We start from the raw sequence: 55,643 nt of genomic DNA, 5'->3' as shown, positions 1-55,643 counted from the left end.
GATGTCGGCCGCAATCATGTCGCGCGCCCGGTGGATGGCGTCGGGATCGATGTTGTTGCCGATTTCGCGTGCCACGTCCGCCTCGCTCGGCAGCGTCAGCGCCTGCGCCCTGAAGGCAGGCTCCAGGCGATCGTCGGCGGCCGTCTCGACAAGCGCCGTGACGAGCAGCGGATCGCAAGCGATCGGCTTGTTGCCGTCCGCTTGGCGGGTCGCCTCGATCAGGACGCGCAGCGCAAAATCGTTGAGGCCCTGCCAGCGTGCGAATGCATCGCTCTCATGGCGTGCGATATGCGCGAGATCCTCGCTCGTCTGCTGGAAATTGAGCGTGATCGGCGCGGAGAAGCCACGATTGAGCGAGAGGACCGGACGCCGCGCAACCCCTTCGAAGACAACGCTCTGGCGACGTTCGGTGAGGTGCAGCACGTCGCCCTCGATCCGCGCGCCCTTGACGGCATCTGTCGCCGCTTCGCTGCCATCCTCGTCCAGAAGCGCAAACCGCAGTGGTATGTGCATGAGTTTCTTGGTTGGTTCGCCCGGCGTCTGGGGCACCGATTGTTCGAATTCAGCCGTTAGTCGTGCGGCATTCGCATCATGATGCAGCGAGACGCTGACCGCGGGCGTGCCGGCCTGCCGATACCAGATTGCGAATTGCGAAAGATCGGCGTCATTGGCATCTTCGAACGCCTTGATGAAGTCCTCGATCGTCGCCGCCTCACCGTCGTGGCGCTCGAAATAAAGGTCCATGCCCTTGCGGAAACCGTCGGCGCCGAGGATGGTCCGGATCATCCGGACCACTTCCGAGCCCTTCTCGTAGACCGTCGCCGTATAGAAATTGTTGATCTCGCTGTAGGTCACCGGCCGCGGTGGATGGGCCAGCGGGCCGGCGTCCTCGGGAAACTGATGCGCTTTCAAAAGACGCACCTCGGCAATACGCTTGACCGGCCGCGAGCGCTGATCGGCCGAGAATTCGTGGTCGCGGTAAACCGTCAGCCCTTCCTTGAGGCAAAGCTGGAACCAGTCCCGGCAAGTGATTCTGTTTCCTGTCCAATTGTGAAAATATTCATGGGCGATGATCGCCTCGATGTTGGCGTAGTCCTGGTCGGTTGCGGTGTCAGGGTCGGCAAGCACGTATTTGTCGTTGAAGACGTTGAGCCCCTTGTTCTCCATCGCCCCCATGTTGAAATCCGAGACCGCGACGATCTGGAAGATATCGAGATCGTATTCCCGTCCGAACACCTCCTCGTCCCAGCGCATCGAGCGCTTGAGCGCATCCATCGCGTAGGCGGCACGCGCTTCCTTTCCGTGTTCGACGAAGATCTTCAGCACCACCGGCTTTCCGGTCATGGTGGTGAATTCGTCCTCGACGACCCCGAGGTCGCCGGCGACGAGCGCGAACAGATAGGACGGCTTGGGATGCGGGTCGTGCCAGACGGCGAAATGCCGGCCGTTACCGAGATCGCCGCTTTCCACCGGGTTGCCGTTGGACAGAAGCAGCGGCGCGTCCTTCGTCTCGGCTTCCATGCGCACGGTGTAGACCGATAGAACGTCGGGGCGGTCGAGGAAATAGGTGATACGGCGAAAACCCTCCGCCTCGCACTGGGTACAATAAACGCCCGACGAGCGATAAAGGCCCATGAGCTGGCTGTTGGCGGAAGGATCGATCTCGGTCTCGACGGTCAGCGTGAACGTCTCGCTTTCGGGCAGGTCGTGCACCGTCAGCATTTCGGGCGTGGCCGTGTAGCGCTGCTTCTCGGCCGGCGCATCGCCGATGGCAAGCGACACGAGATTGAGCCCATCGCCATCAAGAACCAGCGGCGCGTCCGAGGCCGCCCCGGGCCGTCGCCGCAGCGTCAGCTGGCTGATGACACGGGTCGCCTGCGGCGCGAGCCGAAACGTCAGCGACACGGCATCGATGATGAAATCCGTTGGGCGATAGTCTTCCAGATGGAACACCTGGCCGGTGTCAGTACGCATCGCTCGACCTTTTCCTTCTTCTCGTCATGCTGGGCTTTTAGGGGTTCTGGCCCAAGGCCTTTCCTATAGAAACGCCCGATTGGAGGGAAGGCCGCGACGCTTGTACCCGCATTCTGCGGCGAGAATTTTGCCGGGGGCACTCGACATTTCGCTGCTCCATTTTAACTTAAGACAGGAGAGCCCGTCGCTCGCCGCTCCGGCGGGCACCACGTCACGCCGCGACCGCGGCCTCATCGCTTGACCAAGACAACAGGACAGCTTCATGAATATCGCTACACCGAAGTTCGGAGTGGGTGCGTCTGCGCTGCGCAAGGAAGATCTGACGCTCCTGAAAGGCGAGGGCCGCTTTACCGACGACCTGAAGCGTGACGGCGCGCTGCACGCCTATGTCCTGCGTTCCCCGCAGGCTGCAGGCGCGTTTTCGATCGGCTCGCTTGATGCTGCGCGCAATGCGCCGGGCGTGCGCCTCGTGCTGACTGCAGCCGACGTTGCACATCTCGGACCCGTGAAGTGCCAGGCCAAGGTCAAGCAGCCCGACGGCAAGGAGCATCCGATCCGCGACATTCCGCTTCTCGCCGATGGCTATGTGCGCCATGTCGGTGACGCGGTCGCATTTATCGTCGCCGACGAACTGGCGCAGGCCCAGGATGCCGCCGAGCTGATCGAGGTCGATTACGAATTCGATGATGCGCAGGTCGACCTCGCGACCGCGCTGGATGAAAATGCGCCACTCGTCTGGCCCGAACTCGGTTCCAACCAGGTCTACCTGTTCGAAAACGGTGACAAGGAATCAACGAAGCGGGCGTTCGACGCCGCCGACCACGTCACTTCGATTGCCTTCATCAACAACCGTCTCGTCTGCAACTACATGGAAGGGCGCGCCTGCCTCGCGGAGTGGGATGGCGCTGACGAACGCTTCACATTGACCGTGGGCTCGCAGGGCGTTCATGGCATTCGCAACACTTTGGCCAACCACGTCTTCGACATGCCGGCTGACAAGATCCGTGTCGTCACGCACGACGTCGGCGGCGGTTTCGGCACCAAGGGCTTCAACTATCGCGAATATCCGCTCGCCATGGAGGCGGCGCGCAAACTGGGCCATCCGGTCAAATGGACCAGCGACAGAACCGAGCATTTCCTCGCCGACGCCCATGGCCGCGACAATCTCGTGCGGGCCTCCATGGCGATGGACAAGGATCGCCGCTTCATCGGCCTCAGGATCGAGATCGACGCCAATATGGGCGCCTATCTGCACACCTACGGTCCAATGATCCCGATCCTCGGCGCGTCGATGGCGACCGGTGTCTACGACATCCAGAATCTCGATCTTTCGATCCGTGGCATCTTCACCCACACGACGCCGGTCGATGCCTATCGCGGTGCCGGCCGGCCGGAGGCGGCGTTCCTCATCGAGCGTCTGGTGGATGCTTGTGCCCGTGATCTTGCCATGGAGCCGGACGAGTTGCGGCGTCGCAACTTCATTCGTCCAGACCAGTTTCCGTACAGGACACCCGGCGGCCGATCCTACGATGTCGGCGAGTTCGAAGGCCACATGAGCGAGGCCATGAAAAATGCCGGTTGGGCCGATTTCGAGGCACGCCGCACCGAGGCAAAGACAAAGGGCAAGCTGCGCGGCATCGGCATGGCGACCTATATCGAGGCTTGCGCCTTTGCCGGATCCGAACCGGCGCATGTAAGGCTGAATGGCGATGGCACGGTCACGCTGTTCATCGGGACCCAGGCGAACGGCCAGGGACACCAGACCGCCTACAGCCAGTTCGTCGCCGACAAGATCGGCATCGATTTCGACAAGATCATCGTGCGCCAGGGCGACACCGATGAACTTGCCTCGGGCGGTGGCACCGGCGGATCCCGTTCGATTCCGCTCGGCGGCGTTTCGGTCTCCCAGGCCAGCGAGGTTCTGGCCGAAAAGATCCGCAAGCTCGCCGCCGATGAACTGGAGGCCGGACCGGACGACATCGAACTCGTCGATGGCGAGGCGAGGATCGTCGGAACGGACCGGGTCATCAGCTTTGCCGATGTGGCGAAGGCTGCGAGCGACCCCGAAGATCTCAAGGCCGTCTCCGATATCAAGCAGGACGAGGCGACCTATCCGAACGGAACGCACATCGTCGAACTCGAGATCGACGAGGAGACCGGCCAGCTCGACATCCTCAAATACACGATCGTCGACGATTTCGGGCTGACCGTGAACCCGGTGCTCCTGATGGGCCAGGTCCATGGCGGCGTGGTGCAGGGCATTGGCCAGTGCATCGGCGAACAGGCCGTCTACAGCGAGGATGGCCAGCTCATCACGGCATCCTTCATGGACTACATGATGCCGCGGGCCGACACGGTGCCATTCATCGACTTCAGCACCCGAAATGTGCCCTCCACCACCAACGCAATGGGCATCAAGGGCGCGGGCGAGGCCGGCACGATCGGAGCATGTCCCGCCGTCATGAACGCCATCATCGACGCACTCGAAAAGCCGCTCGGCATCCGTCACGTCGAAATGCCGGCGACACCTGACCGCCTATGGGCTCTGATCGACGGCGCCGGCGGTTCTGTTTCGCCGACGCTGGGATAATGCTAGCATCACATCGCTTATGAAAGCGGAGTTGATCATATGACCCGAGCCATGGTTGAGACGATTGAAGTCGACGCCGATCTTGCAAGCCGGCTCCGCGAGGAGGCCGACAAGGCGGGCATGTCCGTATCGGCGCTTGCGGGCGAGTTGCTGCGCCTGGCGCTCGAAAGCCATGAGCCGCAGGAAGAACCGGAACCCGGCTACGATGCATTCCTCCGCCGCAAGGTGGAGCGCGCGCGCGAATCGCTGCGGCACGGTCGATTCCGCTCGCATGAAGACGTGATGACCGACATCGATCGGCTCCTTCACAAACAGCGGGAAGCCACGCCCCAGTGGAGGTAATATGGGCACCCGAGGCCGAGGATGACCGTCGTCAAAGGCACGCGCGAAATCATTCCTCATCGAAGCTATCGCGTGGTCTACGAAGTGCGCGACGACAGGGTACAGGTGACGGCAGTCGTCCACACGGCGCGGCAGTGGCCGCCAGAGGACGGCCTCTTCTGAATATCCCTGCCATTACCACGGATGAAGACATTCGCCAGCCAGCCTTACGATTTCATTCGTCACGCGCGGGGCGAATCCGCTATCACGAAACGCGGGCGATGGCCGCCCCGAGACAAGCCCGTGACCGCCGCACCCAGGCCAGACAAAGAGTCCGCGCCAGAAAAGCCCGCGCCGCCAGCCGCAAAGGTTGAAGCAGCCTCGGCTCCCGCCGCTATGCTGCCCGACCGGGAGGCAACCACAGGCATCGTGCTCAAGGTCGCATCGGTGGCCGTCTTCGTCGGAATGTCGACCTGCATCAAGGCCGCGGGCGAGGGCATCCCGGCCGGTCAGATTGTCTTCTACCGCTCACTTTTCGCGATGGTGCCGATTCTCGCGTATCTCGCCATGCGCGGCCAGCTGCGCACGGCATTCCAGACATCCGATCCGCTGTCACACATCCTGCGCGGCATCGTCGGGGTCGCTTCAATGGCGTGCGGCTTTTATGGCCTGACGAAGCTGCCCCTGCCGGATGCGATCGCGCTCGGCTACGCCATGCCGCTGCTCGCGGTGGTGTTTGCCGCCGTCTTCCTGGGCGAAGTGGTGCGGGTCTACCGCTGGACGGCGGTGCTCGTTGGCCTTGTCGGTGTCGTCATCATTTCTTGGCCCCGCCTGACGCTTTTCGACAGCGGGGCGGGCGGTACGGAGCAGGCGCTTGGCGTCGTGGCGGTGCTCGTCTCGGCCTCGCTCGGCGCCGTGGCGATGATCCTGGTGCGCCGACTGATCAAGTCGGAGCGCACGCCGACGATCGTGCTGTATTTCTCGCTTTCGGCGACGGTCCTGGCGCTCCTGTCCATGCCCTTCGGGTGGGCCGCTCTTGACGCGGGTCGCGCCGCGCTGCTCATCGGTGCCGGCTTCTTCGGCGGCCTTGGGCAGATCCTTTTGACCCAGTGCTATCGCTACGCCGATGTCTCTACGATCGCGCCCTTCGAATACACGTCCATCATTCTCGGAATCGCCATCGGCTATGTCCTTTTCGACGACGTGCCGACGCTCTGGATGCTGGTGGGAACGATGATCGTCGTCGGGGCCGGCATCTACATCATCTGGCGTGAACACAGGCTGGGGCTGGAGCGCCGCGGCGCCCGCAAGCTGGTGACGCCGCAAGGCTGATCCGAGCAGACTTGGCCCGAAGCCTCGGCCCCAACGCCGCCGCCTATCTGTCGGCGACGGCTCCTTCCTGCTCCGCCGCCATATCCACGCGTGGATCCAGCTCGTAGGTCTGCGGGGTCTCGCCCGTGCCGAACGGGATCGCCCGGAAATCGGATCGATCGTCCGCACTCGGCATCGGCCGACGCGTGGTGCGATAGAACGCGTAGAGCGCATAGAGCGCGAACGCGCCCGCAATCGTCATGAACAGGGCCGATGGCCCAATCAGATCCATGACGCCACCGGTCACGATCGGTCCGGCCATCGTGCCGAAGCCGTAGATGATGAGGAGGCCGCTCGAGACCTCGACGAAGGCGTCGGGGTCGGCATGGTCGTTGGCATGCGCGACATTGAGCGAATAGATCGGAAAGAGAACCGAGCCGAGAAGGAACATGGCCGTGAAGAAGACGAGGCGGTTGTCTGCGCCGAGAAGGGCGGCGGCGAGCGACAGTGTCAGCCCAACGAGGCCGGCGAAGATCATCACATACCGCCGGTCCATGCGGTCGGAGGCGCGCCCGAGCGGGATCTGGAAAACGGCGCCGCCGATCATCGCCGCCGCGAGCATGGCCGCGCCCTCCGTCGTCGTCAGTCCGTTCTGCTGGGAATAGACCGGGCCGAGATTGCTCCAGGAACTGGCGATGGCGCCCGCCAGGATCGCGCCGACGACCGAGGCGGGAGAATTTCGGAAGAGCTTGCGGATGTCGAGTTTCACCTGGCTCAGCGGCTGCGGCGACTGCGCGCTCGAAAGGCCGGTCGGGATGACCGCGAAACTGTAGACGATCGCGCTGACGATGAAGAGCGATGCGGTCATCATGTCGCCGAGCGGAACGGTGAATTGCCCGATCATCAGGCCGAGCATCGATATCGTCATATAGACCGAGAAAACCCCGCCGCGCGTTTCGTTCGTCACGCGTTCGTTGAGCCAGCTTTCGATGACCATGTAGCCACCGGCGATCGAGAAGCCGGCCACCGCGCGAAACGCGATCCAGGCGACGGGATGGATGACCAGCGCGTGGAGCAGAAGCGAGATCGACATGAGCGTCGCCAGAACCGAGAAGACGCGAACATGCCCCACCCGCAGCACCAGGCGTGGTGTCAGCAGGCAGCCTGCCGTAAACGCAACGGCATAGCCGGTCGCCATCATCGAGATCGTCAATGTCGACCAGCCTTCCGCCACTGCGCGAAGAGGCAGCAGGTAGCCTGAGAGCCCGCCGGCCATCAGCATGAGAAAGGCCGAAAAAAGCAGGCTGGCGATCGGCAGGATGTTGGTGACCATGAGCGTGCCGTTGTGTGTTGTTGTTTTCGTTGCGGGTCAGCGAAGCGGCCACCCGTTCGGAAGGGGATGGCCGATGTCGCGCCCTGCCTGCGAAATCGCACGAAAACAAGGCGGGCGCGTAACCGTTTCGCGACAAACCCAGGCGTTTTTGCGAGATGGTCTAATTTAGCTTGATGGAATGTCTGGCCGCGGCCGAATTTCCATTTCGTCCATCCGCGCCCTGAGCGAAAGAAAGTCCTTCCAGGCCAGTTTCTTGTGCGCCGGGTTTCGCAGAAGGTAGGCCGGGTGCAGGGTCGGAAGCGCCGGATAGACGCGCTCGCCCACGGCATAGTCGCTCCAGGTGCCGCGCAGCGAGAGAATGCCGCGCGTCGTCTCCAGCATTCCCTTGCTCGAAACATTGCCGAGGAAAACGACGATCTTCGGGTCGATCAGTTCGATGTGTCGCTCGGTGAAAGGGCGGCACAGCGCCAGTTCGTGCGCCGTCGGTGTCCGGTTGCCGGGCGGGCGCCAGAAGATCATGTTGGTGATGTAGGCGCTTGTCCGGTCGAGGCCGATCGCGTTCAGCATCCTGTCGAGCATCTGCCCGGCCTTGCCGATGAAGGGCAGGCCCTGGATATCCTCCTCGCGCCCCGGCGCTTCGCCGACGAACATGATCGCCGCATCCGGGTTTCCGTCGGCAAAAACGGTGTTGCGGGCACTGTGGCGCAGATTGCACCCGGTGAAGGCGTCGAGAGCGGCGCGCAGCTCCTCAAGCGAAGTCGCTTGCCGCGCCGCCGCACGCGCATCCGTGATTGCCGCCTCGTCGGGCACGGCGATCGCCGGCGTGGGAGACGACTGGATCACCCGGCCACTTCCCGGTCCCGCAGCGGGCAGGGCCCCGCTGGCACTTGCCGTCTTGGCGCGAGCGCCTGGTTCGGCCGATGGCTGCGCTTCCGCCGACGTGACGATCGGCCCCGGACGGCTGGCGCGCGCGGCCTCGCTGTCGACGAACCGGTCGTGCGGCATCTCGTCGATCAAACAGTCCACACCGGCATCGGCATAGAAGCGCAGGAGCGCCGCAAGCTGGCCCGGCTGAAATTCTGCGGGATCGTGTGTCGCCATGGCGCGTTGATACGGCATCGCAGGATGCCAGGCAAAGGGAAAGCGATGTCGACGCGTTACTAACTTTTACGTTAAGGTAAGTTATTCGTCGCAGGCGATCGGGTCGACAAGGCCACCACCTTTTGCGATGGAGAATGGATGAGGATTGCCGATCGAGCGATCGGCTTTTGACCGGTGAGGGCTGATAATGAGCGAGACGACTTCGCAGAACGAGGAAAGCGTAGAGCGCGAGAGCATGGAGTTCGACGTCGTGATCGTCGGAGCCGGTCCAGCCGGTCTGTCGGCCGCCATCCGGCTCAAGCAGCGCAATCCCGATCTCACCGTGGTCGTGCTCGAAAAGGGCGGGGAAGTCGGCGCGCACATCCTGTCGGGCGCCGTGGTCGATCCGATCGGCGTCGACCAGTTGCTGCCCGATTGGCGCAGCGACCCCGACCATCCCTTCAAGACCCCCGTCACCGACGACCAGTTCCTGTTGCTTGGCCCAGCAGGGTCGATGCGGCTGCCCAATGCCCTCATGCCGCCGCTCATGAACAACCATGGCAATTATATCGTGTCTCTTGGCAATGTCTGCCGCTGGCTCGCTGCCAAGGCGGAGGAACTGGGTGTCGAGATCTATCCCGGTTTTGCAGCCGCCGAGGTCCTTTATGATGCCGAAGGGGCCGTCGTTGGTGTTGCGACGGGAGATATGGGCGTCGAGCGCGATGGTTCGAAAGGACCCAACTACCAGCCGGGCATGGAACTCCACGGAAAATATGTGCTGATCGGCGAGGGCGTGCGTGGTTCGCTCGCCAAGCAACTGATCGGCAGGTTTTCGCTTGCCGACGAGCGCGAACCGCAGAAATACGGCATCGGTCTCAAGGAACTGTGGGAAGTCGATCCCTCCAGGCACAAACCCGGCCTCGTCCAGCACTCCTTCGGCTGGCCGCTCGACCGCAAGACCGGCGGCGGCTCGTTCCTCTATCATTTGGAGGACAATCTCGTCGCCGTCGGTTTTGTCGTCCACCTCAACTACAAGAACCCATACCTTTCGCCTTTCGAGGAATTTCAGCGTTTCAAGACGCATCCGCGGATCAAGGACGTCTTTGAAGGCGCCAAGCGCGTTTCCTATGGTGCACGAGCGATCTCCGAGGGTGGCTACCAGTCGGTGCCGAAGCTGGTCTTCCCTGGCGGTGCGCTCATCGGCTGCTCGGCCGGCTTCGTCAATGTGCCGCGCATCAAGGGCTCTCATAACGCCATGCTGTCCGGCATGCTTGCAGCCGAGCACGTCGCGGACGCGCTCGCCACCGGCCGCAGCAACGACACGCTCGATGGCTACGAGAACGCCTGGCGGGACTCCGACGTTGGCAAGGACCTCAGGAAGGTGCGCAACGTCAAGCCGCTCTGGTCGCGGCTCGGCACCCTCGGCGGCGTCGCTCTTGGCGGTCTCGACATGTGGCTGACGACGATTTTCGGCGGCTGGTCTCCCTTCGGCACCCAATCGCACGGCAAGCCCGATCACGCCTGCCTGGAACCCGCCAGGGCCCACAGCAAGATCGACTATCCCAAGCCGGATGGCGTGCTGACATTCGACCGCCTCTCCTCGGTCTATCTATCCAATACCAACCATGCGGAGGACCAGCCGGTCCATCTGCAGGTCAAGGACATGGAACTGCAGAAGGACTCCGAGTGGCGCGTCTACGCCGGCCCGTCTGCGCGCTACTGCCCGGCAGCTGTCTATGAGTGGGACGCCGAAGGCGAGGAGCCGCGCTTCGTCATCAACGCGCAGAATTGCGTGCACTGCAAGACTTGCGACATCAAGGATCCCAACCAGAACATCAACTGGGTTCCGCCCCAGGGCGGAGAAGGTCCCGTCTACCAGAACATGTAAGCGTTCAGGCGGGCAGTTAAGAACCTGCGCATTTTCAAACACGCTGAGGGAACCGCATTTCCGTTCACGCATTGTGAATGGGAGTGTGGGGACGTTCAACGCAGACTTTCAATCGACAACATCCCCATGGCCTTTTCCAAAGCAGGGGACTTCGCCAGATGACACGACAGGTAGAGACCGGACCGCTCGGACCCTTTCCACATGTGAGCAGGCCGGTCTTCGCTGTGTCGGCGCTCCTGATCGTCGGCTTCATCATCTTCGGGGGTATCTTCACCGAAACCGCCAGCACGCTGTTCCTCGGTGCGCAATCGGCCATCGCCGATTATTTCGGCTGGTTCCTCATCATCACCGTCAACATTGCCCTGCTGCTCAGCCTTTACGTGGCTTTCGGCCGGTTCGGCGACATTCGCCTCGGTGGCCAGACGGAGACACCGGAATATGGCCTGCTTTCCTGGACGGCTATGCTGTTCAGTGCTGGCATCGGCATCGGTCTTCTTTACTGGGCGGTCGCTGAGCCGCTGTTCCATTTTTCCTCGCCGCCGATCGCCGAGGCCGAAAGCGTCGAGGCGGCCGAGCAGGCGATGACGCTTTCCTTCCTGCACTGGGGTCTGCACGGTTGGGGCATCTATTGCATGGTGGGGCTGGCGCTGGCCTATTTCCACTATCGCCAGGGCCTGCCGCTCTCCATCCGTTCAGCGCTCTATCCCCTGATCGGAGAGCGCATCTACGGCGGCTGGGGTCATGCCGTCGATACGCTGGCAGTCTTTGGCACCATGTTCGGCATCGTGACCTCGCTCGGTCTCGGCGTGATCCAGATCAACGACGGTCTCGGAAGTCTGTTTGGCGTCGGCGACAACATCGGCCTGCAACTCCTGCTCATCGCCATCATCACCGGGATTGCCACCTTCTCGGTCATGATGGGGCTGGACGCCGGCATCAAACGGATCAGCGAGATCAACATTTATCTGAGTTTCGCTCTGCTCGCCTTCATCGTCGCGACCGGCCCGACGCTCTTCATCTTTGACAGCTTCATCGAAAACGTTGGCAACTATCTCAACGATATCGTCTATTTCAGTTTCTGGGGCGAGGCCTATTCGGGCACCGACTGGCAGGTCGACTGGACGATCTTCTATTGGGCGTGGTGGATTTCCTGGTCGCCTTTCGTCGGGATTTTCATCGCTCGCATCTCGCGCGGGCGCACGGTGCGCGAATTCATCCTCGGTGTGCTCTTCGTCCCGACCGCAATCTTGTTCTTCTGGTTCACAGCCTTCGGCGGAACGGCGCTCAACATGGAAATGGCTGGCGATCCGGGGCTGATCGCTGCGACCAACGACAGCTACGGTGCTGCCATCTTTCAGCTTCTGCAGTTCTTCCCGCTGACCAACGTCATCACAGTGGTGGTGATCCTGATGATCATGCTGTGGTTCGTCACCTCGTCGGACAGCGGGAGCTTCGTCATCGACATGCTGACGGCGGGCGGCCATTCCAACCCGCCGAAGATCCAGCGCCTTTTCTGGGCGATCACGGAAGGCTGCATCGCGGCGGTCCTGCTCGTCGCTGGCGGTCTGGAAGCCTTGCAGGCCGCTGCCGTCGTCGCCGGCTTCCCCTTCGCCTTCGTCATTCTTGTTCTGATGTATGGCCTGATGCGCGGGCTCGGCCGCGACAAACTCGTGCTCTACCGCTACGACCAGTGGTATCGCACCGAGAAGGAGGCCGAAGCCAATGCGCCGGACGCCTATGCCGGCGAAAGCGCTCTCGAAGGCCCGCCCGAGCTTGCAAAGGAAACGTGATCGGATGGCAATCGGCGCGGTGGTGCTGCCTCCCGCGTGACGGCGTCAGCGTTGACGGCAACCAAATGGGGCCGCGTGCGTTTTTGCCAAACGCGGTGTTCACGGGGCCGTGCGGGATCGACCAGGAAACCATCTCATGAAAATTCATGCCGTCTTGAACCGCGATGGCGGGACGTTCCGCACGATGGATCTCGATGCCTTCTGCAAGCAGGCGACAGAGATATTCGGCCGGCAGGGTCACGATCTGACTTGCGAGCCGGTGAGCGGCAGTCAGATCAAGCGCCGGCTGGAAGCCGTTGCGGGCCGCGACGATGTCGACGTCATGTTGGCGGGCGGCGGCGACGGAACGATCTCGACCGCCGCTGGCATCGCGTGGAAGGCCGGTATCCCGCTCGGCGTCGTGCCGGCCGGCACGATGAACCTCTTCGCTCGCTCCCTCAAGGTCCCGCTCGACCTGGAAGAGGCACTCGAGGCGCTGGCGGGAGGCGAGGTCATGAACGCCGACATCGGCTCGGCGAACGGGCGCGCCTTCGTGCACCAGTATTCGCTCGGCATGCAGGCGCGCATGGTGCGTCTGCGCAATTCCTTCAGCTTCAAGTCGCGCTTGGGCAAGATCATGGCGACGACCCGGGCCGCTGCCGGTGTCATTCTCAATCCGCCCGTGTTCAAGGTCATCATCGATATCGACGGCGACCTGCAGGAGCGCAAGGTCTCGGCGATCGCGGTTTCCAACAACCGCTACGGCAACGATTCCCTGCTTTATGCCGATACGCTCACCGAGGGCAGGCTCGGCGTCTATATCGCAAAGGCCTTGTCACCGGCCGCCATGGCCAAGCTTTCCGCCGATATTCTGGCCCGACGATTCCGGATGAACGAAAACATAGACGAGATCGGTGCCAAGCGGGTCCATCTCTATTTTCCCAAGCTCTATTCGAAGGCGAGGGCAGTCATCGATGGCGAGCTTATACCGTTGGAGCGCGACGTCGTGTTGAAGCTCCACGCTGGCGAACTCAAGGTGCTCGCCCCGCGCCCCGCCATCGAGGCCGAGCGCGAGGTCACTGAAACGCCGTCTCGTAAAAGCTCCTGAGCTTGCGCGAATGCAACCGTTCGGGCGGCATTGCCGCGAGCTTTTCCATCGCCCGGATCCCGATCTCCAGATGCTGGCTGACCTGTGTGCGATAAAAGGCCGTCGCCATGCCCGGCAGCTTCAGTTCCCCGTGCAGCGGCTTGTCCGAGACACAGAGAAGCGTGCCATAGGGCACGCGAAAGCGAAAACCGTTGGCCGCGATCGTCGCCGACTCCATGTCAAGCGCGATGGCGCGTGATTGGGAAAGCCGCTTGACCGGACCGCGCTGGTCGCGCAGTTCCCAGTTGCGGTTGTCGATGGTCGCGACGGTTCCGGTCCGCATGATCCGCTTGAGATCGTAGCCGTCGAGCCCGGTCACCTCAGCGACGGAATCCTGCAGCGCGACCTGGACTTCCGCCAGCGCGGGGATCGGCACCCAGACCGGCAGATCGTCGTCGAGGACGTGATCCTCGCGCACATAGGCATGCGCCAGCACGTAATCGCCGAGCGCCTGGCTGTTCCGCAGCCCAGCGCAGTGGCCGAGCATCAGCCATGCATGCGGGCGCAGAACCGCGATATGGTCGGTGATCGTCTTGGCGTTGGACGGCCCGACCCCGATATTGACCATGGTGATGCCGCCATGGCCCTTCTTCTTCAGGTGATAGGCTGGCATCTGCGGCATGCGGGAGAGCGAGACGCCTTCGCTCGGCTCCTCCGCGCCTGCCCGCGTTATCAGGTTGCCCGGCTCGACAAAGGCTTCGTAATCGCCCCCGCCATCGGCCATCAGACGCCGTGCGAACGCGCAGAATTCATCAACATAGAACTGATAGTTCGTGAAAAGAACGAAGTTCTGGAAATGCGCTGCGCTGGTTGCCGTATAATGGGAGAGGCGGGCGAGGGAATAGTCGATGCGCTGGGCGGTGAACGGGGCCAGCGGCGAAGGCGCACCAGGACCTGGCTCATAGGAGCCATTGGCGATCTCATCGTCCGTCGTCGTCAGGTCCGGCGTGTCGAACAGATCGCGCAGCGGCTGATTGATGTTCTCGGCGAAGGAGGCCTCCACATAGGCATCCTCCCCGAACGCAAAGTGCAGCGGGATCGGCGTATCCGATTCCGAGACGATGACGGGGACGCCATGGCTTTTCGTCAAAAGGCCGATCTGATCGACCAGATATGTGTCGAAGAGCTCCGGCCGCGTGATCGTCGTCGTGTAGTGGCCAGGCATCGTCACGTGGCCGTAGGAAAGCCGCGAATCCACATGGCTGAAGCTTGCCGTGTAGATCGATATCTGCGGATAGTAGGCGCGATATCGCCCACGCGGCGGACCGCCTTCGCCAAGCGATTTGAACGCGTCGGTCAGGAATTGCGTGTTGCGCGCATAAAGCGCCTTCAGCGCATCGACCGCCGCTTCGGCATTCGAGAAGGATTGCGGCTCGAAAGCCTCGGGTGAAAGGATTTGGGCGTCGGATTGTTCAAAAGTCTTCTTGTCCATACGCCACTATAAACACTGCCTCGTGACAGGGAAATCATCGTACGGCCGAAAACTCTTTCAACGCCGCCCGCGACTGTGGAATTTGGGGTTGTGCCTTAAGATTTTCTACACTTGCGGCGGCGAGAGTTCCGAAGACCCAGGAAACCGGCCTTCAAGCGGCACGGCCCGCATGATGCACCGGGTCGAGGCCGCCTGCGCGGCATGAGGGACACTTCAGAAAATCCGTTCGTACGGTCAGCGGCGATGCCAGGGCGCATCGGCGATAAGCGACGCATGTCGCACGCCACGCCTTCTGCCGACGATTTGGGGGGCTTCAATCATGTCAAAAATCAAGATCAAGGTGCTGTTGCCAGCGCTGTTTGCGCTGTTGGCCGTTATCGGCCTCGCCCAGGGGGCAATTGGCCTGTCGGCGATCGGAACGCTGCAGGCGCAAGTCATGGAATTCGGCGAACGTCGCCTTTCCATCGTCAATCTGATCAACCAGTTGAACACGGCCGCCGGGGACGTCCGCCTGGCTCATTCGAACCACCTTATGGCAACGTTCCCGCAGGATCGCGCGGCCATGGATGATCGCATCGCGCGGCGCACCGCTGTGGTCGAGCAACTCGCGACGGAATATGAGTCCTATCTCACCATGGAGCGTTCGCAGCAGGCTTTCGCAGAGTTCCGTGGCAAATGGAGCAACTATCTCGCCCTTGCCGACGAGATGCTGGTCTTCTCGAACGACGGCAAGAAGCCGATCGCCGAAGCCCAGTTCATGGGCCCGATGAAGGAAGCCTATGACGAGATCGACGTCGTCATCGACGGGCTGCTCGAATTCAACAACGGCGTCACCGACCGGCAGATGGCGGCCAGCCAGGCCGAATATCTCCAGGCGCGCAATCTCACGATCGGATCGATCGGCGTCTCGCTTCTCCTGGCGGTCATCGCCGGCTTCCTTGCGCTTCGCCGGGTTTCGCAGCCGATCACGCGCATCACGCACTCGATGAACAATCTGGCGGCCGGTGATCTGGAGCAGCCGATTCCCTACACCGAGCGTCGCGACGAGATCGGTCAGATGGCTGCCGCCGTGGGCGTCTTCCGTGACGCCGCCCTCGACAAGGTGCGCCTCGAGCGTGAAGCCGAGGAAGGCCGTTCGCTCTCGGAAAAGGAACGTCAAGAGCGCGAGGCTCAGAAGGCCCGCGAAGCGCGCGAACTCGATCACGCCGTCAAGGCGCTCGGCGAGGGTCTCGGCCGGCTGTCCGACGGTGACGTTGCCTATCGCATCGAAACACCGTTCGCAGGTGCACTCGATGATCTGCGCACCGATTTCAACGGATCGGTGGCAAAGCTTGAAGCGGCGCTCGGCTCGGTCGGTCAGAACGCACGGGCCATCCATGCCGGTTCGGAGGAAATCCGGGCGGCGGCAGACGATCTGTCCAAGCGCACCGAGCAGCAGGCCGCCTCGGTCGAGGAGACCGCGGCTGCGCTGGAACAACTGACGACGACCGTGAAGGATGCGACCCGTCGGGCCGAGGAAGCCGGTTCGCTCGTCGCAAGAACCAAGGACGGCGCCGAGCGCTCCGGCCAGGTAGTCTCGCGCGCCGTCGCCGCCATGGGCGAGATCGAAACCTCATCCGGTCAGATCGGCAACATCATCGGCGTGATCGACGATATCGCGTTCCAGACCAACCTTCTGGCGCTCAACGCCGGGGTCGAGGCCGCGCGTGCGGGTGATGCCGGGAAGGGCTTCGCTGTCGTCGCCCAGGAAGTGCGTGAACTGGCCCAGCGCTCGGCCAACGCCGCCAAGGAGATCAAGGCTCTGATCACCAGTTCGGGCGAGCAGGTCAAGAACGGGGCCGATCTCGTCGGACAGACGGGCACGGCCCTTCAGGCGATCGTCGCGGAGGTTCAGGAAATCAACCGCCACGTTACGGCGATCGTTGAATCATCCCGCGAGCAGTCGATCGGCCTCGGCGAGATCAACACCGCCGTGACCAGCATCGACCAGAACACCCAGCAGAACGCGGCGATGGTGGAACAGTCGACGGCAGCGAGCCATAGCCTGGCCCGCGAGGCATCCGCGCTCAACGAGCTTCTGGCACAGTTCAAGCTGGGCGAGGGCGAGATGAAACCGGCAACGCGCCTCGACGATGGCGCACCGGCCGGCGAACCGGCGGGGACGCGGGAATCGCCTGCACGCGCGCTAGGCCGAAAGCTCGCCGGCGCCTTCCCGATGCGCACCAGCGGCAACACCGCGCTCGCTGTCGATGAAGGCTGGGAAGAGTTCTGAGCTTTCCGGCACATTGGAGAAAAACGAAAGGGGCGGCGTAAGTCGCCCCTTTCTGCATCATGGTCTGGCACGGAACCAAACGCGCCCCGTCCCGTTCCAATGACGTCTGACCGGCGCTCGCGGTGAGGCGTTGGGTCAGGTGCGAGCGGGGCGAGTGGGAATGCCGGCTTCCGAAAAGAAGAGATCGAAAGGCGTGGCCGTTGCTCAGCGCCAGCCTGCGCATGTGGCTTCCGCCGCGCCTGCCGCCCGTCCGCATGGAATATTCGGGCCGCAGACCCTTCTGGCGGGGGTCGCGCTCGTTACGGCGCTCTATTTCGGTCGGGAGGTGTTCGTCCCGATCGCGCTTGCGGTCCTTCTGACGTTCCTGCTCTCGCCGATCGTCTCGCTGCTGCGCCGCTGGCGCATCCCACGGACCATCGCGGTCATCACTGTGGTCGCGATGGCGATGTTCGCGATCTTCGTTTTCGGCGTCGTCGTCGCGAACCAGGTCAGCAATCTCGCCTCCAACCTGTCCTCTTACCAGTACAACATCCAGAACAAGATCCGCGACTTCAAGAATATGGAGATGGCGCAAGGCTCGTTTGATCGGGCCGCGCGGATGCTCGAGGCGCTGGAAAAGGAAATTCAGGAATCGCGGGAAGAGGCCGGCACGGCGGAAGAGGAGGAGCCGGACCCGCTACCGGTGCGCATCGAGGAAGCCGAACTCGCACCGCTGGAAATGCTGCAATCGATCATCACGCCGCTTGTCGAACCTCTGGCGACCGGCGGCATCGTGATCGTTTTCGTGATTTTCATGCTGCTCAGACGGGAGGACCTGCGCGATCGCTTCATCCGTCTCGTCGGTGCGGCGGATCTGCACCGAACGACCAATGCGTTGCAGGATGCCGGCCGGCGCGTGGCGCAGTATCTGATGATGCAGCTTATCGTCAACGTGACCTATGCGGTGCCGATCTCCTTCGGTCTGTGGGTGATCGGCGTTCCCAACGCGCTTCTGTGGGGCCTTCTGTGTCTCGTCCTGCGCTTCGTTCCCTATGTCGGGCCTGTCATTGCCGCCTTCTTTCCTCTGGCGCTCTCCGTCGCGGTCGATCCCGGCTGGACGATGCTTTTGTGGACGGCGGCGCTCATCATCACCCTCGAGCTGATCTCCAACAATCTCATCGAGCCATGGCTCTACGGCTCGCGCACCGGCCTTTCACCGGTGGCCATCATTCTCGCAGCGATCTTCTGGACATGGCTGTGGGGGCCCATCGGGCTCCTTCTTTCCACCCCGCTCACCGTTTGCTTCGTCGTCCTTGGCCGGCACGTGCCGCAATTTGAGTTCCTCGATATCCTGCTTGGCAACGAGCCGGTGCTGGCGCCCCATGAACGGCTCTACCAGCGTCTTCTCGCGGGCGATCCGGATGAGGCGACCGAACAGGCCGAACTGTTCCTCAAGGACCGGCCGATCCGCGAATTCTACGATGAAGTGGCCTTGCCGGCCCTCGTTCTCGTCGAGTTCGATCGGGTGCGCGGCGTCCTTGATGAACATCAGCGCGAGATGGTGGCGAGCGGCGCTGAGGAACTCGTCGAAAATCTGGAGGAGCATGAAGACGTCGAGCCGGAAGAAGCGGACGCCGATGCCGCCGAGGACGTGGGGGAGGAGCGGCGCGAGCGGAAAGCCGGACGGCTTGCGGCTCCGACGATCCGGCCGGGCAAGGTCGTCTGCGCCGGTGCGCGCGGCAATCTCGACGACGCGGCCGCCGTGATGCTGTGCGATGCCCTTCAGCATGCCCACGTGCCCGCATTGGCGCTGCCGCATGAGATGATGCAGGCGACGCAATTGCGCAGCTTCGACTTCACGGACGTTCAGACGGTCATCGTCGGCTACCTGAACACCGAATCGATCGCGCATGCCCGCTATCTGGTGCGAAGGCTGCGACGTACCAAGGAGGAGATGACGGTCATCATCGCCTTCTGGGGCATGGAAGGAAAGCGCGAGGAGCTTGAAAAGCTGATCGAGGCGATCGGCAGCGATAGCGTGGTGACGACGATCAACGAACTGGTCGATGTCCTGGAGCCGATCGCAGCGACGGACCCTGAGGCGGCGCGGAAAGAGCAGGCAGCGCACACAGAATCGCATGGGCCCATGGCCGCACCGCAGCCAGCCGGGTAAGGGCTGGTGTCAGCCGGCGCGTTGCAGGCTGACGAAGATGACGAGCCCAGCGCCCGTGACGCCGCCTTGCGTGTTGGCATTGGCCATGGCGAACGCGCCGACCGGTCCGACGAAGACGGCCGTCAGAAGGGCGATGCGAAGCCCGGTGGCGATGCCTTGTTTCGTCCTCCTGATCATGTCGCTTGTCCTCCGGTCTGGTGTTGCCCGCCCGATGCGGCTTTGATGACACCGTTTATAAGTCCTTGCTTCTGAACCGCTCCTGATGGCCGCATTCATGCCGCATTCACATCCGGCCTTGCGCCGGCATCGACGGGACCTACCTTGAGGCGGACACAATCCAACGCGAAAGGGCCGTTGACCGATGACCACACAGACCAAGCCGATCGAACTGCACTACTGGCCGACACCGAATGGCTGGAAAGTCACGATTTTCCTGGAAGAGGCCGGCATTCCCTATGACGTCAAATACGTCAACATCGGCAAGGGCGAGCAATTTGAACCCGGCTTCCTCAAGATCGCACCCAACAATCGCATGCCGGCGATCGTCGATCCCGAAGGTCCTGGCGGCGAGCCGATCTCCGTTTTCGAATCCGGCGCGATTTTGCAGTATCTCGGCCGCAAGTTCGGCAAGTTCTATCCCGAGGACGAACGCGCCCGCGTCGAGGTCGATCAGTGGCTGTTCTGGCAGATGGGGGGCCTCGGTCCGATGGCCGGCCAGGCGCACCACTTCCGTCAGTACGCTCCGGAAAAGATCAAGTACGGCATCGACCGCTATACCAACGAGGTTCATCGCCTCTACGGCGTCATGAACAAGCGGCTGGCCGATCGCGAGTTTCTGGCCGGCGACTACTCGATCGCCGACATGGCGTCGGTTGGTTGGGTCAAGCCCTATGAGAACCAGGGTCAGGACATCAACGAGTTCCCCAACCTCAAGCGCTGGTTCGAGACGATGCTGGCCCGCCCGGCGGTGGCGAAAGGGCTGAAGGTCGGCGAGGAGCACCGGCGCAACATCGCCGAGGACCAGGATGCCCAGAAGGTCCTGTTCGGCCAGCGCGCACGCTGATCAAGATGCCGATCAGCCGATGGGGCCCTTGAAGATGAAGAAGGCCCCGCCGGCGATCAGCGAGAACCCGACGAAGTGGTTGATGGTGATCTTCTCACCGAGATAGTAGACGGAAAAGACCGCGAAGACCGCGAGTGTGATCACTTCCTGCATGGTTTTCAGTTCGGCCGCCGAATAGACCCGGTGGCCGATCCGATTGGCCGGAACCGCGAGGCAGTATTCGAAGAAGGCGATGCCCCAACTGGCCAGGATGACCAGCCACAGCGCCTTGTTCTCGAATTTGAGATGGCCATACCAGGCGAACGTCATGAAGACGTTCGACACGGCGAGGAGCAGGATGGGCGCGATCGCCGTCAAAGTCATGTCGTTATCGGTCCGGATCGATGGGATCGATCACAGATGACACAACTGCCAATTCTTGCAAGACGCCTATTGCCGCTGCCAGGTTTCGCCGCGGCACAGCACGGCGAGCACGCAGCCCTCCAGTTTCATGGCGTTGCCCTCGATATTGGCGCGCCCCTTGTAGGTCTTGTCCTCGGCAAGATCGGTGATTGATCCGCTGTAGGACGCACCAGAGCCGGCAAGCGCGCCGATCTGCTGTCCCTGGAATTCCCCGTTCTGCACTGTCCCGCAATATCCATTGGCGCAGGGCGCGAACGTGACGAGCGTGCCGGTCGAAGGGCGAAGCCATGTGCCCTCGATGGGCTCGGCGGCAAGCGCCGCTGTCGATGTCACAAGGGCAATGGCAAGAACTGTATGACGCAGCATAAGGCGATCCTCCCCAATAGCGCTGGCGTCCCGCCAATCCTCCAGGCGGAACAGCGACACTATAGATAACGTTCACGTAAACGTAAACCGCATTTCACGCACCTCGGAGCGACCTCTTTCGGGAGCGTGCAAATTGCCCGCTGCTTCCATGGTTAGCGTTCGGTTGATTTCGCCGGGTAAATTTTGTGCAAATTTTCGACGCCAACGCCTGTGCGGCAGGGACGGCGATGTTTAACGAAAACCCAAATTTACGAAGCATTTGAACTTTGTTTGTGTCCAGTTAAGCACGTGTTTTAACGGCGATTTCAGCCGTGCCCGTCATATTGGGTCCAACAACGAAGCGCCGGGCGAACCGGCCGGATACCGGAACAAGAGCGGCTCAAGCCGCCGGTCCGGGAGGCGAAGAAGAAACGCGAAATGCGCCTCGAGAGTGCGACAGGGATAACGAAGAAACGACATTTGCGAACGGGGACTTCAATCATGGCACGCTTTGACATTCTTGATTACGAACTCGCCCATTCGGGCGGCACCGCCAGCGCCGACATCTTTTGCGAGATGGGCCTCAAATACGCCACGGGGCGCGAGCGTCCGCTTGATCTCGTGGCGGCCCACAAATGGCTGAACATCGCCGCGATCAAGGGCTCTGACAGAGCCGCCGAGTTGCGCGCCGACGTAGCTGCTTCGATGACCAAGGCGGACCTTGCCGCCGCGCTTCGCGCCGCGCGGGAATGGATGACCATGCACTGAGACTGCTGCAGGCAGGGCTTTCAGCGGCCGGCGGCGGCCAGCGCGTCCGGCAATCGTTCCTGCAGAATATCGAGCTCGGCGTCCGGGCCCGTCGACACGCGAATGCAGCGATCGAGCGGTGCAACGCCGGGCATGCGCACGAAGACGCCGTTCTTCACCAGCGCTGAAAGAACGGCCCGCGCGAAATCACCGTCGCGCCCGCAGTCGATCGCGACGAAGTTCGTCGCCGAGGGCAGGGGTGTCAGCCCGTTGTCCCGGGCCATCGCGCCGATCCGCTCGCGCGCCGCCGCGACGCTTTTGACCACATGGACCAGATGGGCCTGGTCCTTCAGCGCCGCTTCGGCAGCGATTTGTCCCTGGCGGTTGATTCCGAAATGATTGCGGATCTTGTCGAACGCCTTGATGGTCGAGGGCTCGCCGAACGCGTAACCCATTCGCAGGCCCGCAAGGCCATAGGCCTTGGAGAAAGTCCGCATGCGCACGACGTTCGGCCGATCGAGGAAAGCATCGGCTTTCGGCAGGGCATCGGCCGGCGCCGTCTCGCCATAGGCCTCGTCGAGAATCAGCATCGTGGTGTCGGGCAGCGCCTCGACGAAGCGCGTGATCTCGTCAGCGGCCCACCAGCTTCCCATCGGATTGTCCGGATTCGCCAGATAGACGAGCGGAGCATTCTCGCGCCGGACGGCATCCGCGAGGCCGGCGAGATCTTCTCGGTCGTCGCGATAGGGAACGGTGACGAGCCGCCCGCCGAAGCCCGCGACGTGATAGTTGAATGTCGGATAGGCGCCGAGCGAAGTGACGACCGGCGCTCCCGCCTCGATGATCATGCGGGCAATCAGTCCGAGAAGACCGTCGATGCCTTCGCCGATCACGATCGCGTCGTAAGGCACGCCGAGATGGCGGCTCAGCGCGGTGCGCAGGCGATAGTTTTCCGCGTCACAATACTTCCAGGCGTCCGCCGCGCTGTCCGCCATCGCCTTGATCACCGAGGGGGCGGGCCCGAAGCCGCTCTCATTGGCGCCGAGCCGCGCGTCGAACGTGGCGCCGCGTTGACGTTCCTGCGTCTCCGGTCCGACAAAGGGAACGGTGGCCGGCAGGCTCTCAAGAAGCGGCGTGAATCGCTGAAAGCCGGTCATCAGATATCCTCTCTCCATCTGGCGCGGGTGGTAGCGCCTGCACGCGGCTGACGCAAGGCAGCCTCCCGCTGGAGGCGGTTGGCGCACTGCCGCGCGAACTGTAAGGGAATGGAAGCGCCGGCGTCTCATTCCCGCCGGCACCAGGAACCACCATGCCGCCTTTCGTTGAAACGATCCTGTTCGTCTTCCTGCTGATCGTCGTCGGCTATGGCGCTGCGGCCGCGAAGATCCTGAAGCCGGGAACTGACGAAGGCTTGAGCGACTTCGTCTTCACCATCGCCATCCCGCTTCTGCTCTTTCGGACCCTGATCAATGCCGATTTCACCGGCGGGCCGCCCTGGGGGTTGTGGATTGCCTATTTTACCTCCGTCGCGGTCACCTGGACCGCTGGTCATCTGATCATCCGAAAGGGGTACGGCCGCGATGCGCGCGCCGGCGTCGTCGCCGGTGTCACCTCCGCCTTCTCGAATCTGGTACTCGTTGGCTTGCCGCTCGTCTCCGGCATGTTCGGCGACGAGGGCCTGCTGACGCTCAGCCTCATCATTTCGGTGCACCTCGCCATCATGCTTGCCACGTCGATGGTGCTGTTCGAATGGGCGCTGCACCGCGACGGCGTCACTGCATCCGGCGAGCGCCGCGGACCACGCGCCATGCTGGGCAATTTCGTCCGACAGTTCCTGACCAACCCGCTGGTGATCGGCATCCTGTGCGGCCTGGCGGGTCGTCTCATCGGCAAGCCGCTGCCGCCACTGGCCACCCGTCTGGTCGACACGGTGGCGAGCGTGGCCGGTCCGCTCGCTCTCGTCGCCATGGGCATGAGCCTGCGCAAATTCGGCCTTCACGGGCATCTCGTGCCGGCGCTGACGCTTTCGGCCGTCAAGCTCGTGCTGATGCCGGCCGTCGCGCTCGTCATGGCGCTCATCATCGGCCTGCCGCCGGTCCCCGCTCAGGTCGCCGTCATCGCCGCATCGCTGCCCGCCGGCGTCAATGCATGGCTGATCGCCTCGCGCTTCAACACCGGCCAGCGCCTGGCCTCCACCGCCATGACGCTCGCAACCGGCATGGCGGTCGTGACGACGCTCGCCTGGGCGCTGATCGCCGCGGCCGTCTTCGCCTGAAACGCTCTCCACGCGGAATTTCGCCGAACCCGTGTTGATTAGTGCTTCGCTTTTCTTTATCCACGCTCGAAGCGACGCGGAGAGGTGGCCGAGTGGTCGAAGGCGCTCCCCTGCTAAGGGAGTATACCGGAGACGGTATCGAGGGTTCGAATCCCTTCCTCTCCGCCATTTCAGACCGCCTTTGGGCACGCCAATTGCCGCCGATTGCCGCCCTTGACCGGCAATAAGCGTCTTCAGCAGCTCCGTTTTCGATCCCATGATGCGAATTGCGTCGTCCGCGACCTCGACGCGCTGCGCCAGCGCGCGCAGGTGATCCCGCCGATAGCCGCCCTCATGGCCGCGAATGCGCTCCCGCGCGCGGCGTGCAAACCCTTCGATCATTTCGGGGCTAAGGGCGCCGTGGCCGGGGCTTTCGAGCAGCGCCTGCGCCCGGTCGGCGTCAGCCCGCGCCTGATCGCGGATGACCTTGAGACCGGCGATACGCTCCTTGAGCGCCGGGTCGTCCAGATCAGCGACGCCGACCTCGATGGCATCATAGAGGCGCTTGAGGCGCGATTCCGATTCGGTTGCCTGCCGCTGCAAAGAGGCGATGTGCTCCCTGCGGCGCGCGGCCTGATCCTCGCGGCGGCCGAGGATGCTGCCGAGTAGCTTCTCCAGACGGGCGGGATCGAGCAAGCGGTCTTCGATATGGCTGACCACCATGCCGTCGAGCTTGTCCATGGGGATCGCTCGGCCCTTGCAGCCGGTCTCGCCCTGCCGTGCCTTGATCGAGCAGGCATAGTAACGGTAGCGGCCGCTCTTGCCGGTGCGGATGGTCATGGCACCACCGCAATCGCCGCAATAGCAGATACCAGTCAGTAGGGTCGGCCCGATCACCACACGGGCGGGCAGTTCGGTCTTGGGGTTGCGAGCCTGCAGAAGCGACTGAACGGCGTCGAAAGTCTCCCGCTCGATGATGGCGGGCACCGGGACGATGACGATCTCGCCTGGAGCGCGTGGGTCGTTGTGCTTGCTGCGCTTTCCCCATTCATGTTCGCCGATATAGGTGCGGCGGGTCAGGACACGATGGACTTGGCCGATGCCCCAGCGACCGCCGTCGCGGGTGAAGATGCCCTTGGCGTTCAGATGCTTGACGATCGCCTTGACGCCCATCTGGCCGCTGTCGCCTTGCCCTTCCAACGCGAGCCGATAGATCAGGCGGATCGTGTCGGCGTGCAGCGGGTCGATTTCCAACTTTTTCTTGGTCTTGGCACCACGTTGTTCGGCGGCGGCGATCCGGTAGCCGATCGGCGGCAACGCTCCGTTCCAGAAGCCTTGCCGGGCATTCTCCTTCAGGGCGCGCGTGACGTGCTTGCCGTTTTCCTTCGACTGGTATTCGTCGAACAGGGACATGATCCGACGCATCATGTCGTGGATCGGGTCGTCCCCCAACTCTTGCGTGATGGAAATCAGGCGCACGTCGTTCTTGGCGAGCTTGCGATAGTAATATTCCATGTCGAAAGCGTCGCGGAAGAAGCGCGAGAAGCTGTGAACCAGCACCACGTCGAAGGGCGCAGGTTTCGACGTGCCCGCCTCGATCATCCGCTGGAATTCCGGGCGGCGGTCGTTGGTGGCCGTGTTACCCGGTTCCACGAAGATTTCGACAAGCTGATAGCCTCGCGCGGCGCAATAAGCCTCGCCCTGCTTGCGCTGGTCGGGGATCGACACGTCATGCTCGGCCTGCCGGGCGGTCGAGACGCGCAGGTAGAGGGCCGCCCGTAAGGCGACGTTGGGAGATTGTGCGTTCATTTGCGGGTTCCTTTCGACTTGCGCCGTTCGATCAGGGGCAGGACCAGCTCCACGCGGTCATGAATGACCTTCGGCACCAGCTTGAGGCCTTTGCCCTTCTCCATGCGGACGAGGCCGTAGCCAGCCATGGCCTTGAGGGTCCGGGACAGGTTGGATTTCGCGCGGCCGGTGATTTGGGCCAGTTCCTCCAGCGAGTCCGGCTCACGCTCATGGATGATGCGGAGCAGTTCGCAATTGCTGGGCGACAGGAACTTGGCAAAGGACATGGTGGACGCGAACCAAACGGTCGGATCGCCGGGCGCGGGCTTCTCCTCGCCCTTGGCGATTCGCATGGTCCGGGCCTTCATTTCATCGGGTTCGGCGATCCCGACCTTGAGTGTCGTCATGGCGCATCTCGATCATCCATTACGGCTTTTCATTATCATACAGAGATAACTTTCTCAAGTCTTCCGGCAGATCGACTGAGCCGAACATCTCGTCAAAAACATCGGCGAACCAGCGCTCGAATACGTGAATCTCGGCCTCGGTGATCGGCACGTCTTCGGGCCAGTCGTCGATGACGGGCAGCTTCTCCACGTCGAAGACATGAGGCGGACTGCCGCGCGGCGGGCTGATGCGCGGCGCGGGATCGTCGTCATAGTCGAAAAGATCGTCGGGTAGCGTTCCAGGAGCTGGCTGCTTTGGGCGGCCTCGTTGGGCGTGGCGGCGCTCTGCGCACATGGTATCCTCCGTGTCTCGCTGGTGGAGTCAGGAGCGCTAAAGCCCCGGAACTAAGCGAAGCATGGAGGGGGATCGGCGGTGTGTAGCGTGCCGCATTCGCGCCTGTACGCTGGCGGCACCCCCGCCGTGATGGATCAGGAGGGTCGCCGCCGCGCCTTGGCGAAACCGCGATCTGTGGCGATGAACCGCTCCAGCATCGGCACGATAAGTCTGGCAGGCTCGATCGGCGCACCGCCATCGGCCAACAGAGCGCCATAGTCGATCAGGTCACGGTGGAGTGGTGCCGGCAGTTCCAGCGTGACCTTCACCGGCCTGTCGTCGGCCAGAGGACCGAGTTTCAGCTTCGCCATAATCAATTCCTGTAGGGTTCGAGGACTAAATCTCGCGTCACAATGACCCTGACCGGGAAGCCCGGCCGGATGGTCAGCGTCGGTGCGACCTGCAACTGGCGCTGGACGATCTGCTGCCCAGCCTGATTGATGGTGTCCTGCGCCCCGTCGCGAATAGCGCGGATCAGCCGGTCCTCGTCGTCTGTCGCCAGTTCCGTGCCGATACCGAGCAGCGTCGAGAGGCCGGCGGCCTTCATCAGATCCCACCAGTGATAATCGACGCCATCCTCAAGGCCGGCATAGCCGGAAGCGTCCGCGCCGGGCTGACGCTCCAGCACGATGGAGCGGCCGTTCGGCAGGATCAGGCGGTTCCAGACGAGCAGGACGCGGCGCTGGCCGAAGGTCACGCCGGCATCGTACTGGCCGATGATGCGCGTCCCCTGCGGGATCAGGAGAAGCGAGCCGGTCGGGCTGTCATAGACGTTCTCCGTGACCTGCGCGGTGATCTGGCCGGGAAGGTCCGAACGGATGCCGGTAATCATCGCCGCCGGGATCACGGCCCCGGCCTGAAGGATGTAGGGCGAGGCTGGCGCCGCGATGCGGTCAAGGGCGACCGTCTGCCGATCCACCGGGCCGTTGAGGAAAGCCGTATGCCGGTCCTGCGTGCCGGTCGCGCCGGGCTGCGCGGCAAGGCCAAGGCCGGCAAGGCTCGGGTTGGCGGTCCCTGTGCCGGGCGTTGTCTGGAAAAAGACGCGGCTGACGCGCGCGGCCTCTTCCTCGGCGAGACGACGCTGTTCCGCAGGATCGACGGCGGGCGTCGCCATGACGGGGGCGGCAACGGGTTGACCCCGGTTCTGCGCGTCGAGGATCGGGCCGCCCAGATCGCCCGGCAATGCCGGTCCCAGGACCGGGCCGGTATAGTCGCGCGGCAGGCCGGACAGTCCGTCCGCCGTGGGGCGGTTCTCGGTCGAGTAGAGTTCGTCACCGCTGCCACTCATGTCACGGGTCTGGAGCGCATAGATCAGCGCCCCGCCGATCCCGAACAGCGCGACGGCTCCGACGCCGGCCAGCATCTTGCGGGACAGACGGGTGACGCGGGGCGGTTCGGCACGCAGGCGCATGGGTGCGGTGGTGTCCGCTGCGGCTTCTACAGGGATCGTGTCTTCGGTCATGACGGGGATTCTCCGGTCGCTTTTGCCGGCTGTGCAGCCTGCCGTTGCTCGATGCGGACGATCCTGACCGTCTGCTGGCGATCACCGCTGCCAAGGCGCAATTCGGCCGCGCCGAACAGGCGGTCCACGATGAGGATGTTCTGCTGGATGCGGCTGTTGACGATCTGGGTTTCGCCATCCGAGCCGATGACGAAGATCGGCGGCATCTCGCCCTGCACGATGCCGCGCGGGAAGATGACATAGATGCGGCGGCCATCGTCGAAGACGGAGATAGGCTTCCAGGGTGGGTTATCGCCGGTCAGGCCGTAGCGATAGTTGCGCGCCGCCTCGACCGGGATGATCGGTGCGGCCGGAACGGTCTGACGCTGGCCTGCCGGTTGTGCCGGATAGGCCCAGGCGACGGACGGCATATAGAGGGCTTCGCGGGCGCGCAGCTCGATCATGTAGGTACGCCGGTCGGTGGTCACGACGAGGTTCGTGGCGATGTCCGGCCGACTCGGTTTGACGAGGATATGGACGCGGCGCGTTGTGCCCGAGCCGCTTTCGGTGTCGCCGATGATCCAGCGGGCGGTGTCTCCTGCTGCAATCGGTCCCGCGCCGGTCAGGCTCTCGCCCGGTTCCAGCGCAATATTGGTGATCTGCCCCGGCGCGGCATATACTTGATAGAGCGCACCTTCCGACCAGGGATAAATCTGGATGGCGTTATAGTAGCCCTCGCGGCGCGGCTCGACGCGCGCGGCGGCATTGGCGTTCTCGACACGGCCGGCCGGTGTCCCGGCGGCGGTCCCGCCGCGCGCCACGGTCCAGGCCGGCGGCGTGTGCAATCGCCGGGGGAGGTCATCGGTGACGGCGGCCGGCACAACGGGCAGCGATGGCACGTCGGGGTCGTAGCTGAACTGCGGGGGTTTGTTGGTAGCGCAACCGGCCAGCATGGTGGCGGACAGCAGCAAAGCCGGAAGGCCGTGTTTACGGAAAGCCGGAACTGCGGGTTTGCGGGTCAACGTGCTCATTGGCTCATCTCCCGCGACCACGAGATGGCGTTGACGTAGATGCCGAGCGGGTTGGCGCGCAGGCGCTCGGCGTCGCGCGGGGTCTGGATCACGATGGTCAGGATCGCGGTCCATCGTTCGGTCGTGGAAAGCTGGCCGTTCTCGTAATGGCGTTCTGTCCAAGCCACGCGGAAGCTGTCGTTCGACGCCCGGATGACGCTGGACACCTCCACGGCGACCTGTTGCCGTCCGACCTTCGTGAAGGGGTCGTTGCTGCGGGCGTAGTCGTTGAGCGCCACCGCGCCGCGATCCGTGGTCCATTCATAGGCGCGGAGCCAATTCTGCCGGACAATGATGGCGTCTGCCGGGATCGCCCGGACCTGTTCGATGAAGCGGCCGAGATGGAAAGCAATCTGCGGATCGTTTGGCCGATAGTCGGCCGTGGCGGGTGCGACAGTCTGCGCCTGGCCGAGATTATCGACCTGCACCACCCACGGCACGACGGTCCCGCGCGCCGATTGCCAGACCAACGCCGAAGCAAAACCGGCCGAGAGGATCAGCGAGCCGAAGGCCATATAGCGCCAGTTCTTCGCCTGCACGCGGGCTGAGCCTATGCGCTCGTCCCAGACCTGCGCGGCTTTCTGGTATTGCGTCTCGGGTTCCGGCGATTTGCCGTAATGGGTCGATGGTCGTTTGAAGATGCTCATGAGCGGTCACTTTCGGAAAGATTGACGGAGGAGCCGCCGCCGTGGCTGTCGCCCGAGCGAACCGCATGGGCGGCCATGGTGGTGCCGTGGTTGACGGACTGTGAGCGCCGCATCCGCTGCGCCCAGGCCGGGGGGCTGGCAGTTGCTGAAGGCGATGCGGCTGCGGTTTCGGGGCCGGCGCTCGCGCCGCTGACGGTGCCTGCGGTGGATGATCCGCCCGTCACGCCGAAGGCAGCACGCGCGCCATTGGAAATACTGGATTTGACGCCTTCCGACGCTTTGGAGGCGGCACGCTTCAAGGGGGATGCAGCGGCAGAGCCTGCGGCGCGAGCGACGCCACCCAGGCCGGAAGCGACCCCCGCCGCGCCAGACTGGCCGAGCGAACCCATGCTGTAGGCTGCGGAGGCCCCGCCTGCGGCGGTTGCACCGCCGCGAACCGCCGCGGCTCCACCGGACAGAGCGGCGGCACCTCCCTTGACGGCGAGACCGGCCGCACCGCCTGCGGCAGCACCGCCGGCGAGCACCATGCCGCCGGCGGCCAGGCCGGTGCCGACCGCCGCGCCCGCGCCAAGCTGCGGCCCGCCCGAAACCAGACCGGAGGCGATGCCGGGTCCGAAGATGCCGAGGCCGAGCAGGGACAAGGCGGCGAGCACGACAGCCATGGCGTCGTCGATGCTCGGGGTCTGGCCGCCGAAGCCTTGCGTGAATTGCGAGAACAGCGTCGAGCCGATGCCGATGATGACGGCCAGCACCAGAACCTTGATGCCGGACGAAATGACATTGCCAAGCACGCGCTCGGCCATGAAGGCAGTTTTGCCGAAGAGGCCGAACGGGATCAGCACGAAGCCCGCCAGCGTGGACAGCTTGAACTCGATCAGCGTCACGAAAAGCTGGATCGCTAGGATGAAGAAGGCGAGGATTACGAGCGCCCAGGCGAACAGCAGGCAGGCGATCTGGATGAAGTTCTCGAAGAACGCCACCCAGCCCATCAGGTCGGAAATGGAGTCGAGCAGCGGCCGCGCGGCGTCGAGGCCGGTCTGCGCCACTTTGCCGGGCCGCATCAGATCCTGCGCGGTGAACCCCGTGCCGGATGCTTTCAGCCCTAGGCCGGCGAAGCTGTCGAAGACGATCTTTGCGAGGTTGTTCCAGTTGCCGATGAGATAAGCGAACACGCCGACGAACAGCGTCTTCTTCACAAGCCGAGCGATGATGTCGTCATCGGCGTTCCAGCTCCAGAACAGTGCGGCGAGCGTCACGTCGATGACGATGAGCGTTGTGGCGATGAACGCCACCTCGCCGCCGAGCAGGCCGAAGCCGGAGTCGATATATCGGGTGAAGACCCCGAGGAAATTGTCGATGACGCCCGCACCGCCCATGCATCACTGCCCTTCGCTGGAGGCCGGCGCGGCGGGCGCAGGCGAGCGGCCAAGAAAACGGTCGCGGGTTTCGGCCCAAACGCGCAGGCATTCGGCGTCGCTGGCTGCCGTTGTCCCAAGCTGCTGGCACCGGCGCTGCCCTTCTCGCAGCGGGTCCCGTTCGGGCTGGGCAAGACGCGGCGGCAATGCCGGCGTGTCTTCCTTGCGGGTCCTCTCGATGGCCGTCGCGGTGATGGCCATCGCCACGAATATGACTGCGCCCAGCCGGGCCAGCATCTTGCCGTCCATGGCCGCGCCCTCAGTTGCCGTTGTTGAACATCTGCGCGTTGCCGGGCGTGTAGCCCGAACCCGGCGTGAGGAAGCGTCGGCGCTGCTCGCGTCCCTGTTCGGCTGCTGCCGCACGCTCGGCTTCGGTCAACGCACCCGCCCGGCCATTGGCGGCGAGAAGCGCAACGAGATCGGAAAGCTGCTGCGACTGGAGAGCGAGAAGCTGGTTGCCGGCCTGCGTCGCCTGAAGCGCGCCAGTCGCCGACTGGCTCTGGCCGACAAGCTCGGACATCTGTGTGCGGTTGGTGTCGATGTTGCCGACGACGCCCGCCTGAACCCGCATGGCGTCCTGCAAGCCGCCGACCGTGTTCTGCCAGCGCGAGCGGGCGTCGGTGACGAGTTGGGCTTCGGTCGCCGACAGCGAGACATTGCCATATTGGGTCTGGAAGATCTGATCGACCTTCTGCACGTCGAAGGCGATGTTTTGGGCTTGGCTCAAAAGCTGCTGCGTGCGCTGCACGTTTTGTTGGAGCTGCTGAAGCGATGAATATGGCAGGCTCGCCAGATTCTTCGCCTGATTAATGAGCATGGTCGCTTCGTTCTGAAGTGACGTGATCTGGTTGTTGATCTGCTGGAGCGTGCGCGCGGCCGTCAGCACGTTCTGCGCATAGTTCGCCGGATCATAGACGATACGACCGAATTGCGCGTGAGCCGGGCTGGTCAGCATCGGTGACAGCGCGACGGGCATGGCAAGCGCCAGCGCGAGCATGGAAGCGCCGGCGAAGCGGGCAACGGGAACACGGATCATGGAAGGGTCTCCTCTGCTTGGGGGGCATCCGGCACGACCGGCGCGGCGGTTTCCGTCCGGTCGGCAAGATTGGTGAGATCGGGGATAAGGTCGGCTGCCCAATCGACGCCGCGCAGGCGCAGCCACGCCGCAAGGAAGCCGTCGCGACCATGCTCGGCGATAAGTCCGGCGATGCGCTTGTGGTCGGATTTCGCGGATACGGTGCAGAGCGCGAGGCCGACTTCGGACAGGCCCAGCTCGAAGAGGCGGTTTCCCCTGCGGCTCTGGCAGTAGTAATCCCGCTTGGGCGTGGCCCTTGCGAGGATTTCGATCTGCCGGTCATTCAACCCGAAGCGGCGATAGATGGCCGTGATCTGGGGTTCGATGGCCCGCTCGTTCGGCAGGAGCAATCGCGTCGGGCAGCTTTCGATGATGGCGGGCGCGATGTTGCTGCCGTCGATGTCCGATAGCGACTGCGTGGCGAAGATGACGCTGGCGTTCTTCTTCCTGAGCGTCTTCAGCCATTCGCGAAGCTGGTTGGCGAATCCTTCGTCGTCCAGCGCAAGCCAGCCCTCGTCGATGATAAGCAGCGTGGGCCGCCCGTCGAGCCGGTCGCCGATCCGGTGGAACAGATAGGCGAGCACGGCCGGGGCCGCGCCGGTTCCGACGAGCCCCTCGATCTCGAACGCCTGCACATCCGCATGCCCAAGATGTTCGGTCTCGGCGTCGAGCAGCCGACCATAAGCGCCGCCGATGCAATAGGGCCGCAATGCCTGTTTCAGATCGTTGGATTGGAGCAGGACCGTGAGGCCGGTGATGGTGCGTTCCCCGACCGGGGCGGACGCCAGCGAGGTCAGCGCCGTCCAGATATATTCCTTGGTCTCGGGCGTTACGGCCAAGCCCTCACGACCGAGAATGGCGGCGATCCAGTCGGCTGTCCAAGCACGTTCATAGGTGTCGTCGATGCGGGCGAGCGGCTGAAGCGAGACGGACGCCTCGTCTCCGTCCGTCAGTCCGCCGCCCAGATCGTGCCAGTCGCCGCCCATAGCGAGCGCGGCGGCGCGGATCGAGCCGCCGAAATCGAAGGCGAAGACCTGGCTGGCCTCATAACGGCGGAACTGCAAAGCCATGAGCGCGAGCAGCACGGACTTGCCCGCGCCGGTCGGACCGACAACGAGGGTGTGGCCCACGTCGCCGACATGGAGGGATAACCGGAATGGGGTGCTTCCCTCGGTCTTGCCATAGAGCAAGGGGGGCGACCCGAAGTGCTCATCCCGTTCCGGCCCCGCCCACACCGCCGAAAGCGGGATCATGTGGGCGAGATTCAAGGTGCTGATGGGTGGCTGGCGGACATTGGCATAGGCATGTCCGGGGATCGAGCCGAGCCAGGCGTCGACGGCGTTGACGGTTTCAGGCATCGCGGTGAAATCGCGGCCCTGTATGATCTTTTCGGCGAGGCGCAATTTCTCGTCGGCTATGCGCGGGTCCGCGTCCCAGACGGTGATAGTGGCCGTGACATAGGCCATGCCCGCCATATCCGCGCCGAGCTCCTGCAAGGCCATGTCGGCGTCAGCGGCCTTGTTCGCTGCGTCGGTGTCCACGAGGGCGGACGCCTCGTTGGTCATGACTTCCTTAAGGATCGCGGCGATGCTTTTGCGCTTGGCGAACCATTGCCGCCTGATCTTCGTCAGCAGCTTCGTCGCATCGGTCTTGTCCATGAGGATCGCGCGCGTGCTCCACCGATACGGGAACGGCAGCCGGTTCATCTCGTCGAGGAGGCCCGGCGTCGTCGCGGTCGGGAAGCCGATGATGGTCAGGACGCGCAGATGCTGGTTGCCAAGACGCGGCTCCAGCCCGCCGGTCAGTGACTGGTCGGCGAGCAGCGCATCGAGGTGCATCGGCACCTCCGGCACGCGCACGCGATGCCGGTTCGTGGAGATGGTCGAATGGAGATAGGTCAGCGTGCCGGCGTCATCGAGCCAACGGCATTCCGGCATGAAGCCATCGAGCAGAGCCAGAACCCGGTCGGTGCGATCCACGAAGCCGCGCAGCAATTCCCACGGATCGACGCCGGACTGCTCGCGGCCCTCGTAGAGCCAGGTTTCCGCGCGGGCGGCGTCCTCGGCGGGCGGGAGCCAGAGGAAAGTCAGGAAATAGCCGGACACGAAATGCGTGCCGGCTTCCTCGAAACCGGCCTTGCGCTCGGCGTCGAGCAGCGCCGACGCGGGATCGGGAAAGGTGCTGTCGGGATAGGTCGCAGCCTCGGAGCGCTGCGCCTCGACGAAGATCGACCAGCCGGACCCGAGACGGCGGACGGCATTGTTGATGCGGCCGGCGACCGCCACGAGTTCGGCCGCGACGGCGGAATCCAGATCGGGACCGCGGAACTTCGCAGTTCTCTGGAAACTGCCGTCCTTGTTCAAGACGACGCCGGGGCCGACAAGTGCTGCCCAGGGTAGGAAATCCGCGAGGCGACTGGCGGTGCGGCGGTATTCGGCAAGGTTCATCATGGTCACACCCTCACACCGAGAGATGGCCGGGGATGCGCAGATGCCTGCGGCCCACTTCGACAAAGAGGGGATCGCGCTTGGCCATCCACACGGCGGCGAAGTGGCCGATGACCCAGATGGCGAGGCCGACAAACCAGAGGCGCAGGCCGAGGCCCACGGCCCCGGCCAGCGTTCCGTTCATGATGGCGATGGAGCGCGGAGCGCCGCCGAGCAGGATATGCTCGGTCAGCGCCCGGTGGACCGGAACAATGAAGCCCGGCACCGCGTCGAGTTGTTCGAGGCCGCCCGTCATCAAACAAGCGCCCCGCCGCCGAACGAGAAGAACGACAGGAAGAAGCTCGACGCGGCGAAGGCGATCGACAGGCCGAACACGATCTGGATCAGCCGCCTGAACCCGCCGCTCGTGTCGCCGAAGGCCAGCGCGAGGCCGGTGGCGATAATCACGATCACGGCGATGATCTTGGCGACCGGCCCCTCGATCGATTGAAGGATGCTCTGAAGCGGAGCCTCCCAGGGCATCGACGAACCGGAGGCATGGGCGGCCGGGGCAAGCATGAGGCTGATGGCAAGGGTGGATGCGGCGGTCGCGGCGAAGCGATAGCCGCGCGAAAGCGTGCGGATCATGAAATTTCTCCTGTGTTGGTGGGGGTTGCGGGGGTGATGCGGTAGTCGCCGTCTGGCCCCAGCCCCTCGACGCGGGCGAGTTCGGCCAGCCGGCGCGCGGAACCGCGCCCGGCGAGGATGGCAACGAGGTCGATGGTCTCGGCGATCAGCGCGCGCGGGACCGTGACGACAGCCTCTTGAATGAGCTGTTCGAGGCGGCGGAGCGCGCCGATGCCGGTGCCGGCATGGATGGTGCCGATGCCGCCGGGGTGCCCCGTTCCCCAGGCTTTCAGAAGGTCGAGGGCTTCGGAGCCGCGCACCTCGCCGATGGGGATGCGGTCGGGGCGCAGGCGCAGCGACGAGCGCACAAGATCGGAAAGCGTCGCCACACCATCCTTGGTCCGCATGGCGACGAGGTTGGGCGCGGCGCATTGCAGCTCGCGCGTGTCCTCGATGATGACGACGCGATCCTGCGTCTTCGCCACTTCGGCCAGGAGCGCATTGGTCAGCGTGGTCTTGCCGGTGCTGGTGCCGCCTGCCACCAAAATGTTGGCGCGCTCGGCGACGGCTTCGCGCAGGGTCACGGCCTGATCGGCGGACATGATGCCTGCCGTCACATAGTCGTCGAGCGTGAAGACCGCGACGGCGGGCTTGCGGATGGCAAAGGCCGGTGCGGCGACGACGGGCGGCAGCAGCCCCTCGAACCGTTCTCCCGTCTCGGGCAGTTCCGCCGACACGCGCGGGGATTGGGCGTGAACCTCCGCGCCGACATGGTGTGCGACCAGCCGCACGATGCGTTCGCCATCGGCGGCGGAGAGAATCTCGCCGGTATCGGTCAGACCTTCGGACAGCCGGTCGATCCAGATGCGGCCGTCCGGGTTCAGCATCACCTCGATGACGGTTGGGTCTTCCAGAAACCGGGCGATGGACACGCCGAGGGCCGTGCGCAGCATCCGCGCGCCGCGCGCAATCGCCTCCGGTTTCTGGTGATGTGCAGTCATGTCGGCCCCATTTCTGGCGGGGCGTGACAGACGGACCCCGCAACGGGGTCGATTAAAAGAGCCTGAATTCAGACCGTTTCAACAAGTATCTAGCAGGATGCGGTGATCGGCGGCCATCGGCGGCAAATAGGATGGGTTGAAAATCTAAGAAGCGTGGCCATCGACCTCGGCCTGATCTTGCGACGAACTGTCGTGAAGCGAATCCATGTCGCGCGATAACTCTTTCAGAAACCTGTCTCCGGTCGCCAGCCTGCGGCCGAGATTCTGCATGAAGCCCTCGAACCGCTCGTTCCCCTTGATCCGTGCGGACTGCTTGGCGCTGTCGGGCAACGGCGGTGTCATCGTCAGCCAGAAGTGGACGAACAAGGAAAGGGTCTCGCCGAGCACGGCGAGATCTTCGTCCAGCGTGCCGATCTGCCTGCCGATCTTGTCCAGGCGGCGCGACATGGCCGCTTCCAGCCGGTCAGACGTGTCGCCCGACAGGAAGGATGCGACCGCCGCCTCGATGATGGCGGATTTCGAGACCTGTCGGCGCAGCGATAGCGCCTCGACCTGTTTGAGCAGTTCCGGGTCGAAATAGACATTCATGCGGGTGCGCGTCGTCATGGGCGACCTCTCAAAGCTCTATACCGTCATCGGAGTTCATCGAGGCCTGCCGGGCGATCATTCGCATCCGCGAGCGCAGCGCGCGGGCCTTGGCCGCGTCCACGTCCGGCTCGTCGTCCAGAATGTCGAACTCCTGGGCGGGCGTTGGTGGCGGCGGGATGATCTCCTCATGCTCGGGCAATTCCGGCTCGCGACGGATGCCGGCATTGTCGGGATCGCCCTCGGCCCCGCTGGCAGCGCCGGTCGCTGGCTTGTTCGCCGAGACGATGACGCGGCTCGTCCAGTCGTCGGTTGCTGGCTTCGCCACTGGTGCGGATGGCAACTCGGGCGGCGGCAGGATGCGCTCCTGCAATCGCGCATCCTCGAAATACCGGGCCTTCTTCGCCCGGATAGGTGGGGTTCCCGCGACCATCACGATTTCGTCTGCGGGCGGAAACTGCATGATCTCGCCCGGCGTGAGCAGCGGCCGCGCCGTCTCCTGCCGCGACACCATCAGATGCCCGAGCCAGGGCGCGAGGCGATGGCCGGCATAGTTGGTGGAATCACGCATCTCTGTTGCTGTGCCAAGCGAGTCCGAAACGCGCTTGGCGGTGCGCTCGTCGTTGGTGGCAAAGGCAACGCGCACATGGCAGTTGTCGAGAATGCTGTTGTTTGGCCCATAGGCGCGCTCGATCTGGTTGAGCGATTGGGCGATCAGGAAGGACTTGAGGCCATAGCCCGCCATGAAGGCGAGCGCCGATTCAAAGAAGTCGAGACGGCCGAGCGCGGGAAACTCGTCCAACATCATGAGCAGGCGATGCCGCTTGCCGGATAGCATCAGTTCCTCGGTAAGCCTGCGGCCGATCTGGTTGAGGATGAGCCGGATCAGCGGTTTCGTCCGGTTGATGTCGGACGGTGGCACGACGAGGTAGAGCGTCACCGGCTCTCGCCTGCCGACCAGATCGGCGATGCGCCAGTCGCAACGGTCCGTGACGCGCGCCACGACCGGATCGCGATACAAGCCCAGGAACGACATGGCGGTGGACAGCACGCCCGACCGTTCGTTCTCGCTCTTGTTCAGCAGCTCGCGCGCCGATGAGGCGATGACGGGGTGAACGCCAGCTTCGCCCAGATGCGGCGTGTCCATCATCGCGCGCAAGGTCGCTTCGACCGAGCGGCGGGGATCGGACAGGAAATTGGCGACGCCCGACAGGGTTTTGTCCGGCTCGGCATAGAGGACGTGCAGAATCGCGCCGACAAGGAGGCTGTGGCTGGTCTTTTCCCAATGGTTGCGCTTGTCGAGGCTGCCTTCGGGATCGACCAGAATATCAGCAATATTCTGCACGTCGCGGACTTCCCATTCGCCCTGCCGCACCTCCAGCAACGGATTGTAGGCGGACGATCTGGCGTTGGTGGGATCGAACAGCAGGACGCGGCCGTGCTGTGCCCGGAAGCCGGCCGTCAGCGTCCAGTTCTCGCCCTTGATGTCATGGACGATGCAGCTTCCCGGCCAGGTCAGCAGCGTGGGCACCACAAGGCCGACACCTTTGCCCGACCGCGTGGGTGCGAAGCACAACACATGCTCCGGCCCGTCATGGCGCAGATAGTCCCTGTCGTAGCGGCCGAGCACGACGCCATCGGGGCCGAGCAATCCGGCCGTGCGGATTTCCTTGTCCTCCGCCCATCGCGCGGAGCCGTAAGTGGCGACGTTGCGGGCTTCGCGCGCCCGGATGATTGACAAGAGGATGGCGGCACCGATCGCGAGGATGCCGCCCGATGTGGCGATAGCCGCGCCCTCCACGAAGATCGTGGGCGCATAGGCGTCGAAGGAGAACCACCACCAGAAAAAGGCGGGCGGATAGTAGAACGGCCAACCGGCCAGATCGAACCAGGGATTGCCAAGCTGGGGCTGGAAGCCGAGCCGAAACGCCACCCATTGCGTTGCGGCCCAGGTCATCACCATGACAATGGTGAAGACGACGGCAATCTGCCCCCAGAGTATTCGGCCTCCGCGCATACAGACTCCAATCGGCAAAATTGATGGAGCCGATCAGAGAATGGGCAATCATGCGGTAATCAACAATAAAGGTGGAGCGATAGGGCGACCGGATACTATCGGCGGTAAATAGGATGGGTCACGGCGGGACCATAACGGCACTGCTCGCCGCAAACTAACGCGAATCAGGTTTCGGATGTGGACGGCCCATTTTCGTCGCTAAGGTGAGCAGGCTCAAAAGCGCCGGGTCGCGGTTTCTCGGCGACCAGACGGCCGAAAATGGGATGGTTTCAGGCTCGTCACTGATTGGCAGGAAAATAACATTCGCTGTGTTGCCGACTGTGCTGTCCTCGACAAAAAGCGAGATGCCATGTCCGGCCGCGATCATCGCCAGCAGCGCCTCGCGCCCGACCTTACGACGCAGAATTGTCGGCACAGGCCATTTTCCGGCCGAACGCAGCACGATCAGATCGTGCACCTGTGGGCCGGTACCATGGTGGCGGATAAGGAAGGTTTCGTCGGCAAGCTGCCGCCATTCGACGTTCGATAGCTCCGCCAGCGGATGCTTCAATGGCAGCGCAACCATCAGCCGGTCCCGCCAGATGACGCGGGAGTTTAGGTCGGAGATTTCGTGAGCGCCGGCCATGAAGGCGACATCGAGCCGACCTTCACGCACCATGAATTGCGCATCCCGCGCCGTGCCTTCGGTGATGTGTAGACGAATGCCCGGATGCTTATCGTGAAAGCGTTCCAGTAGAAGATCCAGGAAGCACCCTGCCGTGAGGGCATGAACGCCGATCCGAATATCACCTTGCTCGCTGCGCGCATGCATCCCGGCCGTCTTGATCGCCCGGTCGAGAATACCCATGGCGTCATTGACCTGATCGACGAAACGGCGTCCGGCTTCGGTCATCCGAACGCCGCGCGTGTTGCGGTCAAAGAGGACGATTCCAAGGTCAGTTTCCAGCGCCTTGATCCGGGCGCTCACGCTCGACTGGCTAGTGCCCAGCGCCAGAGCGGCACGGTGGAAACTGAGATATTCCGCGACAGCGAGAGTCTGGATCAGGGCAACCATCGGGACATGGCTTCGAAGGATTGAAAGGCGAGAAGCTATTTCCGGTTCTTTTCTCTGCCTCCTTCGCATGTTGTTTACCGCCGAGCTGAAACGTCACACTTCAGCGGCGGAAGCGGAGTTCTTGAACAAGGAAAGGCTGTTGCAGCTACGAGTCCAACGACATGCGGTCACTTTGGATTCGCGCATCACGGCTGCCCCTCAGCAGTTACTTCATCGCGGCGTTCGCGGCGGTTTCTCGCGGGAATTTCGCTGTTGACCAGCCATAATGCGATGCCGATCAGAATGCCTCCGCAGGCCTGGAGCCAGGAGAGCGTGGCGCCAAGTATGAAATACGACAGGATCACCGTGAACAACGGGGCCAGGAACAGAAAGCCGCTCGTCTTCGTTGCGCCCCCCTTGTTCAACGCCACGAACCACAAACCGAAGGAGCCTGTTGAGGCGGGGATTGCGAGCCAGAAGAACCATCCCCACTGCTCCCTCGTGACGGATGCCGGCCAGTGCTCGCCTGTACCGTATGCAAGCCCCAAGACAGCGAGGGAGCCGATCAGCATCTGCCAGAAGCTCAGCCCCCATGGACCAAACGGCAGATTGGCGCGTTTGTTGATGATCGTAGCTGTCGCCCAGCAGAGGGCGGATGCAATACCGATGATTTCACCGAGCAAAGTGTCGCCACCGGAAAGCATGTCTGGTCCAAGACCAATGGCGAGTCCGACGCCGATGACGCCGAGGACAAGCCCGGTCAATCTTCCACGATGAAGTGTTTCGCCAAGAAAGAAACGGCCCAGCACGGCAACCCAGATAGGATTGGTGAAAAGTAAAATGGCGGCGGTCGATGCGGACACGAACTGCATTGCCCAGAAGAGCAGGCCCATGACCGCTGCCGTCTGGACCAGCCCAATAAGGATCACCAGAGCAATATCACGCAGGCTAGCTCGGCGCGGAAAAAGTACCTGTCTGAGGTTACCCTTGTCGAGGAGGACCAAAGGGAGGGTGGCGAGTGCTGCAACAAGGAAGCGCCATCCCACCAGAATCATGGGGTCGAAACCCTGCTGGATCAGGATTTTCCCTGCGACGAAGCTGGACCCCATCAGAAAGGTGGATGCAATCAGTATTATAAAGAATGGCACTTGAGATACCGGCGCAGGTCGCGTCCGCGTGGGCATGATTACGCTCCCTGGCTGGACGTGGTAAATTTCGTGATGAGTTCTGCAAGGAATTCGGGCGCGTCTTCCGGTAGGAAGTGTCCAGCGTCGGCGACGATCTCAAGGCGAGCGTTGGGCATAGCTTCCACAAGTCGCTGACCATAGGTAACGGACTGAAAAACATCGCGCTCGCCCCATATAACCATGGTGGGAACTGGCAGAGTCTCGATCGCACCCATCCGGGATGTAAGGTCTTCTGTACGGAGCGCTCGCGCTGCGCGGAGATAGGCCCCGCGTCCTTCAACCCCTCTAAAAGGACGCTCATAGGCATCAATCAGCGCTGTCGTCACTCGGTCGGCACGAACCATCCCGCGCGTCAGTCCTTTCGCGAACCCTTTCTTCAGGTCGAAGTCTGGCGCAGTGAGGATATCATCCCAGGCCGGCTCTTTGAGACGCGCAATGCCGGGTTCCGGGAAGGAATCGTAGGCGATTGTGTCAATAAGAACGAGACCAGCGATGACGTTCGGATTTGCAAGGGCTATCAGCTGGGCGACCCCGCCGCCGATGTCATGGCCGACGATGTATCCGCCTCGCCAACCGACCTCTTCAAGGGCATCAACGATGTAGCGCGCTTGGGCGGCAATGCCGAGATCGGCGTCAACCGGCTTATCGGAGTCGCCGTAGCCGAGAAGGTCAAAGACAGTAACCTCGAAGCCGGCTTCCACGAGACGAGGCGCAACCTCGCGCCAGAGAAAACCATGTGTAGGTATTCCATGCAGAAGTACTATCGATGGTCCCTGACCTGCCCGAGCCATCGACAGTCGATAGGGACCGACGGCTACAAAATTGCTCTTAAGTGGCGGGATGTTCATGGCCGTCCTTTCTTCGCCTCTGCCGAAACGTTTCGCCTTTAGCGCGACTGCCGCACCGATCCATCGAGCACCAGCGCCGCCGGGAACTGCGGGATGAGTCGAGGAAGAGCATTCGGCAGTCAGGCTGCTCACACGCCTTGATGCGTGTTCGTAGCGGGCTGCCGAGAAGATCGATTGCATCCCTCGCAATTGTTGCGAGCGCTGTCTGAAATGGATCGTCGGCAAACAGCTTCACGGTTGCCGACCTCGCATCGAGCTTCGGCACCGCCAATGGCAGTGCCGCCATTTCATTCAATGTTGCGACCGCCTCTGCGGGCAAATCGCGCTCGGCGGCAGCCGCATCGGCAACCGCCCATATCGCTTCCCGGAGCGTCTCAAGGTCAGATGTCTGCTCAGGGGAAAGCGCCAGCAACTCTTGGCTCAGACCAGCGTCGCGCAGCCAGCGAGCCGGTGCGCCTGATGGCGCCAGCACGTCTTGCGGCTCGGAAGCCCTACGACGGACGGTTGCCGGAAGATCCAGAGCAAGACGGCCGGAATTGAATCGGAATTCATCTACGTTGATCATACAAACCGTATAAACCGGTTTGTTAGGTTTATCAAGTTTTCTTTATCCGAGCGTCACCTGCCGACTAATCCCTGCACGCGGACATCCTGACTACGACGTGCGGAGCCACTTCCACGCTACGCCGCCTATGGGAGCACTGTCGCCGCGAACTCGTTCACGTCGCCTGCGGCGCACGCGACAGGGCGCGCCAGCAGCTTGCGCACAGCTTCGTCGTTCACTTGCCGCCGGTGACGTCCAGGAATGTACCGGTGATGAAAGACGCTTCGTCACTCGCCAGCCACACAATCGCGCGGGCGACTTCTTCGGGCTGACCACCCCTTCCCATGGGAATCGTGTCCCTGACCCGATCCACCCGTCCGGGTTCTCCGCCGCTGGCGTGCATCTCGGTATAGATGTGGCCGGGGCGAATGCAGCAGACGCGTATTCCCTCCCGCGCAACTTCCTTGGAGAAGCCGGTTGTGAATGTCTCGAGAGCACCCTTCGAGGCGGCGTAGTCGACATATTCGTTCGGGCTACCGAGCCGGGCCGATGCCGACGAAATGTTGATCACGACACCACCCCGCCCGCTGTGGCGGGTGGACATCCGTCTGACCGCCTGCTGGGCGCAGAGCATCGGACCGATCGCGTTGACCGCGAATATCCGCTGCATACGCTCGAAGCCGAGATTTTCCAGCCGGGATTGCTGTGCAATGATCCCGGCGTTGTTCACCAGCACATCGATCCGGCCAAACTCCCGGTCGATCGTGGAGAAAAGCTGGGTGATTTGCTCGGGGTCGGCACTGTCTGCCCGCACGGCCAAAGCCCTGCGCCCGGCGGCTTCCACATCGGCTGTGACCGCATGAGCCGCAGCCTCATTGGAAACAAAAGTGATGACGACATTATAGCCTTTGGCCGCGGCCAGCCGCGCAGTCGCAGCACCCACGCCACGGCTTCCTCCGGTTATCAACATCAGGGGTGCCTGCAAAACGGTATTCATTTTCTGGCCTTTCTCAGGGCGTTGAATGAGGCCGGTCAGGAGCCGGTCGGTTATTTGGGGTCAGTCAATTATGCGACAGTTGTGGCGTCGGCTGCCGGGCTTCGCAGATGGGAGCCTAGCGCCAGGACAAGCGGAATGATCGAAACCGCGGTGGCGGCCGCCGCAAGAACCCCGACCGTTCGGCTGCTGTGATCCGCGATTGCCCCATAAAGGATCGGGGCGAGACCCCCGGAGCCGATAACGCTCGTATAGAAGATTGCGAAAGCTCGACCTGTATCGCCGTCCGACAGTTCAGGCACAGTGCCGTAGAGCACCGACGATGTGCCGTTGAGAACAACGCCGAGCAGCGGCAACAGGATGAGCGTCAAGGGCAGCGGCGTGAACAGCGTCGCGACGATCAGCGAGGCGGTCATGGCCTCGGCCACCATCACGGTCCTGACGACGCCCAGCCTTACTCCAAGGCCGCCGAAAACTGCTTTCCCGAACGCGCCACCGATAAACAGTAGCGCAAGTGCGACACCAACCGTCGGTAGGCCACCACCGCGTCCCTGAACAAGAAAGGGAAGAAACAGCAGATACCCCATGCGGGTGGCGGTATCGAAGCCGCCGATCACTGTGAGAATACGAAAACCGCTGCGTCGGCGGCTGATGGTCCGCTGTCTCTTGCTTTCGGTGGCAGCAGAAACGGGCGGCACCAGCCGAACCAGGGTGAACATCAAAGCGGCCCCGAGCGTCGCCATCAGTCCCAGCACTGGTCGCCAGGTAAGAACCGTCAGCAGCAATGCGACAAGCGCCGGCAAGATGGCCTTTCCGAGATCGCCCGCGAAATTATAGATACCGAGAGGGCGTCGCGCGGCATCCCCATAACTTTCGGTCACAAGCAGAGACGCACGCGGGTGCTGAATGCTCGACCCAATGCCGGCCACAACGAGGCCGACGCAGAGCCCCGCCAGCCCCAGTGGCAGAGCCATGATCACAAGGCCGGCTACCGCGATAGCTGTGGAGAGGATCAGCGCTGCGCGTGGCGACCAACCGCTAAGGAGCCGATTGGCAGGTAGCTGAAGCCCGCCCATGGTCGCGTAATAGAGGGCACGGATAACGGCAAGAGCCGCATAGGACAGCCCGAACTGCGCCTGCCATACCGGCATGAAGGCATAGAGGGAGTCTGTGTAACCATCATGCAAGGCATGTGTGAGGCTCGCTCCGACAAGGCTACGTTTTTGATTATTCCATCGATTGCTGCGGTTCATCTCTCACTGTTCTGCCCGGAATGCTGTTTACCTTGCCATGTCTGGCCAACTTGTCATTCGACGGTATACGTGTGAGATTTCATCGACTAGTATGGTTTTGCTCACGCATATCGTTCGCTTTTCTCACGGTTTCAACATGCGCCATCTTCCTCCCTTAAATGCCCTGCGCATATTCGAAGTCGCTGCCCGGACAGGCAGCTATGCAGAGGCGGGAGCTGAACTCGGCCTCACCCATGGCGCGGTGAGCCGTCAGATCGCCGTATTGGAAGGCTGGTTGGGGCAGAAGCTGTTCGTGCGGGATGGTCGCCGCATGGTCGCTACGCCAACAGCGAAAATCTTCGCCGCAGAGGTCGGGCTTTCATTCGACCGTCTGTCTGTCGCAGCAGAAGCCTGCGGCCGCCCGAACGCGCGCCGCATCCTGCGCGTGAGCGCCCCGACCAGCCTCGCGATGCGCTGGCTCATTCCCCGGCTCGGTCGCTATCATGCCGATCACCCGCATGTCGGAGTCGTCGTCACGACCGTGTCCTGCGTGCAGGAAGAGTTGCGCGGCGGCGTGGATCTCTCGATCCGGCGTGGCGTTGCGCGGGATGATATCTGGCCCCAACACCATGTCGTTCCGGTGCTGGACGACGTGGATACGTTGATCATGAGCCCCGCGTTATTCGCCGAGCGCCCAATCCTCAAGCCTGCGGAAATTGAGGGACATACGCTGCTTGCTAGTGAAACGCGTCCCGGCGATTGGGTGAACTGGCTTGAAGCGGCAGAACTCCAGCATCTCGCCGGACTGTCGCGTCAGACATTTGACCACTTCTTCGTTGCCCGCCAGGCGGTGGAAGATGGGCTTGGCATCGGGATCGGCCCGCTTCCCATGCTTGATATCGACATTGCCAGCGGAAGGCTGATGACGCCTCTGCCAGACATTCGGGTGCCGAGAACGGGCTATGTCGCGGTTATCCCCCGTCAAGCCGATCCTGGAGACTTGGTTCGAGGTTTCGTTGACTGGCTGATCCACGAAGCGCGTGGCATGAAAAAGGGTGCTGCGGAATTTGGCCAAGCAGCCGAATAGAAGGCACTACAATCCAAGCCCACGTTGCCGTCCAAGCTGCCATGAGACCGATCCGCCCTGCACGATGGCCATGACTTCGCGGCCGAGCTGACGGTCGATGACCGGCCGCCACGGGACAAGCGTGAACTCATGGCTCTTCTCGATGAGCGCGAACTTGCCGCTGGTTAGCTGCACGGTGCTAGTGAACTTGCCGCTGACGGTTTCGCCGCCTGTGGCAGCGCGGAACGGCAGCGCCTTGCTTTCGGCCATCTCTGCACCGACGCGGGCCACCTCCCGCTCGCGCAGGTTGGCGAGAAGGTTGCGTCGGTAGAAGACGCGGCCATTCTGCTGGCGGGTGGCGTCGCCATGTTCGATATGATGGTCGCGCCGCTGGTCCATGGCCTCGCGCACCTGCTGGCCGAATCCGGTCGAAGCGAGATCCGATGCGTCGTTCGCCAGCATGCGCCGGTCGAGCCAGGTGGCGCCGTCAGCGCCGATCTGTTTTTCCAGATCGAAGGCGGAGAGGACGCGCACGCTGGCCTGCCGATTGCGGCCGGCATCATAGGCGGACGCACGGTTCTCGAAGTCTTCAGGGATACGCCATTGGTCGGCGTCGATCCGCTCGACGATCCCGGCCCGGCGTAGCGCCTCCAGCCGGCGCACATGGGCATCGACATAGGCTTCATAGTCGCCGCCGGGAACGCGGCCCTCAAACTTCGCCTGCTCCAGATGGCGGCTCGGCCGATAGACGCCATCCTCGGCGATGGCCGTGATGGTGCGGTCGGACGGTCGGGCCATCGTTTCGGCCGGGCCGATCTCGATCACGCTGCCTATCCGCGCATCCTCGACGCGAGCCGGGTCAATGCCGGGGACATGGTGCGTGCGGCCGTCGATGCCGTCCACCACGATAGTCAGGTTCTCGCCCATCTCGTCGGTCAGATATTTGTCAACGACGCGGCCAACGATCGGAGTCTCGGGCGGCCCGTCATGGATATGGAAGGTCATGGGATCGCGCTCCAGGCCATCGGCCTTCAGCGCCTTGTGCATGTTGCGGATGATGTCGCCGCGCTCGCCCAACTCGCGCAGGGTCGGCTCCATGCGTTCGCTCATTTCCCAGACGCCGGGCGCGTGCTCGGTGGCCAGCCCCATCTTCTCCAGCTTGGCGAGACGACGCAGGCGCAGGGTCCGGTTGAACTGGCGGCGCGGATCGTCGGGTTCGTGGCGCAGGTCGAGGAACCGTTCGTCCGCTTCTTCGGTCATCGCCCGGTCGATGCGGGTGAAGCGGTCCTGATCGACTTCGGCCGAGAGCTTGCGGCTCTGCTCGATCTCGGTCACGGGGCCAAGCTCCAGCGTGGTCAGCTCGCTTGCACGCTCTCGAATGCCGTTGGCGAGATAGTCGCCATTGATGACAAGGTTCTCGCCCAGATCGTCCTTGCCCCGGACGATGACATGCACATGGGGATGGCCGGTGTTGTAGTGGTTGACAGCGACCCAATCGAGCTTGGTGCCAAGGTCGGCCTCGACTTGTTTCATGAGGTCGCGGGTGTGGGCGGTCAGATCGGTCAGGTCCGCGCCGTCCTCCGGCGAGACAATGAACCGAAACTGATGCCGATCCTCCTTGCCGCGATCGAGGAAGGCGTCGCCATCGGCCCGGTCCTCGTTGGCCGAATAGAGCTGACCGCGCTCGCCGTCGCGCGAGGTGCCGTCACGCTGGATGTAGCGCAGATGGGCGGCGGCCTTGCCGTTCTTGCCGGCCTGTTGGACGTAGCGGGTTTTGACGACGACGCGCCGGATGCCGGGCGCGCTATGACGCCAGCCGCCTGACAGGGTGCGGGCGCGGACAAAGGATGCGCCACGGCCTCGCCGGACGCCGGGACCGCCAGTCGCGCGGGGCGCCTTGCCGCCCCCGGCGGGCGACTTCCCCGCCGAGCGCGATCCGAGACGCGACGAATATTTGGGATGGGCGTTGCTATGCTGGCGGGCGAGCTTCTTCGCTTGGGTGAGAAAGCTCTTGGCCTTGCCCGCCTTCGGCGTGTCGGACCGGATGCGGCCGGGCTTCACCCGGAAGCGGTTCTCGTCGTCGGCGCTCATGGACGCGCCTCCGGCCTGAATCCACGAAAATCGGGTGATCGGCGGCCATGGTGCCGGTCGAAACCCAGCAAAGCCAAGGCTTTGCGCAAGATCACGGCACGCGCCGTCCAAAAACAGGGTGCCGCTCGCGGTTCCCCTAACCAGTGTGCAGACAACAAGAATTTCCAGAACATTGGCGACGTGGTGCCATGTTCCTTTATCTTGCCCTCCGCACTTCCTTCCCTTTCTGCCCTTCCTCCCCGGAATCCAGCCAGGCGAAACCCCGCATGACTGGACACCGGAACGGCTCGCACGAAGCGCGGGAACGCCATCCTCATGGCGCTCCCCCGTCATCGGCGCGAGCCACGAAAATGCTGCCGTCCTGCGGCTCCGTGTCGGCGGCATCCCGCACCGGAACGGTTGCGCGAGTGCCGCCGGATTGCACGTCCGACGACGGCGCGGCGGCAGTCCGCGTGTCGGCCGAGCGCGCAACGAACAGCGGAGCCGCGCGCCAGTCGGGCGGCGGCGCTGGTGCTGGCGCGGGCGTTTCGGATACGACCGCGCCGCCGAGAACCGGCGCGAGCGCGGCGACATAGGCGCGTGTCTCGGCGGGCAAGGCGCGGCTGGTCGCGCGATGGTCATCGTAGCGGCCGGGACCGGCATTGTAGGCCGCGAGCATCGCCGCGACATTGCCGTAGCGATCCCACATTTCGCGCAGATAAGCCGCGCCCGCCAGAATGTTGTCGCGCGGGTCGTAGGGATCGCGGCCGAGGCCATGACGGACGCGCAGGCCCGCCCAGGTGTCAGGCATCACCTGCATCAATCCCATCGCCCCGGTCGAGGAGATCGCGCGCACGTCGCCCGCGCTCTCGGCGCGCAGCACGGCGCGAATCCAGTGCTCGGGAATGCCGAAACGCTGCGAGGCTTCGGTGATGAAGCCGGCATAGGGATCGGCGGCGAGGACGCGGGCGACCGGCGCGGTCTGTGCGACCGCAACGGTCGGTCCCATGCCAAGCGCGAGCAGCGCGGCCAGCAGGAAAACGGCGCAGAGCGATCCTGCCCTGTCTCCGCCACGACGCCAGCCTGCCAGCGTGCTCGCTGCGGTCAAGGGTGCGCGCGAAGCGCCGGCCGTTGGCCGCCCCTGACCTTCGCTGCGCGCGCCGGCCGTCCTGCGGTCGAGCGGGACGAAGGAATGAGCCCGCTTTTCCGCGAACAAAGGAATGGCCGGAACGCGCACCGATCAGCTCCGATCCTCGCGGGGCTTCTGCCGCTTCCACGACAGCCGGTAGGTGCGACCCTCATCGCCGGCCTGGAACAGCGCCGGACGAAACAGCGCGCCGAAAAGCGGGCTGTCGATCTCCAGCGCGATGTAATCCCCGGCGCGTTCGCCGTTGCGTTTCCACGCGGCGCCGATCTCCGGGCCGTCCTCGTCGTCGAGGTGGATGCGCCAGGCCGGTGCATTGTCGGCGTCGCCCGGCTCGATGTCGACGAGCACGATGGGTTCATCGATGCCGAACAGCCGGACGCGGCCGGCATAGCCGTTGGCGGTGGATTCAAAGATATTGTCAGGCATGGTCAGTCTCCTTGTGGTTTGGGGTGAAGTGACGCTTCAGAGCGCCGGCCATTGCGTGTGGGCGCGCCATTCGTAGCGGCCGTCGCCTTCTTCATCGGTCCAGAGCGGCAGCGCCCGGCCGATGACGGAACTTGCGGGGATGGGTCCGAAGTAACGGCCGTCGAGGCTGTCCTGGACCTCCCAATTCATGAGGAAGATTTCGCCGTCGCCGATGACGCGGCAGCCCTGCCAGATGGGCAATTCGCGGCCGATCCGGTCGCGTTGCAGTGCCTTGCCCATCTCCACGCCGTCCACCGTGATGGTGGATCGCACGCGGCATACGCGCTGTCCCGGCAGGCCGAGGACGCGCTTCAGAAGCGGCACGCCGCGCCCGACATAGCCGCGCCCGACCATGAAGTCGGCGAGCGGCTTGGGCGGCATCACGGCGACCAGCTCGGGCACCTCGATCCGGTCACCCGGCTCGACGGTGTAGAAGCCGATCGGCGCGCTGGCCGTGGCGTTCCAGATCAGTTTGGTGGGCGTTGGGATGAACGATGCGATGGCGACGCCCATCGCCGCGAAATACGTCACCATGACGTAGCCGAACCGGGTCATGGCGCGATCCTCCGACGCCCGATCCACGCCGCATGTCGCTCCGGCGTGTAGGCATGTGGTTCCAGACCGGCGATCAGCCGGTTGTGGACGTGCCGCCAGTGATCCGGCGCGGCGTCGGCCGGATCGAGGCCGAGCGCCTCCACCGCGTCGATGGCGGCCAGCACGCGCTGAACCTTCCCCCAGCTATCGAGGCGCAACAGGATGTCACCGCCGGGGCGCACGAAGGGCAGCGTCTGGAAGGGTTCGCCGCGGCCGATGGCGCGCACGATGTCGATGCGTGAGACGACAGTGCCATGTTCGCCGGAAGCCCAGCGGACGAAGGCGAAGACGCTCTCGGGCGAGAAGCCGACGATACTGCGGCGGCGGTCGATGATCTGTTCGTAGCTCTTGCGGCCGAAGCGTATCCAGCGCTCGACCTTGCGCTTGTCGAAGGTCAGCTCGACCAATGTGGTGAAGGGCGCAGGCCCGTCCGGCAACGGACGGCCGTGCGAGCGGCGGGCCGCGTTGCCGGTCATGTCGGATCTCCTTCGGTGGTTGGAAATTCGCGGGCGAGCAGGTCACGCAGCATGTCGGCGACGGTGATGCCGCGCCGGAACGCCGCGACCTTGATGCGCCCGCGCAGTTCGGGCGTGATGTCGATGGTCAGGCGGGCGGTGAACGCTTCGCCGGCCGCCTTGCCGCTTGGCGGAGCTTCGGCCGCCCTGACCCAGCTTTCGGCATTGCCCGGCCGGGAGGCGAAGTCGGATTTGCGGGGAGCGCGGCTCATGGAGCAGCTCTCCCGACGCCGAGACGGTCGATCTCGGCGGCCAGCGCCACGATCTCGCGCGCAGCCGGGCTGCCGTCGTCGATCTCGGAAGCGAGCCGCCCGGACTGCGCGGCATCGGCGAAGACGACGCGCTGGCCGATGGTGGCGGCGAGCAAGGGCGGATCGTGGTCGGCCAGCGTCTCGGCCGTCTCGCGAGCAATGACGGTGCGCGCGCCGCAACGGTTGAGCACGAAGCGCGCCCCCAACTCGGGCCGGTAGATGCGCGCCTCCTTCAGAAGCGCCAGCATCTCGGCCGAGGCCCAGCCGTCGAAGGGGGACGGCTGCACCGGCATCAGCACCAGATCGGCGGCGAGCAGCGCCGAGCGCATGAGACCGGCGACGCGGGGCGGCCCGTCGATGACGACGAGATCGGCGTCACGCGCCAGCTCCGGGGCTTCGCGGTGCAAGGTGTCGCGGGCCAGGCCGACGACACTGAACAGCCTCGGCAGGCCCTCATGGCTGCGCGTCTGCGACCAGTCGAGCGCGGAGCCTTGCGGGTCGGCGTCGATCAGGATGACGCGCCGTCCCTGAGCGGCCCAGGCTCCGGCGAGATGCAGGGCGAGCGTGGTCTTGCCGACGCCGCCCTTCTGGTTGAGGAGCGCGACAATCATGGCGCACCTCGGTGGCCGGAACCAGCACTGGCACCGGCACCATGGATCGCGTGCGCGCGCGTCAAAGAAGAAGAGTTAGATTCTTTGTTAGATTCTTCTATAGAGTCCGGCGTGCGATTTGCGCCTAATGTCCCGATACTGCGTGCGCCTAATGTCCCGATAGGATTCACATGGTTATCCACAGGCACTGTGGATAGATTTTCGGGCAGAAAACGCAGCAGTTCGCGCCCGTCTTCCCATTCGGTCAGGAGCAGGTATCCGGGCAGCGACTGACGAGCCGCGATCCGCCGCAGGTCGAGCGCGAAGTCGGATGGTCGCGCTGCGCTGCCGGATTTCTGATGAAGGTGGGAAATCTCGAACGCCCAGCCCTCGGGCTGGCGCCCGGCGTGTTTGCGGGCGACGCGGTAAAGCCAGCGTTCGATCCCGCCCGTCAGCCGGAAATAGGCCGGGTCGATGGTCAGGACCAGCGAGCGGTCGCTGACGCTGTTGTAGAACCATTCGGGCAGGACGAATTCCATGCCTTCGACGCGGCCGGCGCGCGTCGTCATCTCTTCCCATTCGTTGATCCATGAGAATTGCCGCCGCCGCCAATGCTTGCCGTTGCGGATGGTGGTGGCGATGACGGTGGATTGCAGGCGCGCAAGCGCGGCCTTGAGCAACAGATATTCCCGATTGCCGGTAGCTCGTCCGATCGAGCGCAGAAGCTGATAAGGCATGAAGCGGAAGAACCGCGACGTGGGGATGCCGTTGTTCCCGGCCGCGACGATCTGCGAAGCGGCCCAGATCAGCACATCGGCGTCCCAGATCGTCGCCATGCCATGTTCGGGCATGGCGAATACCTGCACCTCGACATCGGCGGCCCGGTAGAGGATCGGCGTGGTGCGGGGGCGCTTCGCCAGCGAGAAGAAGGGCCGTTCCATCAAATCGCGCTGGTCGCGCGGGGCGGCGTCGCCGGTCGCCACGATGAACGGGTCCAGGCGGGTGCGCTCACTGTCTTCGCTCGGCTGTGCGGGTCTGGGGTCGTCGTCGCGCAGCATTTACAGTTCGTCCCGCTCTTGCGGCGTCAGCGGGCGAGCGGCGAAGACCGTGCCGGTATTCTTGTCGCTGGTGGATTTGCGGGTGCCGATGGCGCTCCATGCTTCCAGATCGCGCAGGGCGTAGAGGACGCGGCCGCCGATCTTGCGGTAGGTCGGGCCGGTGCCATAGGTGCGGTGCTTTTCTAAAGTGCGGATGGACAGGCCGAGGAAGCGTGCGGCTTCCTTTGTGCGCAAAAGGCGCGGTGGCAGGTCCGGATTGCGAACGGCCATGGGGAATCACCTCGTAATTCGTCAGACAGGCGGCTGCCGAAGCGACAGCGGGCTGTGGCGAACGATGGCGAGGGATCGGCGGCCTGTAGCGTGCCGCATTTGCGCCTATGCGCTGGCGGCACCCCCTGACGGGTGATAGTCAGCCGGAAAAGGCGAGATATTTCAGCGTTTCACCGCCTGCGGCGCGGATTCGGTCAAGACAATTGCGCACGCATCGGCTAAGGGTGAAAGCGGAGCAGACGCGCTGCTCCGGGGCGTCGAAACCCCTGACTAGTGGTTGTTGCCGGCCGTAACGGCAACGCACTCCTTGACCTATGGTCGGGGAGCCTGTGGCGTATACAACAGGCTTTCCGAGCTAAAGGCCATGGGGCCGTCTAGTCACGGTTTCGAACTCCCCGATCACCAGGAGTCAGAGAGTCTTATCTGCGGGGGCGCACCGCAGGCACTCTTCTGAAGAAAGGGGAATGACGATGCGGGTTCCTGTCGAACTTGATCCCGATGTGGACGACATCGCGCCGACTGGCGACGAGATCACCACCTATGACGAACGGCATTTCGTGACCTATCTGCGCCTTCTCGATGCGAAGGCCGAAAATGCGGACTGGAAGGAAGTGGCGCGAATCGTGCTGCACCGCGATCCGGTCGCCGAAGAACTGCGGACACGGCGATGCTGGCAAAGCCATCTGGAACGGGCACAATGGCTCTCACGCGAGGGCTACAAACGGATTTTGGAACAGGCTGCCGCCAATAAGGCGTGACGCTCGGTATCGTCGGCAACCGCAAATACTGGCTGGATTCAGGTTTTGCCGGGTTTGATCGGATAATGCAGCAGCAGGCGATAGCCGCCGCGCATCATCCTGATGCCGTGGGCGACGAGGCGACGGGCTTTGTTCTTGGCTGGATCGCCTTCGAAATCCTCCTTCGTGCCGTGGAAGCCGAGCAGGACTTCGGCGATGGCGCGATAGCTCTCACCGCGCAGACGAGCATCAAGCGCGCGCAGGGACAGGATGTGCCATTCCCGGAGCTGGTCGGGAAGGATGCCGATAGGCGGTCCCGGCGGTCGCCGGGTGAGAGATCGCCAGAGACGGCGTGCGGCATGGGCGCGAAGCTCCAGAAATGAATCCATCGGCAAGGTCACGGCATAGAAGGCTGCGGCGTCGGGCACCGCGTCCGGCAACCAGAACTGGTGCGCGACGTTGCCCACCTGCCAGACGCCATGCCAGCCATCGGCGGCGCGGCGCAGATCGAGACCATCGAGATGGGCGAGAGCGACCAGCGGCTCGGTTTCTACGGCCTCCTGTTCGACAGGCGACAGCATGACCGCCTGCGGCTGAAGGCGCGGAGACCAGAACGGGGTATGGCTATCAGGCGATGCGTCGGGGTCGCTTGCGAAATCGCAACCCCCAGCGCTGCGCGAACCGCTCCAATTGCCGCGCGCCGGGTTCTCCGGTCAGGGCAATGGCGTTGAAGTCATGGCGATACTCATCGTTGCGACGAAGATATTCCCAGGCGAAACCGGCGGCGGGCAAATTCTTGGTGTGCTTGTAAGCCGCCGGAACACGCCAGTCGATGCTAAGCATGGCGTCTCTCCCAATGGCGGGTCGCACAAGGCAGACCCGAACTGGAAGCCTGCTGGATGTCAGGCGGCGACTGTAGCTGCGCCAAGGGTATAAGTGGTGTCGGTAACTCGATAAATTCCTTAGTTATTTTTGTCTTAACAGTGGTTATCTGGATTCGCGAGCCGGGCCTAGCCCGGCGAGCGGCGGCCGTGTCCCCGGCATGGCCGCACCGCCGATCCGCTGAGCCGGATCGGCGAAAAATTGGGCAATCTGAAAGCCTGAAAAGCGGAAATCCGTAGAGCCGGTTTTCCGGCTCTACGGCTTGGCGGTCATCGGGCCTTGAGGCGCTGCATGCCTTCGGCCAGCGTCCAGAGCGCGCGATTGAGGGTCACGTTCTGGTCGATGCCGTTGATAGCGCGGGTCTGGCTGCGGCGAATACGGCCGTCCGAAGTCTGGCGGCGTCCATGCAATCCGCCCCTTATCATGTTCTCCTGAATGGTGTTGTAGGTCATCCAAAGACTTTGCCCGACATCCTCGCGGCGGCGCGGCTGGATGATCTGATCCGGGCGAACGGGGCTTTCTTCTTCGCCGTAGCGGGCGACAAGGCTCGCCTCCGCCAGAACGCGGCGCTCATCTTCGCCAAGCTGGATTTCCTTCATGGTCTCGCTGGCGTCGATCAGCCGGGGGAAGTCCTCCGCGACGGTATAGACGCCTTCGATAATGTCATGCTGGATACTTCCCTTGTGGGGAACGCGCACGTCCTCGAACCGCTCGCCCGCCACTAGGCTGTTGGTGCAGACGAAACGCAACATTCCGGCGAACATCTGATAGCTGCTGGTTCCGTCATGGGAATTGACGATGATGACTTCCGCCGCCTCCTGCTTGCCGATGCCGTCATCCCGGCGCAGGCGCAGCATATGCTTGGCGTGGCCGTGGCGGCTGCCGTCGCGTGGGACCGACTGCACGGCGAAGAACGGGAACCATCCTTCCCGGCGCAACCCCTCCACAATGTCAATGGTGGGAACATAGACGTAACGCTCCGACCGGCTGTCATGGGCCTCGCGGGCGAAGATCGAGGGGACGTGCCGATAAAGCGCCTCGTTGTCGAGCGCTTCGCGCCCGCTGATCTGATGGCTGTTGCGGCCGAACCGGGTGGCAAGGTGATGATAGGTCATGATCTTGATCCTTATGGGTCTGGGTTGGAGCGCAGCGCTGCGCTGCAACCCTGGCCGTCGCCGAGACCGGGGGGTGCAAGGCGCAAGGGCGGA

56 protein-coding genes, 1 tRNA gene and 1 pseudogene (1 of these 58 running past the window's edge) are annotated in these 55,643 nt (G+C 63.5%); 16 read left to right on the top strand and 42 right to left on the bottom strand.

Translation table 11 applies throughout. The features are described 5' to 3' along the window. On the bottom strand, positions 1-1,974 hold the 5' portion of the coding sequence (gene pepN / locus CN673_RS04635) for an aminopeptidase N (RefSeq protein WP_099865096.1). 672 nt of this gene lie to the left of the window's left edge; 1,974 of the gene's 2,646 nt are visible here — the first part of the coding sequence; the start codon lies at positions 1,972-1,974; the stop codon falls past the left edge of the window. A gap of 262 nt (positions 1,975-2,236) precedes the next feature. On the opposite strand from pepN, the gene CN673_RS04630 reads away from it, so the two are divergent. The 4 genes from CN673_RS04630 to CN673_RS04620 all read left to right on the top strand — a co-directional run bounded on the left by CN673_RS04630 (position 2,237) and on the right by CN673_RS04620 (position 6,217). Beyond that, positions 2,237-4,564 carry a xanthine dehydrogenase family protein molybdopterin-binding subunit gene (locus CN673_RS04630; RefSeq protein WP_099865095.1) on the top strand — a complete coding sequence of 776 codons (2,328 nt, stop codon included), beginning with the start codon at positions 2,237-2,239 and terminating at the stop codon, positions 4,562-4,564. 51 nt (positions 4,565-4,615) lie between these two features. Beyond that, positions 4,616-4,906, top strand: a complete 291-nt coding sequence (locus tag CN673_RS04625; protein WP_099865094.1) for a ribbon-helix-helix protein, CopG family — start codon at positions 4,616-4,618, stop codon at positions 4,904-4,906. 21 nt (positions 4,907-4,927) lie between these two features. Beyond that, positions 4,928-5,068, top strand: a complete 141-nt coding sequence (locus CN673_RS20695; RefSeq protein ID WP_114149036.1) for a type II toxin-antitoxin system RelE/ParE family toxin — start codon at positions 4,928-4,930, stop codon at positions 5,066-5,068. A 213-nt stretch (positions 5,069-5,281) separates the two neighbouring features. Beyond that, complete coding sequence (locus tag CN673_RS04620) at positions 5,282-6,217, top strand: DMT family transporter (RefSeq protein WP_099865093.1); 936 nt, start codon at positions 5,282-5,284, stop codon at positions 6,215-6,217. Between the two features lie 43 nt (positions 6,218-6,260). Here the strand turns inward: CN673_RS04620 and CN673_RS04615 are convergent, their stop codons facing one another. Together CN673_RS04615 and CN673_RS04610 are read right to left on the bottom strand one after the other, a co-directional pair. Beyond that, a complete protein-coding gene (locus tag CN673_RS04615) occupies positions 6,261-7,529 on the bottom strand; it encodes an MFS transporter (RefSeq protein WP_099865092.1) in 1,269 nt (422 codons plus the stop codon). Positions 7,530-7,694: 165 nt separating this feature from the next. Continuing rightward, positions 7,695-8,648 carry a uracil-DNA glycosylase gene (locus tag CN673_RS04610; protein WP_245409788.1) on the bottom strand — a complete coding sequence of 318 codons (954 nt, stop codon included), beginning with the start codon at positions 8,646-8,648 and terminating at the stop codon, positions 7,695-7,697. A gap of 169 nt (positions 8,649-8,817) precedes the next feature. Here CN673_RS04610 and CN673_RS04605 point away from each other — a divergent pair, with 169 nt between their 5' ends. From CN673_RS04605 to CN673_RS04595, 3 genes are all read left to right on the top strand, one after another. Beyond that, complete coding sequence (locus CN673_RS04605; RefSeq protein WP_099865091.1) at positions 8,818-10,497, top strand: electron transfer flavoprotein-ubiquinone oxidoreductase; 1,680 nt, start codon at positions 8,818-8,820, stop codon at positions 10,495-10,497. Between the two features lie 158 nt (positions 10,498-10,655). Continuing rightward, positions 10,656-12,287 carry a BCCT family transporter gene (locus CN673_RS04600; protein ID WP_099865090.1) on the top strand — a complete coding sequence of 544 codons (1,632 nt, stop codon included), beginning with the start codon at positions 10,656-10,658 and terminating at the stop codon, positions 12,285-12,287. Positions 12,288-12,423: 136 nt separating this feature from the next. Further along, positions 12,424-13,374: a diacylglycerol/lipid kinase family protein gene (locus CN673_RS04595; protein WP_099865089.1), complete on the top strand. Its 951-nt coding sequence runs from the start codon at positions 12,424-12,426 to the stop codon at positions 13,372-13,374. Here CN673_RS04595 and CN673_RS04590 read toward each other — a convergent pair. Then, entirely contained in the window at positions 13,343-14,845 is a 1,503-nt protein-coding gene (locus tag CN673_RS04590) for an AMP nucleosidase (protein WP_099865088.1), read from the bottom strand. The two genes, CN673_RS04595 and CN673_RS04590, sit on opposite strands and share 32 nt — an antisense overlap. A 319-nt stretch (positions 14,846-15,164) precedes the next feature. Between CN673_RS04590 and CN673_RS04585 the strand changes: the two genes are divergently transcribed. Next, a complete protein-coding gene (locus tag CN673_RS04585) occupies positions 15,165-17,117 on the top strand; it encodes a HAMP domain-containing methyl-accepting chemotaxis protein (RefSeq protein ID WP_099865087.1) in 1,953 nt (650 codons plus the stop codon). A 160-nt stretch (positions 17,118-17,277) separates the two neighbouring features. Continuing rightward, entirely contained in the window at positions 17,278-19,269 is a 1,992-nt protein-coding gene (locus tag CN673_RS04580; RefSeq protein WP_099865086.1) for an AI-2E family transporter, read from the top strand. Between the two features lie 9 nt (positions 19,270-19,278). Here the strand turns inward: CN673_RS04580 and CN673_RS21080 are convergent, their stop codons facing one another. Continuing rightward, positions 19,279-19,446, bottom strand: coding sequence for a hypothetical protein (locus CN673_RS21080; RefSeq protein ID WP_198585896.1), 168 nt, complete (start codon positions 19,444-19,446; stop codon positions 19,279-19,281). Between the two features lie 184 nt (positions 19,447-19,630). Here CN673_RS21080 and CN673_RS04575 point away from each other — a divergent pair, with 184 nt between their 5' ends. Next, on the top strand, positions 19,631-20,332 hold the full coding sequence (locus CN673_RS04575; RefSeq protein ID WP_099865085.1) for a glutathione S-transferase N-terminal domain-containing protein: 702 nt from the start codon (positions 19,631-19,633) through the stop codon (positions 20,330-20,332). A gap of 12 nt (positions 20,333-20,344) precedes the next feature. Here the strand turns inward: CN673_RS04575 and CN673_RS04570 are convergent, their stop codons facing one another. Then, on the bottom strand, positions 20,345-20,695 hold the full coding sequence (locus CN673_RS04570; RefSeq protein WP_099865084.1) for a DMT family protein: 351 nt from the start codon (positions 20,693-20,695) through the stop codon (positions 20,345-20,347). Between the two features lie 66 nt (positions 20,696-20,761). Then, a complete protein-coding gene (locus tag CN673_RS04565) occupies positions 20,762-21,100 on the bottom strand; it encodes a DUF2147 domain-containing protein (protein ID WP_245409787.1) in 339 nt (112 codons plus the stop codon). Positions 21,101-21,580: 480 nt separating this feature from the next. Between CN673_RS04565 and CN673_RS04560 the strand changes: the two genes are divergently transcribed. Further along, positions 21,581-21,847 (top strand): sel1 repeat family protein, encoded by a 267-nt coding sequence (locus CN673_RS04560; RefSeq protein ID WP_099865083.1) that lies wholly within the window; start codon positions 21,581-21,583, stop codon positions 21,845-21,847. Positions 21,848-21,867: 20 nt separating this feature from the next. On the opposite strand, the gene CN673_RS04555 is transcribed toward CN673_RS04560, so the two are convergent. Next, entirely contained in the window at positions 21,868-22,983 is a 1,116-nt protein-coding gene (locus tag CN673_RS04555; protein ID WP_099865082.1) for a pyridoxal phosphate-dependent aminotransferase, read from the bottom strand. Between the two features lie 152 nt (positions 22,984-23,135). On the opposite strand from CN673_RS04555, the gene CN673_RS04550 reads away from it, so the two are divergent. The 3 genes from CN673_RS04550 to CN673_RS04540 all read left to right on the top strand — a co-directional run bounded on the left by CN673_RS04550 (position 23,136) and on the right by CN673_RS04540 (position 24,749). Next, complete coding sequence (locus tag CN673_RS04550) at positions 23,136-24,101, top strand: AEC family transporter (protein ID WP_099865081.1); 966 nt, start codon at positions 23,136-23,138, stop codon at positions 24,099-24,101. A gap of 78 nt (positions 24,102-24,179) precedes the next feature. Further along, a tRNA-Ser gene (locus tag CN673_RS04545) sits at positions 24,180-24,269 on the top strand. A gap of 45 nt (positions 24,270-24,314) precedes the next feature. Beyond that, a complete protein-coding gene (locus CN673_RS04540; RefSeq protein WP_099865080.1) occupies positions 24,315-24,749 on the top strand; it encodes a hypothetical protein in 435 nt (144 codons plus the stop codon). A 48-nt stretch (positions 24,750-24,797) separates the two neighbouring features. Here CN673_RS04540 and CN673_RS21545 read toward each other — a convergent pair. From CN673_RS21545 to CN673_RS04425, 22 genes and pseudogenes are all read right to left on the bottom strand, one after another. Next, a pseudogene (locus tag CN673_RS21545) lies at positions 24,798-25,889 on the bottom strand (recombinase family protein); the annotation flags it as partial. Beyond that, positions 25,886-26,275 (bottom strand): HVO_A0114 family putative DNA-binding protein, encoded by a 390-nt coding sequence (locus tag CN673_RS04525; RefSeq protein ID WP_030091815.1) that lies wholly within the window; start codon positions 26,273-26,275, stop codon positions 25,886-25,888. The gene CN673_RS04525 and the pseudogene CN673_RS21545, both read right to left, overlap by 4 nt. A 19-nt stretch (positions 26,276-26,294) precedes the next feature. Then, positions 26,295-26,609: a hypothetical protein gene (locus CN673_RS04520; protein ID WP_030091816.1), complete on the bottom strand. Its 315-nt coding sequence runs from the start codon at positions 26,607-26,609 to the stop codon at positions 26,295-26,297. A gap of 134 nt (positions 26,610-26,743) precedes the next feature. After that, positions 26,744-26,959, bottom strand: coding sequence for a DUF2274 domain-containing protein (locus CN673_RS04515; protein ID WP_030091817.1), 216 nt, complete (start codon positions 26,957-26,959; stop codon positions 26,744-26,746). A 2-nt stretch (positions 26,960-26,961) separates the two neighbouring features. Then, positions 26,962-28,110: a TraB/TrbI/VirB10 family type IV secretion system protein gene (locus tag CN673_RS04510; protein ID WP_198585895.1), complete on the bottom strand. Its 1,149-nt coding sequence runs from the start codon at positions 28,108-28,110 to the stop codon at positions 26,962-26,964. Then, a complete protein-coding gene (gene trbG, locus CN673_RS04505; RefSeq protein WP_030091819.1) occupies positions 28,107-29,120 on the bottom strand; it encodes a P-type conjugative transfer protein TrbG in 1,014 nt (337 codons plus the stop codon). The genes CN673_RS04510 and trbG overlap by 4 nt, the downstream gene beginning before the upstream one ends. Continuing rightward, positions 29,117-29,806, bottom strand: a complete 690-nt coding sequence (gene trbF / locus CN673_RS04500; RefSeq protein ID WP_030091820.1) for a conjugal transfer protein TrbF — start codon at positions 29,804-29,806, stop codon at positions 29,117-29,119. Before trbF ends, trbG begins: the two co-directional genes overlap by 4 nt. Next, complete coding sequence (gene trbL, locus CN673_RS04495) at positions 29,803-31,182, bottom strand: P-type conjugative transfer protein TrbL (protein WP_030091821.1); 1,380 nt, start codon at positions 31,180-31,182, stop codon at positions 29,803-29,805. The genes trbF and trbL overlap by 4 nt, the downstream gene beginning before the upstream one ends. Positions 31,183-31,185: 3 nt before the next feature. Then, complete coding sequence (trbK-alt, locus tag CN673_RS04490) at positions 31,186-31,470, bottom strand: putative entry exclusion protein TrbK-alt (protein WP_030091822.1); 285 nt, start codon at positions 31,468-31,470, stop codon at positions 31,186-31,188. A gap of 10 nt (positions 31,471-31,480) precedes the next feature. After that, positions 31,481-32,257, bottom strand: coding sequence for a P-type conjugative transfer protein TrbJ (trbJ, locus tag CN673_RS04485; protein ID WP_030091823.1), 777 nt, complete (start codon positions 32,255-32,257; stop codon positions 31,481-31,483). Next, entirely contained in the window at positions 32,254-34,746 is a 2,493-nt protein-coding gene (gene trbE / locus CN673_RS04480) for a conjugal transfer protein TrbE (RefSeq protein ID WP_030091824.1), read from the bottom strand. The genes trbJ and trbE overlap by 4 nt, the downstream gene beginning before the upstream one ends. 10 nt (positions 34,747-34,756) lie before the next feature. Beyond that, entirely contained in the window at positions 34,757-35,038 is a 282-nt protein-coding gene (locus CN673_RS04475; RefSeq protein ID WP_030091825.1) for a VirB3 family type IV secretion system protein, read from the bottom strand. After that, entirely contained in the window at positions 35,038-35,370 is a 333-nt protein-coding gene (locus CN673_RS04470; RefSeq protein ID WP_030091826.1) for a TrbC/VirB2 family type IV secretion system protein, read from the bottom strand. The genes CN673_RS04475 and CN673_RS04470 overlap by 1 nt, the downstream gene beginning before the upstream one ends. Continuing rightward, the gene (trbB, locus tag CN673_RS04465) at positions 35,367-36,350 is read right to left on the bottom strand and encodes a P-type conjugative transfer ATPase TrbB (protein ID WP_030091827.1); all 984 of its coding nucleotides are present in this window, start codon (positions 36,348-36,350) and stop codon (positions 35,367-35,369) included. Before trbB ends, CN673_RS04470 begins: the two co-directional genes overlap by 4 nt. 144 nt (positions 36,351-36,494) lie before the next feature. Further along, entirely contained in the window at positions 36,495-36,956 is a 462-nt protein-coding gene (locus tag CN673_RS04460; RefSeq protein WP_030091828.1) for a ribbon-helix-helix domain-containing protein, read from the bottom strand. 10 nt (positions 36,957-36,966) lie between these two features. Next, the gene (locus CN673_RS04455; protein WP_030091829.1) at positions 36,967-38,952 is read right to left on the bottom strand and encodes a conjugal transfer protein TraG; all 1,986 of its coding nucleotides are present in this window, start codon (positions 38,950-38,952) and stop codon (positions 36,967-36,969) included. A 154-nt stretch (positions 38,953-39,106) separates the two neighbouring features. After that, positions 39,107-40,006, bottom strand: a complete 900-nt coding sequence (locus CN673_RS04450; RefSeq protein ID WP_198585894.1) for a LysR family transcriptional regulator — start codon at positions 40,004-40,006, stop codon at positions 39,107-39,109. Positions 40,007-40,191: 185 nt separating this feature from the next. After that, a complete protein-coding gene (locus CN673_RS04445) occupies positions 40,192-41,169 on the bottom strand; it encodes a DMT family transporter (protein WP_030091831.1) in 978 nt (325 codons plus the stop codon). Positions 41,170-41,171: 2 nt separating this feature from the next. After that, complete coding sequence (locus tag CN673_RS04440; RefSeq protein ID WP_081876278.1) at positions 41,172-42,020, bottom strand: alpha/beta fold hydrolase; 849 nt, start codon at positions 42,018-42,020, stop codon at positions 41,172-41,174. After that, positions 42,001-42,585, bottom strand: coding sequence for a CGNR zinc finger domain-containing protein (locus tag CN673_RS04435; RefSeq protein WP_081876279.1), 585 nt, complete (start codon positions 42,583-42,585; stop codon positions 42,001-42,003). Before CN673_RS04435 ends, CN673_RS04440 begins: the two co-directional genes overlap by 20 nt. 214 nt (positions 42,586-42,799) lie before the next feature. Then, complete coding sequence (locus CN673_RS04430) at positions 42,800-43,561, bottom strand: glucose 1-dehydrogenase (protein ID WP_030091833.1); 762 nt, start codon at positions 43,559-43,561, stop codon at positions 42,800-42,802. 68 nt (positions 43,562-43,629) lie between these two features. Then, complete coding sequence (locus tag CN673_RS04425) at positions 43,630-44,811, bottom strand: MFS transporter (protein ID WP_030091834.1); 1,182 nt, start codon at positions 44,809-44,811, stop codon at positions 43,630-43,632. Here CN673_RS04425 and CN673_RS04420 point away from each other — a divergent pair. Next, the gene (locus tag CN673_RS04420; protein ID WP_245409785.1) at positions 44,798-45,877 is read left to right on the top strand and encodes a LysR substrate-binding domain-containing protein; all 1,080 of its coding nucleotides are present in this window, start codon (positions 44,798-44,800) and stop codon (positions 45,875-45,877) included. The two genes, CN673_RS04425 and CN673_RS04420, sit on opposite strands and share 14 nt — an antisense overlap. Positions 45,878-45,883: 6 nt before the next feature. Here the strand turns inward: CN673_RS04420 and CN673_RS21075 are convergent, their stop codons facing one another. The 9 genes from CN673_RS21075 to CN673_RS04375 form a co-directional block, all read right to left on the bottom strand. Next, the gene (locus CN673_RS21075; protein WP_503128220.1) at positions 45,884-47,389 is read right to left on the bottom strand and encodes a DUF3363 domain-containing protein; all 1,506 of its coding nucleotides are present in this window, start codon (positions 47,387-47,389) and stop codon (positions 45,884-45,886) included. Between the two features lie 871 nt (positions 47,390-48,260). Continuing rightward, positions 48,261-49,163: a lytic transglycosylase domain-containing protein gene (locus tag CN673_RS04410; protein WP_030092765.1), complete on the bottom strand. Its 903-nt coding sequence runs from the start codon at positions 49,161-49,163 to the stop codon at positions 48,261-48,263. A gap of 3 nt (positions 49,164-49,166) precedes the next feature. After that, positions 49,167-49,499, bottom strand: a complete 333-nt coding sequence (locus tag CN673_RS04405) for a DUF736 domain-containing protein (protein ID WP_030092764.1) — start codon at positions 49,497-49,499, stop codon at positions 49,167-49,169. 36 nt (positions 49,500-49,535) lie between these two features. Further along, positions 49,536-50,093 carry a S26 family signal peptidase gene (locus CN673_RS04400; protein ID WP_030092763.1) on the bottom strand — a complete coding sequence of 186 codons (558 nt, stop codon included), beginning with the start codon at positions 50,091-50,093 and terminating at the stop codon, positions 49,536-49,538. Continuing rightward, positions 50,090-50,608, bottom strand: a complete 519-nt coding sequence (locus CN673_RS04395; RefSeq protein WP_030092762.1) for a DUF2840 domain-containing protein — start codon at positions 50,606-50,608, stop codon at positions 50,090-50,092. The genes CN673_RS04400 and CN673_RS04395 overlap by 4 nt, the downstream gene beginning before the upstream one ends. Beyond that, a complete protein-coding gene (locus CN673_RS04390) occupies positions 50,605-50,859 on the bottom strand; it encodes a hypothetical protein (RefSeq protein WP_030092761.1) in 255 nt (84 codons plus the stop codon). Before CN673_RS04390 ends, CN673_RS04395 begins: the two co-directional genes overlap by 4 nt. Then, positions 50,856-51,509: a ParA family partition ATPase gene (gene parA / locus CN673_RS04385; protein ID WP_030092760.1), complete on the bottom strand. Its 654-nt coding sequence runs from the start codon at positions 51,507-51,509 to the stop codon at positions 50,856-50,858. The genes CN673_RS04390 and parA overlap by 4 nt, the downstream gene beginning before the upstream one ends. Then, the gene (locus CN673_RS04380; RefSeq protein ID WP_030092759.1) at positions 51,506-52,546 is read right to left on the bottom strand and encodes a replication initiator protein A; all 1,041 of its coding nucleotides are present in this window, start codon (positions 52,544-52,546) and stop codon (positions 51,506-51,508) included. Before CN673_RS04380 ends, parA begins: the two co-directional genes overlap by 4 nt. Continuing rightward, positions 52,547-52,816 (bottom strand): helix-turn-helix transcriptional regulator, encoded by a 270-nt coding sequence (locus CN673_RS04375; protein WP_030092758.1) that lies wholly within the window; start codon positions 52,814-52,816, stop codon positions 52,547-52,549. Positions 52,817-53,286: 470 nt separating this feature from the next. Here CN673_RS04375 and CN673_RS04370 point away from each other — a divergent pair, with 470 nt between their 5' ends. Then, positions 53,287-53,574: a DNA -binding domain-containing protein gene (locus CN673_RS04370; protein ID WP_030092757.1), complete on the top strand. Its 288-nt coding sequence runs from the start codon at positions 53,287-53,289 to the stop codon at positions 53,572-53,574. A gap of 38 nt (positions 53,575-53,612) precedes the next feature. Here CN673_RS04370 and CN673_RS04365 read toward each other — a convergent pair whose 3' ends face one another. From CN673_RS04365 to CN673_RS04355, 3 genes are all read right to left on the bottom strand, one after another. Next, complete coding sequence (locus tag CN673_RS04365) at positions 53,613-54,134, bottom strand: DUF2285 domain-containing protein (RefSeq protein WP_030092756.1); 522 nt, start codon at positions 54,132-54,134, stop codon at positions 53,613-53,615. A 46-nt stretch (positions 54,135-54,180) separates the two neighbouring features. Further along, the gene (locus CN673_RS04360; protein WP_081876353.1) at positions 54,181-54,396 is read right to left on the bottom strand and encodes a transcriptional regulator domain-containing protein; all 216 of its coding nucleotides are present in this window, start codon (positions 54,394-54,396) and stop codon (positions 54,181-54,183) included. A 308-nt stretch (positions 54,397-54,704) separates the two neighbouring features. Next, complete coding sequence (locus CN673_RS04355; RefSeq protein WP_099865077.1) at positions 54,705-55,550, bottom strand: DUF932 domain-containing protein; 846 nt, start codon at positions 55,548-55,550, stop codon at positions 54,705-54,707. Positions 55,551-55,643 lie beyond the last annotated feature (93 nt).

The organism is Neopararhizobium haloflavum, assembly GCF_002750855.1.
Classification (GTDB): Bacteria; Pseudomonadota; Alphaproteobacteria; order Rhizobiales; family Rhizobiaceae; genus Georhizobium; species Georhizobium haloflavum.
The sequence above is the reverse complement of the archived record's forward strand: the minus strand, read 5'-3'. Positions and strand labels throughout refer to the sequence as shown.

Excerpts from the sequence above, each read along its gene's own strand:
- CN673_RS04400 (WP_030092763.1), bottom strand. The coding sequence starts at position 50,093 with ATGACCCGGTTCGGCTACGTCATGGTGACGTATTTCGCGGCGATGGGC.
- CN673_RS04525 (WP_030091815.1), bottom strand. The coding sequence starts at position 26,275 with ATGACGACACTCAAGGTCGGGATCGCCGAACCCGATGAAATGAAGGCC.
- parA (WP_030092760.1), bottom strand. The coding sequence starts at position 51,509 with ATGATTGTCGCGCTCCTCAACCAGAAGGGCGGCGTCGGCAAGACCACG.
- CN673_RS04560 (WP_099865083.1), top strand. The coding sequence starts at position 21,581 with ATGGCACGCTTTGACATTCTTGATTACGAACTCGCCCATTCGGGCGGC.
- CN673_RS04550 (WP_099865081.1), top strand. The coding sequence starts at position 23,136 with ATGCCGCCTTTCGTTGAAACGATCCTGTTCGTCTTCCTGCTGATCGTC.
- CN673_RS04600 (WP_099865090.1), top strand. The coding sequence starts at position 10,656 with ATGACACGACAGGTAGAGACCGGACCGCTCGGACCCTTTCCACATGTG.
- trbG (WP_030091819.1), bottom strand. The coding sequence starts at position 29,120 with ATGAGCACGTTGACCCGCAAACCCGCAGTTCCGGCTTTCCGTAAACAC.
- trbL (WP_030091821.1), bottom strand. The coding sequence starts at position 31,182 with ATGGGCGGTGCGGGCGTCATCGACAATTTCCTCGGGGTCTTCACCCGA.
- CN673_RS04380 (WP_030092759.1), bottom strand. The coding sequence starts at position 52,546 with ATGCTGCGCGACGACGACCCCAGACCCGCACAGCCGAGCGAAGACAGT.
- CN673_RS04405 (WP_030092764.1), bottom strand. The coding sequence starts at position 49,499 with ATGCCTGACAATATCTTTGAATCCACCGCCAACGGCTATGCCGGCCGC.
- CN673_RS04580 (WP_099865086.1), top strand. The coding sequence starts at position 17,278 with ATGCCGGCTTCCGAAAAGAAGAGATCGAAAGGCGTGGCCGTTGCTCAG.
- CN673_RS04520 (WP_030091816.1), bottom strand. The coding sequence starts at position 26,609 with ATGTGCGCAGAGCGCCGCCACGCCCAACGAGGCCGCCCAAAGCAGCCA.
- CN673_RS04610 (WP_245409788.1), bottom strand. The coding sequence starts at position 8,648 with ATGCCGTATCAACGCGCCATGGCGACACACGATCCCGCAGAATTTCAG.
- CN673_RS04595 (WP_099865089.1), top strand. The coding sequence starts at position 12,424 with ATGAAAATTCATGCCGTCTTGAACCGCGATGGCGGGACGTTCCGCACG.
- CN673_RS04575 (WP_099865085.1), top strand. The coding sequence starts at position 19,631 with ATGACCACACAGACCAAGCCGATCGAACTGCACTACTGGCCGACACCG.
- CN673_RS20695 (WP_114149036.1), top strand. The coding sequence starts at position 4,928 with ATGACCGTCGTCAAAGGCACGCGCGAAATCATTCCTCATCGAAGCTAT.
- CN673_RS04620 (WP_099865093.1), top strand. The coding sequence starts at position 5,282 with ATGCTGCCCGACCGGGAGGCAACCACAGGCATCGTGCTCAAGGTCGCA.
- CN673_RS04390 (WP_030092761.1), bottom strand. The coding sequence starts at position 50,859 with ATGAGCCGCGCTCCCCGCAAATCCGACTTCGCCTCCCGGCCGGGCAAT.
- CN673_RS04360 (WP_081876353.1), bottom strand. The coding sequence starts at position 54,396 with ATGCTTAGCATCGACTGGCGTGTTCCGGCGGCTTACAAGCACACCAAG.
- CN673_RS04450 (WP_198585894.1), bottom strand. The coding sequence starts at position 40,006 with ATGGTTGCCCTGATCCAGACTCTCGCTGTCGCGGAATATCTCAGTTTC.
- CN673_RS21075 (WP_503128220.1), bottom strand. The coding sequence starts at position 47,389 with ATGAAACAAGTCGAGGCCGACCTTGGCACCAAGCTCGATTGGGTCGCT.
- CN673_RS04430 (WP_030091833.1), bottom strand. The coding sequence starts at position 43,561 with ATGAATACCGTTTTGCAGGCACCCCTGATGTTGATAACCGGAGGAAGC.
- CN673_RS04425 (WP_030091834.1), bottom strand. The coding sequence starts at position 44,811 with ATGAACCGCAGCAATCGATGGAATAATCAAAAACGTAGCCTTGTCGGA.
- CN673_RS04435 (WP_081876279.1), bottom strand. The coding sequence starts at position 42,585 with ATGATCAACGTAGATGAATTCCGATTCAATTCCGGCCGTCTTGCTCTG.
- trbE (WP_030091824.1), bottom strand. The coding sequence starts at position 34,746 with ATGATGAACCTTGCCGAATACCGCCGCACCGCCAGTCGCCTCGCGGAT.
- CN673_RS04615 (WP_099865092.1), bottom strand. The coding sequence starts at position 7,529 with ATGGTCACCAACATCCTGCCGATCGCCAGCCTGCTTTTTTCGGCCTTT.
- CN673_RS04475 (WP_030091825.1), bottom strand. The coding sequence starts at position 35,038 with ATGACGGGCGGCCTCGAACAACTCGACGCGGTGCCGGGCTTCATTGTT.
- trbK-alt (WP_030091822.1), bottom strand. The coding sequence starts at position 31,470 with ATGGACGGCAAGATGCTGGCCCGGCTGGGCGCAGTCATATTCGTGGCG.
- CN673_RS04605 (WP_099865091.1), top strand. The coding sequence starts at position 8,818 with ATGAGCGAGACGACTTCGCAGAACGAGGAAAGCGTAGAGCGCGAGAGC.
- CN673_RS04445 (WP_030091831.1), bottom strand. The coding sequence starts at position 41,169 with ATGCCCACGCGGACGCGACCTGCGCCGGTATCTCAAGTGCCATTCTTT.
- CN673_RS04570 (WP_099865084.1), bottom strand. The coding sequence starts at position 20,695 with ATGACTTTGACGGCGATCGCGCCCATCCTGCTCCTCGCCGTGTCGAAC.
- CN673_RS04515 (WP_030091817.1), bottom strand. The coding sequence starts at position 26,959 with ATGGCGAAGCTGAAACTCGGTCCTCTGGCCGACGACAGGCCGGTGAAG.
- CN673_RS04510 (WP_198585895.1), bottom strand. The coding sequence starts at position 28,110 with ATGACCGAAGACACGATCCCTGTAGAAGCCGCAGCGGACACCACCGCA.
- CN673_RS04565 (WP_245409787.1), bottom strand. The coding sequence starts at position 21,100 with ATGCTGCGTCATACAGTTCTTGCCATTGCCCTTGTGACATCGACAGCG.
- CN673_RS04370 (WP_030092757.1), top strand. The coding sequence starts at position 53,287 with ATGCGGGTTCCTGTCGAACTTGATCCCGATGTGGACGACATCGCGCCG.
- CN673_RS04460 (WP_030091828.1), bottom strand. The coding sequence starts at position 36,956 with ATGACGACGCGCACCCGCATGAATGTCTATTTCGACCCGGAACTGCTC.
- CN673_RS21080 (WP_198585896.1), bottom strand. The coding sequence starts at position 19,446 with ATGATCAGGAGGACGAAACAAGGCATCGCCACCGGGCTTCGCATCGCC.
- CN673_RS04440 (WP_081876278.1), bottom strand. The coding sequence starts at position 42,020 with ATGAACATCCCGCCACTTAAGAGCAATTTTGTAGCCGTCGGTCCCTAT.
- trbF (WP_030091820.1), bottom strand. The coding sequence starts at position 29,806 with ATGAGCATCTTCAAACGACCATCGACCCATTACGGCAAATCGCCGGAA.
- trbB (WP_030091827.1), bottom strand. The coding sequence starts at position 36,350 with ATGACTGCACATCACCAGAAACCGGAGGCGATTGCGCGCGGCGCGCGG.
- CN673_RS04625 (WP_099865094.1), top strand. The coding sequence starts at position 4,616 with ATGGTTGAGACGATTGAAGTCGACGCCGATCTTGCAAGCCGGCTCCGC.
- CN673_RS04365 (WP_030092756.1), bottom strand. The coding sequence starts at position 54,134 with ATGCTGTCGCCTGTCGAACAGGAGGCCGTAGAAACCGAGCCGCTGGTC.
- CN673_RS04375 (WP_030092758.1), bottom strand. The coding sequence starts at position 52,816 with ATGGCCGTTCGCAATCCGGACCTGCCACCGCGCCTTTTGCGCACAAAG.
- CN673_RS04630 (WP_099865095.1), top strand. The coding sequence starts at position 2,237 with ATGAATATCGCTACACCGAAGTTCGGAGTGGGTGCGTCTGCGCTGCGC.
- CN673_RS04355 (WP_099865077.1), bottom strand. The coding sequence starts at position 55,550 with ATGACCTATCATCACCTTGCCACCCGGTTCGGCCGCAACAGCCATCAG.
- CN673_RS04555 (WP_099865082.1), bottom strand. The coding sequence starts at position 22,983 with ATGACCGGCTTTCAGCGATTCACGCCGCTTCTTGAGAGCCTGCCGGCC.
- CN673_RS04585 (WP_099865087.1), top strand. The coding sequence starts at position 15,165 with ATGTCAAAAATCAAGATCAAGGTGCTGTTGCCAGCGCTGTTTGCGCTG.
- trbJ (WP_030091823.1), bottom strand. The coding sequence starts at position 32,257 with ATGATCCGTGTTCCCGTTGCCCGCTTCGCCGGCGCTTCCATGCTCGCG.
- CN673_RS04395 (WP_030092762.1), bottom strand. The coding sequence starts at position 50,608 with ATGACCGGCAACGCGGCCCGCCGCTCGCACGGCCGTCCGTTGCCGGAC.
- CN673_RS04590 (WP_099865088.1), bottom strand. The coding sequence starts at position 14,845 with ATGGACAAGAAGACTTTTGAACAATCCGACGCCCAAATCCTTTCACCC.
- CN673_RS04470 (WP_030091826.1), bottom strand. The coding sequence starts at position 35,370 with ATGATCCGCACGCTTTCGCGCGGCTATCGCTTCGCCGCGACCGCCGCA.
- CN673_RS04455 (WP_030091829.1), bottom strand. The coding sequence starts at position 38,952 with ATGCGCGGAGGCCGAATACTCTGGGGGCAGATTGCCGTCGTCTTCACC.